A 43292-nucleotide genomic window follows, 5' to 3' on the forward strand; every position below is an offset into this window, starting at 1 on the left:
CACCATCGACCTCGTCACGATCGCGTCGCTCGGCGTCGCGTTCGGGGTCATCTTCTGGGCCTGGGGGAAGCTCTACGGCGTCCTCGACCTGGCCGCGACGATCGGCTACCCGCCGGCCGGCGCGCTGCTCGGCGGCGGCTGGCTGCTCGCCGGGGTCGTCGGCGGGCTGGTCATCCGCAGGCCGGGTGCCGCGTTCGGCACCGAGGTGGTGGCCGCCGCGATCTCGATGTTCGTGCTCGGCGGCACCGAGTGGGGCTTCACCGTCCTGCTCTCGGGCCTCGTGCAGGGCGCCGGCGCCGAGCTGGGCTTCGCCCTCGGCCGCTACCGCCGCTGGGGCCTCGGCGCGGCCGTCCTCGCGGGCGTGCTGTCGGCCGTCTTCGCCTCCGTCTACGAGTGGAACTTCTACTACACCGACTGGGGCTTCGCGTACAAGGTCGCGCACCTCGGCTTCTTCGCCGTGTCGGGTGCGGTCGTCGCCGGTCTGCTGGGCTGGATGCTCGTCCGCTCGCTCGCCTCCACCGGGGCGCTCGACTCCTTCGGCGCCGGTCGCGACGCCGCCGGAGAGGGCGTGCGGGCCTGACCGCCCTCACCACCACCCGACCCGTCGAGGTCCGCCTCGACGGGTTCGGGTGGCGGCCCATGGGTCACGCCCGGGCGGTGGTGGCCGACCTCGACCTGCACCTCCCCGCGGGGCAGCGGGTGCTGCTCGCCGGGCCGAGCGGCGCGGGTAAGTCGACCCTGCTGCTGGCGCTCGCCGGTGCGTTGGGCGAGTCCGTGCCCGGGGACCTCTCGGGATCGGTAGGCGCCGAGGGCGTGCGCGGTCTCGTGACGCAGCAGCCCGGCGACGCCGTGGTGTCGGCCCGCGTCGGCCGCGACGTCGCCTTCGGGCCCGAGAACCTGGGCCTCGACCACGACGAGACCTGGCGCCGGGTCGACGAGGCGCTCGACGCGGTCGGGCTGACCTACGGTCGCGAGCACCCCACCGACGCGCTCTCCGGCGGCGAGACCCAACGTCTGGCCCTGGCCGGCGCGCTCGCCCTGCGCCCTGGTCTGCTGCTGCTCGACGAGCCGACCTCGATGCTCGACGAGGCCTCGGCCGCCGAGGTCCGACGGGCGGTCACCGACGCCGTGGCGTCGGCGGGCGCGACGCTGGTGGTGGTGGAGCACCGCATCGGGCCCTGGCTCGAGCTCGTGGACCGGGTGGTCGTCCTCGGCCGTGACGGTGGCGTGCTCGCCGACACGGACCCCACCACCTTCGTGGCCGAGCACCGTTCGTCCCTCGGCGCGGCCGGGGTCTGGATGCCGGGGCTCGAGGCTCCCGTGCCGGTGCTCCCCGACCGGGCGCTGGTGGCGCCGGACGACGACGCGGTGCCCCTCGACGTCGAGCGGCTCACGGTCGAGCTGGTGCGTCGCTCGTGGCGCGGCACCACCCGCACCTGCGCCCTCGACGACGTCGACCTGCGCCTGGTCGAGGGCGCCGCGCACGCCGTCGTCGGTCCGTCGGGGGCGGGCAAGTCCACGCTGCTCGCGGCCTGTGCCGGTCTGCAGGCCCCCACCTCCGGAGCGGTCGAGCGTGCGGGCGAGCCGCTGCACCGGATGCGGTCGTCGGCGCTGGCGGCCGTCTCGGGCTGGGTGCCGCAGGTCCCCGAGCACGGGCTGCTCACGACCACGGTGCGCGACGAGGTCGCCTTCACGGCGGGTCGGCTCGGCCGGGCCGTCGACGTCGACGCGGTGCTGGACCACCTCGGACTCGGCGCCCACGCGGACCGGAACCCCTACCGGCTCTCCGGTGGCGAACAACGGCGGCTCGCCCTCGCCGCCGCACTGGCGCACCGGCCCGGGTCGGTGCTGCTCGACGAGCCGACCGTCGGCCAGGACCGGCTCACCTGGGCCGCGGTGGCCGGGTGGTGGCGTGCTGCCGCGGACGCCGGGGCCGTCGCGGCGGCCGCCAGCCACGACGCCGACCTCGTGGCGCTCGCCGACCGGGTCCACCGCCTCGAGGCGGGGCGGCTCGCATGACGACCCGGCACACCGCTCCCACCGGTCGACGATCGCTCCTGCTCCACGTGAACCCGCTCGCGCTCGCCGTGGTGGGCGTCGCTGCCGTGCCCGGGTCGCTCGCCGTGCGGACGCTGCCGATCGCCCTGGTGACCGTGGCGGTCTACGCCGTCGTGCTCCTGCTGGTGGTGCCGTCGGTGCGGTACACGCTGCTGTGCCTGGCGCTCGCGGCCTTCGCGGGCCTCACGGTCGCCTACTCGACGTGGCGCCTCGGCGGTCACGACGAGACGCTCGCCCTGACCGCGGGCCTGCGCATCGTGGTGCTCGCCTGGCCAGGTGCCGTGGTGGCCGTGTTCGTCGACCCGGCCCGGCTCGGCGACCACCTGGCGCAGAACCTCCGACTGCCGTCGCGGCCCGTGGTGGCGGTGACGTCTGCGCTGCAGCAGGCGGCCGGTCTGCTGGTCACCTGGCAGCAGCTCGTGCGAGCCCGACGAGCCCGGGGCGCGGGGCCGGCCGGCGGTCCGGTCGCCCGCTCCCGCTACGGCGGCGGGCTGGTCTTCGCCCTGCTCGTCTCCTCGTTGCGCGGCGCGTCGCGCCAGTCCATCGCCCTGGACGCGCGCGGCTTCGCGTCGGCCCAGGACCGGTCGTGGGCCGAGCCGGCGCCGTGGACCCGGCTCGACGTGGCCGTCGCGGTCGCGGGAGCCCTGCTCGCGGCCGTCCCGGTGGTGCTCCTCGTGGCGGTCTAGCCAGGACCTGGGTCACGCACTAGGGTGCGAACTAAGCAAGCGCTTAGCCCGACGTCACTTCCGGAGGTACCCCATGGTCCGCGTGTTCGACAGTCTCGACGCCTTCAAGGCAGCCGCCGGGGAGGAGCTCGGCACCAGCGACTGGGTCACCGTCACCCAGGAGCAGATCAACACGTTCGCCGACGCCACCGGCGACCACCAGTGGATCCACGTCGACCCCGAGCGCGCCGCGTCGGGCCCGTTCGGCGGCACCATCGCGCACGGCTACCTCACGCTCTCGCTGCTGCCGGTCTTCGTCGAGCAGATCTACTCGATCCAGGGCCTGGCGTTCGGCATGAACTACGGCGCGAACAAGGTGCGGTTCCCGAGCCCCGTGCCCGTCGACTCGCGCCTGCGCGCGTCGGCCACCCTCGTCGAGACCCGCGACATCCCGATCGGCACGCAGGGCATCGTCAACGTGGTCGTCGAGCGCGAGGGCTCCGACAAGCCGGTGTGCATCGCCGAGGTCATCTACGTCATGGCCGGTGCCTGAGATGTACTTCGCCTTCGACGAGACGACCAACGAGCTCATCGCGAAGCTCGAGACCTTCATGGACGAGAAGGTCTACCCCGCCGAGCATCAGGCCGAGCAGCAGATCAAGGCCCTGTACGACGAGGACCGCTGGGACCCGCCGGCCGTGCTCGACGGCCTCAAGGCCGAGGCGCGCGAACGCGGCCTGTGGAACTTCTTCCTCGCCGGCCACCCGGAGGAGGGCGGCCTGACGAACCTGCAGTACGCGCCGCTCGCGGAGATCACCGGCCGCTCCATCCAGCTGGCTCCGGCCGCCATCAACTGCGCCGCGCCCGACACCGGCAACATGGAGGTGCTGACGATGTTCGGCACCGACGAGCAGAAGGAGCAGTGGCTGAAGCCGCTGCTCGCCGGCGAGATCCGCTCCGCCTTCGCCATGACCGAGCCCGACGTGGCCTCCTCGGACGCCACCAACATCGAGCTGTCGATCGTGCGCGACGGCGACGAGTACGTCATCAACGGCCGCAAGTGGTGGATCACCGGCGCGATGAACCCGAACTGCCAGGTCTTCATCGTGATGGGCAAGACCGACCCGTCGGCCGAGCGCCACCGCCAGCAGTCGATGATCCTCGTCCCCCGCGACACCCCCGGGCTGGAGGTCGTGCGCGGCATGCACGTGTTCGGCTTCCACGACCGCGACCACGGCGGCCACGCCGAGCTGCGCTTCACCGACGTGCGCGTGCCCGCCTCGAACCTCATCGGCGGGGAGGGCGAGGGCTTCGCCATCGCCCAGGCGCGCCTGGGGCCCGGCCGCATCCACCACTGCATGCGCTCCATCGGCCTGGCCGAGCGTGCGGTCGAGCTCATGTGCGAGCGCGCGCTCAGCCGCACGACGTTCGGCAAGCCGATCGCGCAGCAGGGGGTCGTGCAGGACTGGATCGCCGAGTCGCGCGTCAAGCTGGAGCAGCTGCGGCTCCTCACGCTCAAGACCGCCTGGCTCATGGACACCGTGGGCAACCGCGGCGCCCACAAGGAGATCCAGGCGATCAAGATCGCCACCCCGCAGACGGTGGAGTGGATCCTCGACAAGGCCATCCAGGTGCACGGTGCCGGTGGGCTCAGCCAGGACTTCCCGCTCGCGGAGATGTTCGCCGGCATCCGCACGCTGCGCTTCGCCGACGGGCCCGACGAGGTGCACAAGGCCTCGCTCGCCCGCGCCGAGCTCAAGAAGTACGCGTCGAAGAAGTGAGCCGGGTCCGATGAGGATCGAGGGAGCGTCGGCGGTCGTCACGGGTGCGGCCGGCGGCATCGGCCTGGCGGTCGCGCGCGCCCTGCTCGAGCGTGGAGCGGGCTCGGTCGTGCTGGCGGACCTCGACGGTGACCGGCTCGAGGCTGCCGCGACAGGACTCGCCGAGGACTTCGGCGACCGCGTGCTCCACCGGGCTGCCGACGTCACGAGCGAGATCGGTGTCGACGCCGTGCTGCAGACCGCTCCGTCGCCGGTCGACCTCTACGTCGCCAACGCGGGCGTGTTCCGGGGCTTCGGACTCGATGCCTCCCCGGAGGACTGGGCCGCGTCGTGGGACGTCAACGTGATGGGCCACGTCGCCGCCGCCCGGGCCCTGGTACCCGGGTGGGTCGAGGGTGCGACCGCCGAGAGCGGTCCGGCGGGGTGCTTCGTGAGCGTCGCGTCGGCCGCCGGCCTGCTCACCCAGCTGGGCTCGCCGACCTACTCGGTGACCAAGCACGCGGCCGTCGGGTTCGCCGAGTGGCTCGCGGCCACCTACGGCGACCGCGGCGTGCAGGTCACCTGCGCGTGCCCGATGGGGGTGCGCACGGCCATGCTCGAGTCGGGCGAGACGAGCGACGACCCCGACGCGACCCTCGGGATGCGTGCGGTCACGTCGGCGGGCAACGCGCTCGAGCCGGCCGAGGTCGCGACGACGATCCTCGACGCCGTCGAGGCCGGCCGCTTCCAGGCCCTGCCCCACCCCGACGTCGCCACCATGTGGGCCCAGAAGGCCACCGACCCCGACCGCTGGATCTCCGGCATGCAGCGCTACCGCCGCCACCTCGAGGCCTGACCCGTCCCAGCGATTCCCATCAGGTGATGGGAATCGCGAGCACACCATGGTTCTCTGCCACTCACCTCGGCGTGCGCGCCGAGGTGAGTGAGTGAGAACCAGGGTGGGTGCGTGGCCGGCACCCGCCACCGGTCGAGCAGGAGAGTCGCTCGGTAGGGTCGCGGCCATGAAGATCGGACCCGGCCTCGTGGTGCCCGCCCTTGCCGAGCTGGTGCTGCTCGCCCTCTACGTGACCGACGTGCTGGGCGACGCCGCCTGGCCCGACGGCTTCGTCGTGCCAGGTCGGGTGATCGTGGTCGTCGCCGCCGTCGTCATCGCCGGGATCTGCTACCAGGCGTGGGCCAGCGTGACCTCGCAGCAGCGGACCCCCCTCGTGCACGCCTCGGCCGGCGCGTCGCTGGTCGGCGGCGCCGCCCTCGCCTCCGCGGTCACCGCCGCCGAGGCCGGTCGGATCTTCGGCGCTCCCGCCCTGGCGACGCTCGGGACGGCCGCGCTCGTGGCCGCCGTGGTGTGCCACCAGCTGTCGTCGGCGCGCCGCTCCCTGTCCTGACCCACGCACGCACGACGACGGGCCCCGACCGCCATGGTCGGGGCCCGTCGTGTGCGCGTGGCGTGCCGTGCGTCAGACGCCGATCTCGCGGCCGTCCTTGCGCCACACCACGGCCACGGAGGGACGCGGGACCGACGAGCCGCCGTCGGGCCAGTGCGACGCCGGGGCGTCCGCCGACGCTCCGTCCTTCTCGCCCGGGTGCTGGACGCAGACGAGCACGCGGTGCCTCTGCACCACCGGTCCGCAGGTCTCGGCGCCGAGCGGGACGGTCAGGAACTGGCGGGTGAGACCGCGGTCGCGTCCCTCCACCGCCACGCCGAACAGGCCGTCGTTGGAGCCGAGCGCGTTGCCGTCCGTGGAGACCCACAGGTTGCCGTGGCGGTCGAACGTCACGTTGTCCGGGCACGAGATGGGTGAGACCTGGCTCTTGTCGTAGCCGCCGAAGTACGTGGCCGGGTCGTTCGGGTCGCCGCACACCAGCAGCAGGCTCCACGCGAACCGGGTGGCACCGCTGTCGTTGCGGTGCTCGGTCAGCTCGAGCACGTGGCCGTTCTTGTTGGCGTTGCGCGGGTTGGCCTCGTCGGCACCGGCCTTGCCCGCAGCGCCACGGTTGGAGTTGTTCGTCAGGGCCACGTAGACCTTGCCGCTGACGGGGCTGGGCTCCACGTCCTCGGGGCGGTCCATCTTCGTGGCACCCGCGACGTCGGCGGCCTGCCGGGTGAACAGCAGCACCTCCTCGGCCGTGAAGCCCTTCACGAACGACTTCGTGCCGCTCACGAGCGGGATCCAGGTGCCCGAGCCGTCGAACTCGCCGTCCTTCGGGAGCGTGCCCGTGCCGTCGATCTGCGAGGTGGGGGAGTCGCCGGTCAGCTTCGCGACGTAGAGGGTGCCGTGGTCGAGCAGCGTGTCGTTGTGCCGCTTGGCCGACGCCGACCGCCCCTTCTTCATGCGGTCGCGCGAGACGAACTTGTACAGGTAGTCGAAGCGCTCGTCGTCGCCCATGTAGACGGCGACCCGCCCGTCCTTGTTGATGCGGGGCTGGGCGGCCTCGTGCTTGAACCGGCCCAGGGCGGTGCGCTTGCGCGGGACGGCGCGGGGGTCGTACGGGTCGACCTCGACGATCCAGCCGAAGCGGTTGACCTCGTTGGGCTCCTTCGCGAGGTCGAAGCGGTCGTCGAACTTCTCCCACTGACGCTCGCTCGCGGTGCCGGCGACGCCGTAGCGGGCGAGTCGCGCCGCGGTCGTCGGGTCGGTGACCGTGGCGGCGTTGGCGAAGTACTGGTTGAAGTTCTCCTCGGCCGTCAGCCACGTGCCCCAGGGCGTGGTGCCGCCGGCGCAGTTGTTGAGGGTGCCGAGCACGGTCCGGCCCCGCGGGTCGGCCTTCGTCCGCACGAGCGGGTGGCCGGCCACGGGCCCGGTGAGCCGGAACTCGGTCTGGGTGTGGAAGCGGCGGTTGAGCTGGTGCCCGACGATCGGCTCCAGCGACCCGCTGCGGGTCTCCCGGACCGCCACGACGGACAGCCCGTGGGCGGCCCACGACGTCTCGACCTGCTCGCGCGTCGGGTTGGCGGGGTCGTAGCCGGGGTACATGAGCTCCTCGCTCGTGTACTCGTGGTTGGCGACCAGCAGCTGCGTGCCGCGCGACAGCGGCAGCAGCGCGAGGAAGTCGTTGTTGAAGCCGAACTGGCGACGCTGGGCCGCAGCGCTCTGCCGGTCGACGGACCAGCGGGGGGAGTCCTTGAACAGCGGGTCGCCCCAACGGATCACGACGTCCTGGCGGTAGCCGGGCGGCACGGTCACGGCGTCGGCGGTGTTGGGGGCGACGGGCTCGAAGCGCAGGCCGTGCGGGCCGCGGCCGGGCTTCGGCGGCTTGGTCGGCCCGCCCTTGCCGGTGGGAGCGGAGACCGGGGCGGCGGCCACGGGCCCGGAGAAGGCCACGGTGGCGGCCGTCGCGGCACCGATGACGGCACCGGCGCGCAGGACGCCACGGCGACTCGCGGCACGCGCCATCACGTCGGCGAAGGTCTCGTTGTCCGACGTGTTGGGCGCGTCGTGGGCGCAGGCGTCGCCGCAGCGGTAGCGGCAGGTGAGGGCGGCGCGTCCGGAGGCGCAGGGCGCCTCGGGCGGGCAGGTTCCGGCGCCACCCTCGGTGCGGAGGGTCACGACGGGGAGCAAGGGGCGTTCGGGCGTGATCGTCACGGAAGTCCTCCAGAGCGGGGGAGCGTCGGGCCGCCCCCCATCGACGCCATGACGGTAGGAGCGTCGCCGGACGCCGACGTGGATCCTGGGTGAACAGGAGGTGACGGTACTCAGGGCCGGGGCCCGTGGCCCGGCGGACTACGCTCGATCCCATGGCGATCGAGCTCCGCACCCCCGACCAGGTCGACGAGATGCGTGCGGCCGGCCGCTTCGTCGGCGAGGTCCTCACGGCCCTCGTGGACGCCGCCGACGTGGGGGTCGACCTGCTGGACCTCGATGCGCTCGCGCACCGCATGATCCGCGAGCGCGGAGCCGAGTCCTGCTACATCGACTACGCGCCCTCGTTCGGTCGTGGACCCTTCGGCAAGGTCGTGTGCACGTCGGTCAACGACGCGGTCCTGCACGGGCTGCCGCACCGCTACCGGCTGCGCGACGGCGACCTGGTCACGTTCGACTTCGCGGTCTCGGTCGACGGCTGGGTCGGTGACTCCGCCGTGAGCGTCGTGGTCGGCACCCCGCGCGAGGAGGACCTGGCGCTCATCGCCGCCACCGAGGAGGCCCTCGAGGCGGGCATCGGCGCCGCCCGCGCCGGCAACCGGTTGGGTGACATCAGCGCCGCCATCGGCGACGTCGCGCGCTCCCACGGGCTCACGGTCAACACCCAGTTCGGCGGCCACAGCGTCGGCCGCACCATGCACGGCGACCTCCACCTGCCCAACGACGGCCGGGCGGGGCGCGGCGTGAGGCTCGACCCGGGGCTCGTCATCGCGATCGAGCCGTGGTTCCTGCAGACCACCGACGAGATCGTCATGGACCCCGACGGCTGGACCATCCGCAGCGCCGACGGCTCCCGCGGTGCCCACAGCGAGCACACCATCGCCGTGACCGAGGGTGACCCGATCATCCTCACCGCGCGCGACTGACCGACGCCGACCGGCCCCACGGGGAGCGTCGCGGAAGGTTCGTCCGGGTACGGATCGGCCGAAAACGTGCCGCGGAGCAGGTGACGGGTCCTACGGTGTCCCTGGGAGAGACTCGGGGAGCTGGGAGGACGTCGTGCGACCCCTCGCCGCTGCGGTGTCCGGGCTGGTCCTCGGAGCCCTGCTTGTGGTCGTGCCGACGAGCGCGCAGGCCGACGACCCGGACGTCCGCGTCGACGGTGACGCGGTGGTCTACACCGATCCCGCCCTCGAGGACGAGGACACCATCCGGGTCCGCGGGGTGCTGCGCGACGTGGTGGTGGAGCACGGCCCCTCGGACCCGGCCACGGCGGCGGGTGCCGAGTCCGTGGAGCCGGTGGTCGTCACCGCCGACGGTCTGCACGTGCCGGTCTCGTTCGACGTCGAGGAGGTGGCGCCCGCCGGTTCGCCCGTGGTGGCCGAGCTGGTCGACGGCCCGGCGCTGGACTCCGCGCTCGAGGGCGAGCCCGAGCAGCCGGTCGAGGTCGCGGCCGCCTCGTTCACCACAGCGTCGGCCGCCACCTCGGTGCCGCACCGTGCGTACCTGGCGATCGTGGCCAACAGCGACGCGAGCGTGGCCGCCACCGCGACGGTGGAGAACCGGCTGGCCGCGGGCCTGCAGTGGTGGGCGACCGAGTCCGGGGTCTCGTTCACCCGAGCCGCGACGTCGCGCTACTCGTCCGGCCTCGCCGCCGGTGGGACCCGCTGCGGACTGGGCAGTCCGAACGCCCTGTGGAGCGAGGCGGCGCAGCAGTTCCCCACGGTCGACTTCAGCGCGCCGGGCAACCATCTCGTCGTGGTGGTCGGTGACGACTGCGACGGCACCGGTATCGGCACCCTGGGCGGCTCGATGGCCGACGGCGGGGCGACCACGTTGACGGAGAACCCGTCGGTGTTCACCGCGACCGTCGTGCACGAGCTCGGGCACAACGTGGGGCTCGAGCACGCGAACCTGGAGGGCGTCGAGTACTGGGACCTCTACAGCCCGATGGGCCTGGCGATCGTGGGGACGGGCCCGACGGCGCTCGACTCGGAGTACCGCGACCAGCTCGGGCTTGCGGACGCCGGTGAGCTCGAGGTCGTTCCCGCGGGCACGGCCGTCACGCGCACGGTGGTGGCACGGGGAGCACCCTCCGGACTGCGTGGGCTCGAGGTGCGTGCCGGGGCGACGAGCCACTGGGTGGAGTGGCGACCCGGCACGGGGCGCGACGCGCAGGGCTACTACCGCGAGGAGGTCGACGGCGCGTACGTCAGCTCGACCCGGAAGTACCCGCTCGGCGTCACCGTGAGCACGCGCGCGACCCAGGGCACGGGCATGACCTCGCTGCGTCCCCGCGTCTCGGGCAGCACCCGGTTCGGCGCCTGGAAGGTGGGCGAGACGTACACGTCGGGGTCCCTGACCGTCCGGGTCGACGCGATCACGGCGGAGGGCGCCACGGTCACCGTCGCCAACGGGGTGGTCCTGCCCGAGGTCCCGGGCTCGACGCCGACGATCACGGGCGTGCCCAAGGTGGGCGTCGTCCTGTACTCGAAGCCGGGCGTCTGGGCCGACGGCGCGTCGCTCTCCTACCAGTGGCGCGCCGACGGTGCCGTCATCCCCGACGCCACCCGCTCGGTCTACCGACCGACGGCGGCCACCCGCGGCAAGCGGATCACCGTGCGCGTGACGGGCACCCTGGCCGGACACCGAGCGACGGCGCGCACGTCGGCCTCGACCGCCACCGTCGCCTACGGGACGCTGACCACCTCGACCCCTCGCATCTCGGGCACGGTGAAGGTCGGCCGGAAGCTGACCCTGGTCCGGGGCACCTGGACGAGCGGCACGTCGTTCTCCTACCGCTGGTACGTCAACGGCAAGGCGATCAAGGGTGCGACGAAGTCGTCCTACACCCTCACCAAGAGCACGAAGGGCAAGCGGATCACGGTCAAGGTCACGGGCAGGAGGTCCGGCTACACCACGGTCACCCGCACGTCGGCGCGCACCTCCGTCGTGCGGTGAGCCCCGCGCGTCCGGTCATCGGCTGACGAGCGACCGCAGCCGGCGGGACGGGGCGCTCAGTCGGCCGCGGGCGGTCGCCGGTCGTGCCACGGGTCGGCCTCCTCGACCTGCGCACACAAGGAGAAGAGCGGTCCGTCCTCGCCCGGACGTCCGGCGAGCATGACGCCGACCGGCAGACCGTCGACCTCGGACAAGGGCAGGCTCGCTGCGGGGACCCCGGCCATGTTGTAGACGGCCGTGTAGGGCGTGAAGGCCAGCTCGCGGCGGTGGTCCTCCGCGGGGTCGCCGGACTCGGTGAACCACGCGACCGGCTGGGGAGGCAGGGCCAGGGTGGGCGTGAGCCAGGCGTCGAAGTCGGCCATCGACGTGACGACGTCGCGCGTGGTGGCCTCCAGGAACTGCATCGCGCGGGCCAGGTCGGCGGCGCTGTACGTGCGACCGCGCTCCAGCCAGTAGCGGGTGGTGCCGCGCAGCAGGTCGAGTCCTTCCTCCGGGATCGGTGCCGCCGCCATGCCGCTCGACCACACCACGTTGAACTGCGGCTCCAGCTCGGGCGGGAAGGGGTTCTCGACGTCGACCACCTCGTGGCCGAGCCCGCGCAGCACCTCGGTGGCGTGGTCCCAGGCCGCCACCGACCCCGCCGAGGCCTCGAGCCCGGGCAGGTACGGGTCGACCCAGCGAGCGATGCGCAGCCGACCCGGCCGTCGACCGGCCCAGGCGGCGAACGGCTCGACCGGGTCGGGGAGCGGTCGCAGGTCGCCGGGCATCGGGTGCGCCATGGCGTCGAGCAGGGCCGCCGCGTCGCGCACCGTGCGGGCGATCGGGCCGTCACCGGCGAGTCCGCTCCAGTCCGAGCCCACGGGCCCGGCGCTCACGCGTCCGCGGCTCGGCTTGAACCCGAACACCCCGCAGCAGCTCGACGGGATGCGGATGGATCCACCGCCGTCGCTGCCCTGGGCCAGCGGGACGAGCCGGGCGGCGACCGCCGCTGCCGCCCCACCGGAGGACCCGCCGGCCGTCCGGTCGAGGTCCCACGGCGTGCGCGCCGGCCCGACCACGTCGTTGTCGGTGTAGGAGGACAGACCCAGCTCGGGGGTGTTCGTCTTGCCCAGGCTGACGAACCCGGCCCGCTCCACGAGGGTGACCACGTGGGCGTCGACGTCGGGGACGTGGTCGGCCATGAGCCGCGAGCCGAGCGTGGTGCGCACACCGGCCGTCGACGTGAGGTCCTTGAACGCCGTCGGCACGCCGAGGAACGGCGGCACCGCGTCGGGCGCCGACGCCCGTCGGGTCGCGTCGGCGTCGCGTGCCGCCCGGAGGGCGCGCTCGTGGGTCACGGTCACGAAGGCACCGAGCGCGGCCCCGTGGTCGTCGATGCGGCGCAGGTGGTGCTCCACCAGCTCGAGCGACGTGGTCTCGCCGCGCGCGAGGGCGTCGGCCATGGCGTGGGCGTCGAGCTCGTGCAGCGCGGTCACCCGTCCAGCGTGCCACGGGTCGATCGGCTCGGGGACAATCGACGGCGTGGCCGTGCCGAAGGTGATCCTGTTCTACGTCTTCACGCCGCTGCCCGACCCCGAGGCGATCCAGGTGTGGCAGCGCCAGCTCGCGGGCTCGCTCGGTCTGCGCGGCCGGGTGATCGTCTCGCCGCACGGCATCAACGCCACGCTCGGCGGCGACCTCGACGTGCTCAAGAGGTACGTGCGGGGCCTGCGCGACTACGCGCCGTTCCGTGGCGCCGACGTCAAGTGGTCGGCCGGCCGCGCGCTCGACGACGGCGTGACCACGGCGCTCTTCCCGCGGCTGTCGGTCAAGGTGCGCGACGAGGTCGTCACCTTCGGCACCCCCGACGAGATCGAGGTGGACGAGCAGGGCGTCGTCGGCGGCGGCACGCACCTGACCCCCGCCCAGCTGCACGACCTCGTGGCCGAGCGCGACGACGTCGTGCTGTTCGACGGGCGCAACAGGATCGAGTCGGAGGTGGGCCGGTTCGCCGGTGCCGTCCGGCCCGACGTCGAGACCACCCGCGAGTTCGTGGAGCTGCTGGACTCCGGGGCGTACGACGACCTCAAGGACCGTCCGGTCGTCACCTACTGCACGGGCGGCATCCGGTGCGAGGTGCTCACCCCGCTCATGCGCAGCCGCGGGTTCAGCGAGGTGTACCAGCTCGACGGCGGCATCCACCGCTACGGCGAGACCTACGGCGACGGGGGTCTGTGGGAGGGGTCGATGTACGTGTTCGACGCGCGCACCACGGTCGAGTTCAGCCCCGACGCGACGGTGGTCGGACGCTGCGACACGTGCGGCGTCTCGAGCCGCGACGTCGTCGACTGCGCCGACCTGGCCTGCGTGCGGCAGATGGTGCGGTGCCCGTCGTGCGCGACGGCCTCGTCACGGTGCGTCGCGCACGCCTGAGGGTCAGGCCCAGGACCAGGACGCCAGGATGGAGTGGTCGACGTCGTCGCGCTCGGACTCCGACTGGTCCGCGTTGTGCGAGAACGTGATCACGTAGCCCGTCCCGTCGACGGTGAGCGTGTACTGGTCGACTCGGTACTCGTTGCCGTTGAGGTTGAACAGGCCCGTCGTGTGCACGGCCTCCTGGCCGTCGACGACGAACGGCTCGCGCACGGAGATCTCCGTGACGTCGGCCTGCTCCAGCGCGTTCGTGATGGCGTCCGCCAGGTCGTCGCCCTCGAGGCTCGTGATGGTGGGGTCGGTGACCACGTTGACGTTGTCGGCGAAGCCGTCCTTGTCGGTGGAGTCGAGCGCGAGGGTGATCGCGGTGCCCTGCAGGTCGGTGTTCTTCTTCCAGCCCTCCGGCACCGTGTAGCTGAAGCCGTCGGCCTCGATCGTGTCGCCGGAGGCGGGCTCGACGTCGGACGGGGCGGCCGAGGAGCTGCTCGACGCCGAGCTCGAGGCGTCGGCGCCGTCGGAGCCGCCGTCACCACCGCCGCAGGCGGCGAGCACCAGGGCGGCCACCGAGGCGACGAGGGCGGACCGGACGGGGAGGGACTCGAGACGGCGCATGCCCGGAAACCTAGCGGCGCCCGTGGGGCCTCGCACGTCCGGCCCTGGCGCGGCCTCAGCCGAGCTCGCCACCGTCCCAGTCGGGGTTGGACAGACGCCGCTGCATCGCGATGTTGAGGTCGCTCACGACGAGTGCCACCTGGCGGGCGACGAAGTCGTTCACCCGACGCTGCAGCGCCTCGGTGGGCTCGGGGTGGATCTCGTCGATGCGGACCTCGAGCCGGTGCCCCTCCGGCGAGCCCTCCATGGACTCGACGCCCTCGCGGACGACGAGGAGGTCGACGACGTCGGCGCCGCCGAGCGCAGGCCACACGGTGACCCGCAGACCGAGGCGCGCGGCCGTGGAGGTGCGGGACTGCACGACCACGCGCACGGTGACCGCGCCGGCAGCCGGTCGGCGGTAGCCGTCGGGCGGGCTGAGCTGCAGGGCGCCGTCGGTGTCGACGCCGATCTCGAACTCGTGCAGGAGCGGGCGACCGATCTGTCGCTCGGCGGTGGCGACCAGCAGGCCGCGCAGACGGCGCGCGCAGTCGTCGAGCTCGGCGTAGGAGAGACCACCGCGACCGGCGAGGAGGGGATCGACGTCGTCGGAGCTCATGCAGGCAGTATCGCGCACCCGAGATCAACCGGATGGTTGACAAGGCGAGGAGTGGCCGCCTACGTTGTGATCAACCGCATGGTTGAGAAAGGATCTCCGATGGCCGACCAGCTCTCGCAGGTGTTCGCGGCGCTCGCCGACCCGACCCGACGCGACATCGTCGCCCGGCTCGCCGTCGCCGACGCCACCGTGGGTGAGCTCGCCGAGCCCTACGACGTCAGCCTCCAGGCGGTCTCCAAGCACCTCAAGGTGCTCGAGGGCGCCGGGCTCGTCACCAAGGGTCGCGCGGCCCAGACCCGACCGGTCCGGCTGGAGGCGGAGGTGTTCGACCTCATGGAGAAGTGGATCGAGCGCTACCGGCGCCAGGCCGAGCAGCGCTACCAGCGGCTCGACGCCGTCCTGGCCCAGATGAACGACGACACCGCGAACGACGACACCGCGAACGACGGTTCCGCAGACCGCGGCACCACCACCGAAGGAGCAGCATCATGACCAGCACGCACCAGCAGCAGGCCGAGGCCACCATCGAGGCCGACCCCGCGGTCCCGGCCATCCACATCACCCGCGACTTCGCCGCCACCGCGTCCCAGCTCGTCATGGCGCACACCGACCCGGAGCTGTTCGTCCGGTGGATCGGACCCAACGGCTACGTGACGACGATCGACCACTGGGACGGGCGCACCGGCGGCAGCTACCGCTACGAGCACGCCGGACAGGGCTTCCACGGCTGCTTCCACCACGTGTCCGACGACCGGCTCGTCCAGACGTTCACGTGGGAGGGCATGCCCGAGGGCGTCTCCCTCGACACCATGACGTTCGAGGACCTGGGCGACGGCCGCACCCGGATGCACGCCACCAGCCTGGTCGGCTCGTTCGAGGCTCGCGACGGGATGCTCAGCAGCGGCATGGACGTCGGCATCCGCGACGGCTACGCCAAGCTCGACGCGCTCCTCGCCGACGGTGCCCTGGGGTGAGCGGACCTGGGGTGAGCGGCCCCGCCGACGACCACCGTCGCGTCGCTGCCGACTTCACGAAGTTCGTGGACGGCGTGAGCGACTGGGACGCACCCGCACCGGTGGAGGGGTGGGTGGCGCGCGACGTCGTGGACCACCTCGTCACCTGGTTCCCCGCCTTCCTCGCCGGTGGCGGCGTGGCGCTCGACGTCCCACCGACGGACGAACCCGACCCCGCCGGGGCTGTTGGCCGCCCACGGCCCGGTGGTTCCAGAGCCCCGTCGAAGGACACCCCCGCCGGGGCCTGGCGCGCCCACGCCGACGCGGTGCAGCGGCTGCTGGACGGTCCCGACGCCGACCACCCGTTCACCCACCCGCACGCCGGCAGCCACCCGCTCGACCAGGCGGTCGCGCAGTTCTACACGGCCGACGTCTTCATGCACACCTGGGACCTCGCGCGGGCGAGCGGCCAGGACGTCGACCTCGACGCGGACCGCTGCGCCGCCATGCTCGCCGGCATGCAGCCGATCGAGGAGATGCTGCGCGCGTCCGGCCAGTACGGTCCGGCCGTGCCGGTGCCCGCCGACGCGTCGGTCCAGGACCGGTTCGTCGCCTTCATCGGACGCGACCCCGCCTGGGCGCCCCCGGCGCGAGCCTGACCGCGACGCTGGATTTCCGTCGGCGCACCGGTGCACGATGGCAGCAGGACGATCCAGGAGTGCCCCATGGCCCAGCACACCACCAACAACACCGACACCTTCACCTCGGTCGCACCCGACTGCCCGGCCTCGGTCGCCGAGGTTCCACCGGAGCGCAAGGAGCCGAGCGTCGCGCGTCTGCAGTACGACATGCTCGTCGATGCGCCCTACCGCTACACGTCCGACGACGTCGTCCACCGCTCGCAGGGCGAGCGCCGCGGCATCGACCGCGACACGTTCTTCTCCAAGGGCCAGCCGTGCCTGCGCGCGTCCCCCTTGGTCAAGCGGTACGGCTGGGGCGTCCACCACGACGCCGAGGGTCGCGTCGCGCTCGTGGCCGTGGAGTCCGTCGAGTACGCCGCGTTCGCGGCCGACCCCGACCTGACGCAGGCCTCGGGCATGAGGTCGTCCCGCGCCTGAGCGATCGATGGTCCCGAGGTGCAACCTTGTGCGGGCGGAGTTGACTGGTGCCATGACCACGACGCACACCACGCTCGGCACCGCCTCGCCCCTCGACGTCTCCTCGCTCGGACTGGGCTGCATGGGGATGAGCGAGTTCTACGGCACCCGCGACGAGGCCGAGGCCACGCGCACGATCCACCGTGCGCTCGACCTCGGCGTCACCTTCCTCGACACGGCCGACATGTACGGCCCGTTCGTCAACGAGGAGCTGGTCGGTGCGGCCATCGCCTCCAGCGCCCAGGGACGCGACGCCGTCCAGCTCGCCACCAAGTTCGGCAACGAGCGCCTGCCCGACGGCACACGCCTCGGCGTCAACGGCAAGCCCGACTACGTGCGCTCCGCCTGCGACGCCTCGCTCCAGCGGCTCGGGGTCGACACGATCGACCTCTACTACCAGCACCGCGTCGACAAGACCGTCCCCATCGAGGAGACCGTCGGCGCCATGGCCGAGCTCGTGCAGGCCGGCAAGGTGCGCCACCTGGGCCTCTCGGAGGCGTCGGCCGAGACCATCCGTCGGGCCCACGCCGTGCACCCCATCACCGCGCTGCAGACCGAGTACTCCCTGTTCACGCGTCACCTCGAGGACGAGATCTGGGGGGTGCTGAGCGAGCTCGGCATCGGCCTGGTGCCGTACTCGCCGCTCGGGCGTGGCCTGCTCACCGGCGCCATCACCGCCGAGTCCGACCTGGAGGAGGCCGACTCGCGCACCACGTCGTACTTCCCGCGGTTCCAGGGTGAGGCCCTCGAGGCCAACCTGAGGCTCGTCGCGAGGATCCGCGAGATCGCCGAGGGTCTGGGCTGCACGCCGGGCCAGCTGGCGCTCGCCTGGGTGCTGAGCCGCTCGGGCCGCGACGGCGTGGGCGTGGCGCCCATCCCCGGCACCAAGCGCGTGGCCTACCTCGAGGAGAACGCGGGCGCGCTCGAGGTCGAGCTCACCCCCGACCTCGTGGCCGACCTGGAGTCCGCGGTCCCGCGCGACGCCGTCCAGGGCGACCGCTACGGCGACCTGTCCAGCATCGACGCGTGAGGACCTCATGACTGCCACCACCCCCGCCCCCGACATCACCACCGTGGGGGCGCTCCGCGCCTCCGGCCACGTGCACCGGCCGCTGCGTGTGGAGATCCGCGACAACCTGCTCGCGGCCCTCGCCGAGGGTCGTGACCCGTGGCCGGGTCTGCACGGCTTCGAGGACACCGTGATCCCCCAGCTGGAGCGCGCCCTCATCGCCGGCCACGACGTCGTGCTCCTCGGCGAGCGCGGCCAGGGCAAGACCCGCATCCTGCGCACGCTCGTCGGTCTGCTCGACGAGTGGACGCCGGTCATCGACGGGTCCGAGCTGGGCGAGCACCCCTACGAGCCGATCACCGTCGCCAGCCTCCGACGCGCCGAGGAGCTGGGCGACGAGCTGCCCGTCCGGTGGCGCCACCGCGACGACCGCTACGCCGAGAAGCTGGCCACGCCCGACACGAGCGTGGCCGACCTCATCGGCGACGTCGACCCGATGAAGGTGGCCGAGGGGCGCAGCCTCGGTGACCCCGAGACGATCCACTTCGGGCTCATCCCGCGCAGCCACGGCGGCATCGTGGCCATCAACGAGCTGCCCGACCTCTCCGAGCGCATCCAGGTGGCCATGCTCAACGTGATGGAGGAGCGGGACATCCAGATCCGCGGCTACGTGCTGCGGCTCCCGCTCGACGTCCTGGTGGTGGCCAGCGCCAACCCCGAGGACTACACCAACCGTGGTCGCATCATCACGCCGCTGAAGGACCGGTTCGGTGCCGAGATCCGCACCCACTACCCCACGCAGCTGGTCGACGAGATCGCCGTGATCAAGCAGGAGGCCGACCTCGTCGCCACCGTCCCCGACCAGCTGGTCGAGGTGCTCGCCCGCTTCACCCGCGCGCTGCGCGAGTCGTCGGCGGTCGACCAGCGCAGCGGCGTGAGCGCCCGGTTCGCCATCGCCGGGGCCGAGACCATCGCGGCCGCGGCGCTGCACCGCGCCACCCGGCAGGGCGAGCCGGACGCCGTCCCCCGCCCGGTGGACCTGGAGACCGCCGTCGACGTGCTCGGCGGCAAGATCGAGTTCGAGTCCGGCGAGGAGGGTCGCGAGGACCTCGTCCTCGACCACCTCCTGCGCACCGCCACCGCGGAGACCGTCCGCGGGCTGTTCACGGGCATCGACTTCGGGCTGCTGGTCGAGGCGCTCGAGGGCGGTTCCCTCGTGGCCACCGGCGAGCAGGTCAGCGCCCGCGACTTCCTGGCCGGCCTGCCCGTGCTGGGCGAGTCCGACCTCTACGACCAGGTCTGCGACCGGGTCGGCGCAGGGGTCGAGGGCGGGGGCAACGACGGTGAGCGCGCCGGCGCGATCGAGCTGGCCCTCGAGGGACTCTTCCTGGCCCGCCGCATCAGCAAGGACACCGCCGGCGGCGAGACGGTCTACGGGTGAGGCCGTGAGTCGCCAGAACCGTCGGTTGTCCCGTGCTTCCCGGTACGGAGCGTACGTCGACGGCCCCGACCCGCTGGCCCCGCCGGTCGACCTCAGCGAGGCGCTCGAGGCCATCGGCGAGGACGTCATGGCCGGGTACTCGCCCGACCACGCCCTGCAGGAGTTCCTGCGCCGTGGAGGCGCCGACCAGCGCGGCCTCGACGACCTGGCCCGGCGCGTGGCGGAGAAGCGTCGCGAGATGGTGCAGAAGCACAACCTCGACGGCACGCTGCGCGAGGTCCAGGAGCTGCTCGAGCGGGCCGTCCTGGAGGAGCGCAAGCAGCTCGCGCGCGACGTCGACCTCGACGACGGCGAACGTGCGCTGTCCGAGCTCACCCTCGACAACCTGTCGCCGTCGCCGTCCGCCGCCGTGAGCGAGCTCAACGGCTACGACTGGAAGAGCTCCCAGGCGCGCGAGGACTTCGAGCGCATCAAGGACCTCCTCGGTCGTGAGCTGCTCGACCAGCGCTTCGCCGGCATGAAGAACGCGCTCGAGAACGCCACCGACGCCGACCGCGAGGCGGTCAACGAGATGCTCGACGACCTCAACGGGCTGCTCGAGAAGCGTCAGCAGGGTGTGGACACCCAGCAGGACTTCGACGACTTCATGGCGCGCCACGGCGAGCACTTCCCGGAGAACCCGTCGAACCTCGACGAGCTGCTCGACACGATGGCCCAGCGGTCCGCCGCGGCCCAGCGGATGCTCAACTCCATGACGCCGGAGCAGCGCCAGGAGCTCATGCAGATGTCGGCGCAGGCGTTCGGCTCGCCCCAGCTGATGGAGGCGCTCGACCGGCTCGACGGCAACCTCCAGTCCCTGCGTCCGGGCGAGGACTGGGGCGGCTCGACCCCCATGGACGGCGAGCAGGGGATGGGTCTGGGTGACGGCACGGGCGTCTTCCAGGACCTCGCCGACCTCGACGCCCTGGCCGAGCAGCTGGCCCAGTCCTACCGCGGGTCGAACCTCGACGACGTCGATCTCGACGCGCTCTCGCGCCAGCTCGGCGACGTGGCCTCGGTGGACCTGCGCACGCTCAAGGAGCTGGAGAAGGCGCTGCGCGACTCCGGTGTGGTTCAACGCGGCACCGACGGTGCCCTCCGGCTGACCCCCAAGGCCATGCGCCAGCTGGGCAAGGCGCTGCTGCGCGACGTGGCGGAGTCGATGTCGGGTCGCCAGGGTCAGCGCGACACCCGCCATGCCGGTGCGGCCGGCGAGCGGTCGGGCGCCACCCGCGAGTGGGCCTTCGGCGACACCGAGCCGTGGGACGTCACGCGCACGGTCACGAACGCGGTGGTGCGCACGGTCAGCGAGGGCGGGACCGCGGCGTCCATGGCCCGCGACGGGGTGCGGCTGCAGATCGGCGACGTCGAGGTGCAGGAGACCGAGGACCGCACGCAGGCCTGCGTGGCCCTGCTCGTGGACACCTCGTTCTCGATGGCCATGGACGGCCGGTGGGTGCCCATGAAGCGCACGGCGCTGGCGCTGCACACCCTCATCAGCACCCGGTTCCGCGGCGACGCGCTCGAGCTCATCTCCTTCGGGCGCCACGCCGAGTCGATGCAGATCGAGGAGCTGACCGCGCTCGACGCGCAGTACGCGAAGGGCACCAACCTGCACCACGCCCTGCTGCTGGCCAACCGGCACTTCCGCAAGCACCCGAACGCCCAGCCGGTGCTGCTGATCGTGACCGACGGCGAGCCCACGTCGCACCTGGAGTCGTCGGGCGAGGTGTTCTTCAGCTATCCGCCCCACCCGGTCACGATCGCGCTGAGCGTGCGTGAGCTGGAGGCGTCCATGCGCCTGGGCGCGAAGACCACGTTCTTCAGGCTGGGGGAGGACCCGGGCCTGGCCCGCTTCATCGACCAGATGGCGCGCAAGGTCGATGGCACCGTCGTGGCGCCGGAGCTCGACGACCTCGGCGTCGCGGTCGTGGAGTCCTACCTCGGCTCCCGCCGCGGTGGCGGTGGTGGTGGCGCTGGTTTCGACGGCGGCTTCGGTGGTTGGCCGGGTCGGGGCTTCTGGGCCGGCTGACCCGCGACCCGCGACGGACCCGGAGAGGATGGGACCGTGCCCCAGACCATCGAGCTGACACTCGACGAGGAACTCGACGCCGCTGTCCGCGGGGAGTGGGACCTGCTGTCGGCGGCGGGGCTGCCGAGCCAGGCGCTGCACCTGGGGCTCACGAACGCCCCGCACGTCACGCTGGGTGTCGCGTCGGCGCTGAGCCGGGCGACGATCGAGCGCCTGGCCGACGTCGAGCTGCCCGGCCAGGTCCGGCTCGGGGGGCTGCTGGTGTTCAGGGGACGACGCTCCGCCGTGGTGTCGCGCGCGGTGATCCCGAGCGCGGCCCTGCTGGCCACCCACGCGGCCGTCGACGCGGTCATGGTCGACGCGCCCGGCCGGCCCGACCTCACGCTGCCCGGCCGCTGGACGCCGCACGTCACGCTCACCCGTCGTCTCGACGACGAGCAGCTCGCGCACGCCCTCGACCTCCTGACCGGCGTCCCGCGCGAGCTCGTCGGCGCTCCTGCCGCCCTGCGCCACTGGGACTCCGACGCGAAGGCGGTCCACGTCCTGCGGTCACGCGGCGACGCGTGAGGACGAGTGCGGCCCGGCGCCTCGCCGGGTGAAGGGCGAGAGGCCGAGCCGGCGATCGCGGGCCCGGGCGACCGGGCTCGTGCCTACTGAGCGGCGTACCCGCCGTCGACGAGGTGGTAGCTGCCCGTCACGAACGTGGCCGCGTCGGAGGCGAGGAAGGCCACGAGCGACGCGACCTCCTCGGGCGTGCCGAGTCGGCCCGTCGCGTGCTTGGCGGCGAGGGCGGCCTGCGTCGCGTCGTCGAGGTTGGCCTCGAGCAGCGGGGTGCTGATGAAGCCGGGGCCGACGACCGTCACGCGGACCCCGTCGGCGCTGTGCTCGAGTGCGGCGTTCTTCGTCAGGCCGACGAGTGCGTGCTTCGTGGTGACGTAGGCCGAGGACCCGGCGATGCCGACGGAGCCGAGCACCGATCCCATGTTGACGATCGCGCCGCCGCCGGCGGCCGTGATGGCAGGGATCTGGGCACGCATGCCGTAGAAGACGCCGTTGAGGTTGACGCCGACGACCTTCTCCCAGCTGTCGACGGGGTAGCTGCCGACGGGCTCGGCGGCACCGCCGATGCCGGCGTTGTTGACGGCGATCCGCAGGGGTGCCATCTCCTGTGCTGCCGCGACGGCGGCCTGGGCGACCGTGGGGTCGGCGGCGTCGCCGACGAAGGCGCGGGCGGTGCCGCCGGTGGTCTCGATCTCCTTCACGACCTGGTCGGCCGAGTCCTGTCGCAGGTCGTGGACGAGCACCGAGGCTCCGTTCGCGGCGAGCAGCAGGGCCACGGACCGGCCGATTCCGGAGCCGGCGCCGGTCACGATCGCGGAACGGTCCGCAACGTCGTAGGTGGCCATGATGTCCTCACTCTCTGTCCGACACCTGTCGGACAACTCTCATCCTACAACTGTCGGATAGACTTGCCCAGCACTGTGACGAACGAGACCGGGACCGGTCTCGGCGACATCGGTCAGGAGGGGTCGGATGGATGCGAGAGCCCGACGCAGCCGCGACCGGCTGTTCGCTGCCGTCCTCGCCCTCGCGGCGGAGACGCCGGTCGAGCAGCTGAGCGTCACCGAGGTGGCGCGCCGTGCCGACGTGCATCGCTCGACGTTCTACGAGCACGCGTCCACGCCGGACGGGCTGCTGCGTGCCGCGCTCCTGGCCGAGCTCGACGGCCTGCGCGCCGATCTCCTCCACGACCCCGGCCGAGGCACCGACGCGGCCGTGGTGGAGACGACGCGACGGGTCCTGGAGCACGTCCTGAGGCACCTGCCCGTGTACCGCCGTGGCCTGGCCGACGACGCGGGAGCCGGAGGTCTGCACGCCATGCTCGGGGAGCACTTCCTCGGGTCGTCGCGCCAGCTGCTCGAGCAGGGCCGTCTCTCGCTGCCCACCGACGTCCCCGGTTCCGACCCGGACGTCGTCGCCGACGCGGCCCTGCGTCTCATCGCTCTCGGGACGGTCGGCGTCATCCATTCCTGGATCGACCTCCCCGACCCGGACGCGGCGGCCTTCACGGCGATCTACGGGCGGCTCGTGCCGGACTGGTGGTCGCAGCTCGACCGATGACCGAGCGGTGCGGGTCCGCTCCCCGAGCGTGGATCCCCGAGCTCGTCGAAGGGTCGTGGGGCCGTCCCGTTCCCCGAGCTCGTCGAGGGGCTGACACCTCGACAAGCTCGGCGACCCTGACCTCGCCCGAGCCCCCCGGTGGTCGAGCACCTCCCCAAGCCACTTGGTGGTCGAGTGCCTCCACGAGCGCCAGCGAGGGGAGGTGTATCGAGACCACTCCAGGCGGCTCAGCGGCGGCTGGGCAGCACCAGTGCCCCGACCGATGGGTCGGGGTGTCGTGGTCACGTGGTTCAGGGTCGCCAACGCTGGTTTCGTTGCCAGGTGTCGGATCCGGGGAGCTTCCACTCGACGTGGCCGTCGTCGGGGTTGATCCGCCCGATCCAGCCTTGCTCGTGGGCTCGTGGGCTCGGTGGTGGTGGAAGGGGCACAGGAGTGCGCCGTCGCGGATGTCGGTGGTCTTGGAGATGGCGTAGGGGTTGAGGTGGTGGGCTTCGGTCCATCTGGCGTCTCGGTCGCAGCTGTCGGGTGCGGTGCAGCCGCCGTCGCGCTTCTCCATCGCCCGCCGGGATGACCGGTTGAATCCCCCGCGGCTACGCCCCTTGTGCGGGGGTGCCCCCATTCCGGTTCGCTGATCCGAGGTCGAGAGGGAGGGGCTTGCCATCGAGAACCATCGGGACGATCTGCGCGGAGCAGGCGAGCGGGCGGGCCTCGCCGGCGCTGATGCGAGTGCCGTCCGAGAGGCCGGCGGCCTTGAGGCCACCCATCAGGGTGTCCAGGTCGAGGTTCACGGTCACGACGGCGGACACGCCACCGTTGGACGGGAGGCGGTCGGCCGGGAGGTGCTCGATGAGGGTGGCGAATGCGTGCCCAAGGCGCTGGGGGTAGGTCTGACCGAATCCCACCTCGTCCATCTCGCCGGTGGCGGCGTTCACGGTCCCGACCTTCTGGTGCGGTGCTGCCAACGCGTCGAGGGCGGTCTTGAGCATCGCTCCCTGTGCTCCTGTCCCGGTTCGGGGTCCGTCGCCGTCGGCTGCGGCCTTGCGGGCCTTCTCGAGCACGCGTGCGGCGGCCACCTTGTGGGCGGCGACCTGGGACTCCAGGCGACCAAGCTCACCGATCAGTCGGCGGACCTCAGTGGTCTCCAACCCGTCCCACGCGGCCGTGGGGACTGCGGAGAACGCCTCACGAGCAGAGCGCACGCACGCCGGCACCGGGTGGGTGTCGAGTGCGGCGACGCTCATGCTTCCTCCTGCTAGTCTACCTCCATGCTAGAGGGCAGATCGGACAAGAAACAAGTATGCGTTCGAATGCATGACGGAGGTCCCGACCACCCCGGGACCTCAGCCACGCCGATGCCTCAGTCGAGCGTCAGACCCTCGGCCGGAGCCACCCGGGACGCCCGTCGAGCGGGCAGGACGCAGGCGGCGAGGCCCGCCAGGGCGGCCACGACCACCACGGCCAGCAGCTGGTCCCACGGCGTCACGAGGGAGACGTCGGCGACGGCCGTCCGCACGACCGCGAGCGTCCCGAGCCAGCCGTAGGTCACGCCGACCGCCGTGCCGAGGACCGCGGCGACGAGTGCCAGCAGCAGGCCCTCGGCGGCGAGCATGCGTCGTAGCTGGCGTCGGGTGAGTCCGAGGGCCCGCAGCAGCGCGTGCTCGCGGCCGCGTTCCAGGACCGACAGCCCGACGGTGTTGGCGATGCCCACCAGGGCGATGCCGACCGACACGGCCAGCAGTCCGAGGACCGACCACACCAGCACGTCGAGCTGCTTCTCGACCCACCCCCGCTGTTCCAGGGTGCTCGTGAGCTCGAGGTCACCGTCGCGGGCGAGGGCACCCAGGGTGCCGCTCAGCTCGTCGACGTCGGCGCCGTCGTCGGCTCGCACCCAGACGGCCTGCGGCTCGACGGTCCCGCCCAGGGCCTCCACGACGCCGGGACCGGCCACGAGGGCGCGCCCCCACTCGCTGCCCACGAGCACCCGCTCCACGTCCACGGTGCGACCGGCGCGCTTGAGCGTCATGGTCTCGGGGAACCCCGTCTCGGAATCGGTGGAGACGTCGGGTGGGACGAACACCTGCAGGCGGCCCGGCTCGGCGGACTCGCGGCCGCGTGTCGTGTCCAGCGCGGCGTCGTCGGGGGCGAGCACGGGAACCTCCCCGACACCCTCGAGCGTCGCGCGGACGCCGGGCACGGCCTCGGCGTCCTGGACGCCGCGGGTCGCTCGCACCGAGTCGAGCGTGCCGGCCGAGACAGGTCCGTCACCGGTGAGCGCGACGTCGACCGGGTACTGCTTCTCCAGCTCGTCGTCCATCGCTCCGCGGGCACTGGCCATGCCGGTCAGCACCGCCGTGGTCAGGGTGACGCCGACGAGCAGCGACGCCGTGGTGGCGGCGCTGCGACGCGGGTTGCGCACCGCGTTCGCCGTGGCGAGCCGTGCCGCGAGGCCGGTGCGGCCGAGGAGGCGTCCGGCCACGCGCAGGAGCGCCGGCACCAGCACGGGTCCCAGCAGCAGCACGCCGACGAACGACAGCATGCCGCCGGCCAGGAGGGGTGGCATGGACGTCTGCTGCACCGCGAGCACGAGCGCCGCGGAACCGGCGAGCACCGCCGCGACGCCCAGGGCGACGCGTCCCTTGCCTGCACGGGTCCGGACGTCCGCGTCCATCGGCCGGAGCGCGGCGAGCGGGCTGACCCGCACCACGCGGCGGGTCGGCAGCCAGGCCGCCGTGACCGTCACGACGATGCCGCCGACGAAGGCTGCGACCATCCACGTGGGGGACAACGACACGGTCCCCAGCAGACGGTCGTCGGTCACCCCGCGCACCGCGGCGACGATGCCGTAGCCGGCCCCTGCGCCGGCCAGCACACCGACCGTCGACGCGACCAGCGCCACGGCGAAGGACTCGACGCGGACCGAGCGGACGACCTGGCGTCGGGTCGCGCCGACGCAGCGCAGCAGGGCGAGGTCGCGCGTGCGCTGCGCGAACAGGATGGTGAAGGTGTTGGCGATGACCAGCACCGCCACGAAGCCGGCGATGGCGGCGAACAGCAGCAGCACGTAGCTGATCACGTCGACGCCCTGGTTGACGGCGATCACGCGTGCGTCCACGTAGGAGGTGCGGTCGCGCACCTCCGCGTCCACTGCTCGGGAGAGCGCGGCCGTGGCGGCTGCGGTGTCACCGCCCCGCACGTCGTAGACGACGGCGTCGGGGTAGGCCGACGGGAGCGCCGACAGGGTGCCCCACGGGACGTAGACGTCGGCCGCGAGGTACGACGACGGCTTCGCGATGCCGACGACCGTGACGGTGCTCGCATCCTCGCCCTGGCCCACGACCAGCTCGTCGCCCACGCTGATCCGTGCCGACGTGGCGGTGCGCTCGTCCACGAGCGCCTGGTCGTCGCTCGTCGGGGCCCGGCCCTCGAGCACGGTCTGGCGCAGGAGCCGGTCGTCGGTGCTGACCGTGCCGATGGAGCTGTCGGACCCGAGCCCGATGCCGTCGTGGGTGACGGGCTCGAACGACGACCCGATGACCGTCGCGGCGTCCCCCTGGCGCGCCGCGGTCTCCAGGACGGGGCTGACGTCGTCGGTGTCGATCCCGTAGTCGTCGCCGACGACCAGATCGGCGCCGCGGTAGGCCTCGTCGATCCCGGCGGAGAGGCCGGACTTGGCCGCCGAGGCGATGGCGTTGGTGGCCACCACGAAACCGACGGCGATGGTCACGGCGAGCAGCGCGGCGACGTAGCGGCGCGTGTGCGTGCGCAGCGACGCGAGCATCACGGTCCTCATCGGGCGCCTCCCTCGTCCGCGGTGCGGCCGGCGTCGGGGCGGGCGGCCAGCACCGACGCTAGCTCGGCCCGCGACGGGTCCACGAGGTGCGAGCGGATCCGCCCGTCGGCCAGCACCACGACGTCGTCGGCGTAGGCCGCGGCGTCGAGCTCGTGGGTGACCATGACGACGGTGCGGCCCAGCTCGCGCACCGACCGCCGCAGGTAGGCGAGCACCTCGGCCGAGGCGGTGCTGTCGAGGTTGCCGGTGGGCTCGTCGGCGAACACGATCGACGCCTGGCTCACGAGCGCGCGGGCGATCGCGACGCGCTGCTGCTGCCCTCCGGACAGCTCGCTCGGACGGTGGTCGAGCCGGTCGCCGAGCCCGAGGACCGCGACGACGGTGTCGATGTCGTCCTGCACGTTCGCGTCGATGCGTCGGCCGGCCAGCTCGAAGGGCAGCACGATGTTCTGGCGGGCGGTCAGCATCGGCAGCAGGTTGAACGCCTGGAACACGAAGCCGAGGTGGTCGCGGCGGAAGCGGGTGAGCCGGTCGTCGTCGAGGCTGGTCAGCTCGACGCCGTCGACCGAGACGGTCCCGTGCGTGGGTCGGTCGAGACCGGCGAGGCAGTGCATGAGCGTCGACTTGCCCGAGCCCGAGGGCCCCATGATCGCGGTGAAGCGTCCGGGCGCGAGGTCGAGGGAGACGCCGTCGAGGGCGTGCACGGCCGCCGGGCCGGTGCCGTAGGTCTTGGTCAGGTCGCGTGCCGACGCGGCGGTCGCGACGGCTGCCTGTGCTGTGATCGTCATGGCGACGACGCTATGGATCCGGCACCCCCCGAGTCGTCGGAGCGAGGGATGGTCCTGACGTCATCCCCTGGGTGGACGCGACGCCGTGTCGGGCCGTCCGAGGTAGGTGAGGCACCGAATCATCGAGTGGGAGGTAGGTGAGGCACCTCATCGTCGATGTGAGGGGTTCCAGGCCTACCTCTCGATCGCGATGGTGCAGGGATGGCCACCGTGCGTGCGTCCCGGTGCGCCTGCCTACCCCAGCCCCGCCTCGAGGGCGAGCAGGACGAGCTGGACGCGGTCGCGGGAGCCGGTCTTGGCGAGCAGTCGGCCGACGTGGGTCTTCACGGTCGCCTCGGAGACGACGAGGGTCGCGGCGATCTCGGGGTTGGTCAGGCCGCGGGCGATGAGTCCCAGCACCTCGCGCTCGCGGTCGGTCACCTCCGCGAGCCGACGTGTGGTCGCCTCGCTCACCACGCTGCGCGAGCCCGACGGCTGCACGAAGTGGTCGAGCAGCCGCCGGGTGGTCGACGGCGCCACGACCGCATCACCGGCCTGCACGGCTCGGATCGCGGCCAGCAGGTCCGGTGGTGCCGCGTCCTTCAGCAGGAACGCCGACGCGCCCGCCTGCAGGGCCGCGAACGCGTACTCGTCGAGGTCGAAGGTGGTCAGCACGATCACCCGGGGCGCGGTCTCGCGGTCGTCCTGCAGGATCCGACGCGTCGCCTCCACGCCGTCCATCACGGGCATGCGCACGTCCATGAGCACGACGTCGGCGCGCGTCGCGCCGAGGAGGTCCAGCGCCGCCTGGCCGTCGCCCGCCTCGCCCACGACCTCGAGGTCCGGCTGGCTGTCGACCAGCATCCGGAACCCGGCACGCACCATCTGCTGGTCGTCGACGAGCAGCACGCGGGTGGGTGCGGTGGCGTCGCTCACCGGGGGATCCTCGCACGCACCTGCCAGCCGCCGCCGGGGGCCGGGCCGACGTCGAGGGTGCCGCCATGCACCGCGACGCGCTCACGCATGCCGACCAGCCCCAGGCCACCCGACGTCGGCGATCCGGCTGCGCCGTGGCCGTCGTCGGCGACCGTCACGACGAGGTCGGCCCCGTCCTCGCGGACCTCGACCTGCGCGGTCGCATCGGGGCCGGCGTGCTTGCGCACGTTGGTGAGCGACTCCTGCACCACGCGGAAGACCGTCAGCGCCACGCCGTCGGGGACCGCAGGCGTCGGGTCGGGCAGGGTGGCCCGCACCCGACCGGCCTCGACGTCCGCGGCCAGGAGGGCGGGCAGCTCGCGCAGTCCCGGCTGGGGGACCAGCTCGGGGTCCGACGTGCCGCGCAGCAGGCCGAGGAGGCGTCGCATCTCGGTCAGCGCCTCACGACCGGTGGTCGCCACCGTCCCGAGCGTGCGCACCGCGACGGCGGGGTCCTGCTCCGCGGCGTAGCGCGCTCCGTCGGCCTGCACGATCATGCCGGTGATGCCGTGCGCCACGACGTCGTGCATCTCTCGCGCCACCCGGGTGCGTTCCTCGGCGGCCGCGGCCCGGGTGCGTTCCTCCGCCTCGGCCGCCATCCGCTCACCGCGCTCCATCAGCGCCGCCTCGTACGCACGGCGCAGGCGGGCCTGGGTGCCGAGCGCCCACGCGGCGACCACGATGGCCCCGATGCTCAGGGCGTACGGCGCGAAGAGCTGCAGGCTCAGGGGCTCCTGCACGACCGTGGGGGGCAGGCCGTCGTAGCGTCCGGCCATGACCCAGACGTAGGTGGCGACGCCGGTGGCGACACCGCTGAGCCCCAGCCCGACCCAGGCGTCGCGGGGGCGCCCGAAGCGGGCGAGCGAGTACATCGCCACGGGGTAGGCGAGCTGGCCGATCGCGGGGTAGTCGTGCACGAGGGCCTGGACGCCGCTGAACACCCAGACCAGCGCGAAGGTGGTGCCCGGACGGTGCCGACGCCAGACGAGCGGGGCCACCTGCAGCGCGCTGAGCGCCGTGACGTGCAGCGGCTGGTCGATCCCGAGCGTCGCGGCCACGAGCACGAGCAGCCCGGCCACGAGGGCGGCGTCGAACCACTGGGTGGCGCGCGGACCGAGCCGCCACGGTCGACGACCGCCCGGACGGTCCGCTGGCGTGCTCACCCGCCCGACCCTAGGTGCTGCCGTCGCGCCGCGCGTCCACCCACGGTCTGATCCGCATCCGGGTCCGAACCGTCGGTCGACGGGTCTAGCGTCGGACCATGAGCCAGTTCCCCGACAGGTCACGCACCGCCCTCCTCGTCGTCGACGTGCAGAACGACGTCGTCGCGAACGCCCACGAGCGCGATGTCGTGGTCGGCCGGATCGCCGAGCTCGTCCGACGCGCCAGGTCCGCCGACGTGCCGGTCGTGTGGGTGCAGGACTCCCTCGCCGACGACGACGGTCCCGCCACCGGCACCGACGGGTGGAAGATCGTGCCCGAGCTCGAGCCACGCAATGGCGAGCCGGTGGTGCACAAGGACTACGGCGACGCGTTCGAGGCCACCGAGCTCGAGACGGTCCTGGCCGAACGCGGTGCGGGACGGGTCGTCGTCACCGGCGCCCAGACCGATGCGTGCATCCGGGCTACGTTGCACGGCGCGTTCGTGCGCGGCTACGACGTCACGCTCGTCTCCGACGCCCACACCACCGAGGACCTCACCGCGTACGGAGCCCCCTCTCCCGGCGAGGTCGTGGCGCACACCAACCTCTACTGGCAGTTCCAGGCCGGCCCGGACCGCACCGCCGACGTCGTGGCGGCGGCCGACGTCGCACTCTGACGTTCGTCTACCCCTCGACGGCTCGGGGGCCCAGACGCGGGTAGCGGCCTCGGTCGCCGAGCTTGTCGAGGTGCGCCCCTCGACAAGCTCGGGGGCGGATTCGGCTCGGGGGCGGGTTCGGCTCGGAGAACCGGGCTCGAGGGCGGAATACTGCAGCCTCGAACAAGGTTGATACGATCAGACTCAAGTCAGTTGCCAGCACTTCGGCAACGACTCCCCGAGCTCACGAACCCCGCAGCAGCACCCGATCAGCAGGAGGAACCCCCATGGCACGAGCCGTCGGAATCGACCTCGGTACGACGAACTCCGTCGTCGCCGTCCTGGAGGGCGGAGAGCCCACCGTCATCGCGAACGCCGAGGGCGCTCGCACCACCCCGTCCGTCGTCGCGTTCGCGAAGGACGGCGAGGTCCTGGCCGGCGAGGTCGCCAAGCGCCAGGGCGTCACGAACGTCGACCGCACCATCCGCTCGGTCAAGCGCCACGTCGGCACCGACTGGAAGACCGAGGTCGACGGCAAGTCGTTCAACCCCCAGCAGATCAGCGCCTTCATCCTGCAGAAGCTGAAGCGCGACGCCGAGGCCTACCTGGGCGAGACGGTCACCGACGCGGTCATCACCGTGCCGGCGTACTTCAACGACCACCAGCGCCAGGCCACGAAGGAGGCCGGTGAGATCGCCGGCCTCAACGTCAGCCGCATCATCAACGAGCCCACCGCGGCCGCGCTCGCGTACGGCCTCGACAAGGGCGACGAGCAGACCATCCTCGTCTTCGACCTCGGCGGCGGCACGTTCGACGTGTCCCTGCTGGAGATCGGCGACGGCGTCATCGAGGTCAAGGCCACGAGCGGCGACAACAACCTCGGTGGTGACGACTGGGACAACGCGGTCGTCGACTGGATCGTCAACACCTTCAAGTCCAAGACGGGCATCGACCTGACCAAGGACAAGATGGCCATGCCGCGCATCCGCGAGGCCGCCGAGCGCGCGAAGATCGAGCTGTCCAGCTCGTCCTCGACGTCGATCAACCTGCCCTACATCACCGTGCAGGACGGCAGCCCCGTCTTCCTCGACGAGACGCTGTCCCGCAGCGAGTTCGAGAAGATCACGGCCGACCTGCTCGAGCGCACCAAGGCGCCGTTCAACAACGTCGTCAAGGACGCCGGCATCTCGGTGAGCCAGATCGACCACGTCGTCCTCGTGGGTGGTTCCACCCGCATGCCCGCCGTGAGCGAGCTCGTCAAGACGCTCACCGGTGGCAAGGAGCCCAACAAGGGCGTCAACCCCGACGAGGTCGTCGCCGTGGGCGCCGCGCTCCAGGCCGGCGTGCTCAAGGGCGAGGTCAAGGACGTGCTCCTGCTCGACGTCACCCCCCTGAGCCTCGGTATCGAGACCAAGGGCGGCGTGATGACCAAGCTCATCGAGCGCAACACGACGATCCCGACCAAGCGCAGCGAGGTCTTCACGACGGCCGACGACAACCAGCCGTCCGTGGCGATCCAGGTGTACCAGGGCGAGCGCGAGATGGCGGCGGGCAACCAGCTGCTGGCCACGTTCGAGCTCACCGGCCTGCCCCCGGCGCCGCGTGGCGTCCCGCAGATCGAGGTCACGTTCGACATCGACGCCAACGGCATCGTGAACGTGTCGGCCAAGGACCGGGGCACCGGCAAGGAGCAGTCGATGACCATCACGGGCGGCAGCGCGCTGTCCAAGGACGACATCGACAAGATGGTCAAGGACGCCGAGCAGTACGCCGAGGAGGACCGCAAGCGTCGCGAGTCCGTCGAGACGCGCAACCAGGCCGAGGCGCTCGTCCACACCACCGAGAAGTTCCTCGCCGAGAACGGCGACAAGGTGGGCGACGACGTCAAGGGCGAGGTCCAGGCCGACGTCGACGCGCTCAAGTCGGCGCTCGAGGGTGACGACAACGACGCCGTCCAGGCCGCCGTCACCAAGCTCGGCGAGTCCAGCTCCAAGATGGGCGAGGCGATGTACGCCGCGGCCGCCGCGGAGCAGCAGGCCGCCGGTACCGACGCACCCACGGGTGACGCCGACGCCGGCACCGACTCCGACGACGACGTCGTCGACGCCGAGATCGTCGACGACGAGGAGAAGAAGTGACGGCTGGGCCCGGCGGCCCCGCCGAGGGTGCTGACCCGGAGGTCTCGCAGGAAACCTCCGGGGAGGCCCCCGCCGACGAGGCTGTCGACGAGGTCGTCGACGAGACCGTCGAGGTCCCTACGGACAAGGAGGAGGTCGTCGACCCGGCAGCAGCCGAGGAGCCGACCGAGCCCGAGCAGGCCGCGGAGCCCACGCCGGAGCAGCAGCTGGCCGAGCGCACCGCCGACCTGCAGCGTCTGCAGGCCGAGTACGTCAACTACCGCAGGCGGGTCGAGCGTGATCGCGCGCAGTCGCGCCAGCAGGGCGAGGCCGCGGTGCTCCGCTCGCTGCTCACGGTGCTCGACGACATCGGTCGGGCCGAGCAGCACGGTGAGCTGACGGGCGGCTTCAAGGCCGTCGCCGACGCGCTCCACCAGGCGCTCAAGGCGCACAAGCTGGAGGGCTTCGGCGCCGAGGGCGACGTGTTCGACCCGCGGCTGCACGAGGCGCTCTTCGCGGCGGGCGAGTCGCCCGACGTGCAGGTCACGTCGGTCGGTCCGGTGGTCCGCACGGGCTACCGGATGGGCGACGAGGTCCTGCGCCACGCGCAGGTCGGCGTGGTCGAGCCGGCCTCGGGCGAGGCGACGCCGGCGAGCGACGAGGACGAGTGAAGCCGGCCGGGCAGCAGCGGTCCGCTGCGCCCCGGTCCGGTGACCGATCGATCAGGAGAGGAAGGGGTGAGCCGTGAGCAACCCGAGTGACTGGGCGAGCAAGGACTTCTACAAGGCGCTGGGCGTGTCGAAGGACGCGTCGACCGCCGACGTGAAGAAGGCCTACCGCAAGCTCGCGCGCGAGAACCACCCCGACTCCAACCCGGGCAACAAGGCCGCCGAGGAGCGCTTCAAGGAGGTCTCCGAGGCCTACGCCGTGCTGTCCAACGCCGAGAAGCGCAAGCAGTACGACGAGCAGCGCACCCTGTTCGGCCAGTTCAAGGGTGGGTTCGGGGCCCCCGGCGGAGGCTACGGCGGTGGCGGCACCACGGCCGACTTCGACCTCAGCGACCTCCTGGGCGGCATCTTCGGCGGCGGCGGGTCGCGCGGTGGCCGCGGTGCCGGACGTCGGGGCCAGCCGCGGGGCCGCCGGGGTGACGACCTCGAGACCGAGGCCACGATCACCTTCGCCCAGGCGGTCGAGGGCGCCACGCTCCCGCTGCGCATGACCAGCGACGAGGCGTGCCCCACGTGCCACGGCACGGGCGCCAAGCCCGGCACGGTGCCGAAGGTGTGCACCAAGTGCCAGGGCAGCGGCATGCAGACCGGTGCGTCCGGCGGCGTCTTCGCGATGACCGAGCCGTGCTCGCAGTGCCGCGGACGTGGCCTGGTCGTGGAGCACGAGTGCACCACCTGCCGTGGCAGCGGCCGGGCGCCGTCGAGCCGCACCCTGCAGGTGCGCGTCCCGGCGGGCGTGAAGGACGGCCAGAAGATCCGGCTCAAGGGCAAGGGCGGTCGTGGCGAGGGTGGTGCCCCCGACGGCGACCTGTTCCTGGTCGTGCACGTGGAGCCACACACCATGTTCGGCCGCAAGGGCGACCACCTCACGATCACGGTCCCGATCGCGTTCGACGAGGCCGTGCTCGGCTCCCAGATCAGCGTGCCGACGCTCGAGGGTCCGCCCGTGCGTCTGAAGGTGCCCGAGGGCACGCCCACCGGCCGCACGTTCCGCGCCAAGGGCAAGGGTGCGACCACCAAGGACGGCACCCGCGGCGACCTGCTGGTCACCGTCGAGGTGCAGGTTCCCACCAACCTCGACGACGCCCAGCGCGCGGCGGTCGAGGCCCTGCGTGAGGCGCGCGGCGCCGCCACCCCGCGTGACGGCCTGTTCGAGGAGGTGCCCAGCCCATGACCGACAGCCCCTTCGTGCCGCCCGGCCCCGAGGCGAAGGTCTTCGTCATCAGCGTCGCGGCAGAGCTCTCCGGCCTGCACCCGCAGACGTTGCGCACGTACGACCGGCTCGGCATCGTCGAGGCGGGCCGCACCGGCGGCGGTGGCCGCCGCTACTCCCTGCGTGACATCGAGCTGCTGCGCACCGTCGCCCAGCTGAGTGCCGAGGGTCTCGGGCTCGAGGGCGTCAAGCGGGTCATCGCCCTGGAGAACCAGGTGATGGCGCTCCAGCAGAAGGTGGCCGAGCTGCAGACCGAGCTCGCCGCGGCGCACCACGCGCTCGGCACCGTGCAGAACCTGCCGGTGCTGGCGCAGCAGGCCCAGATCTCGATCTGGCGCCGCCCCGCTCGCTGAGCGGTCGGGTCAGCGAGTCTCGAGCTCCCACCGCGGGACTGCCGCGCGGAGCGCGACCAGCAGCTCGAGACGGACGTCCGGATCGGTGAGCGGGTCGCCGAGCAGACGCTTGGCGGTGCCCAGCCGCGTGTGCACCGTCTGGGCCGGCACACCCATCATCCGGGCGACCTCGTTGGCCGGGCGGCCGTGCTCGAGCCAGGCGAGCAGCGTGCTCGCGAGGGAGCTCCGACGCGACGCGGGCAGGTCCGCCAACGGGGCCAGTCGCTGGCCGATGAGCAGGTCCACGAGCACCGGCGACGACGCCACGACCAGACGGGCGAGCACGTCGACCGAGGCGGTGACCGGCGTCCCGGGGGCGGCGACGGCGGCCGTGGTGCGGGTCAGCCGGACCGCCTCGGGCAGAGAGACGAGGTCGACCGACGGCCCGCGCGCGACGTCGACGTCCGCGAGTGCGCGGACCCGGTCGTCGGACCAGGCCGCCGGGACGGCAGCCTCCTGCGGCCGTGGGCCGGGGAGCACGTCGTCGCGGCCGCGCAGCTCGGCGTCGAGGACCGCGTCCGGTGCGGTGGCGACGATGGGCGTCAGGCGGACGGTCGGGTCGATCCCGCAGGCGATGGCCAGGCCCCGCAGGCTGGGACCGTCGGACCCGCCGAACAGCGCAGCGGTGAGGGCGCGCCGACGATGGACCGGGCTGAGGGCGTGCAGGCGCAGCACCGTCTGCATGCCCCGGCGTACGTGACCGACGATGCGCAGCAGCAGCTCCTGCACGGCTCGTGACAGCGTCTCGACGTCAGGCAGGTCCTGCTCGCGGACCACGGCCGGGATGACCTGCCGGCGCAGACCCCGCCCGACGGACTGGACGACCGCGGTCAGCTCGTCGTCGGTCATCCCGGCCTGCGCCTGGGTCTCGCCGAAGTGCAGGCAGCGGGCCGCGACGCTGCGACCGGCGGTCACCGGGTCGCCGCCGTGCACGACGAAGGCGTCGGCGCAGGCGACCGCGAGGTCGACCCACGCGTCGGCCGCGCGCGGGACGGAGCTGCGCACCAGCTTCTCGATCCGGTCGCGCAGCTCCGCCCCGTCAAGGCGGCCACTCGACGGGCGGTGCGGGAGGGAGGGGCGCACCGCACCCGTCGACGCCATGGCTGCACGGTCACAGCGGCAGGTGCACCGCGTCAACGCACGATGACGCCGACCTCGGCAAAGCGGCCGAATCTTGTCACGTGCATGACAAGACCCGTCAGGGTTCAGCTGCCTGCCACCACCACGGTGGCGGCCACGCCGACGCCGGCGGCGATGCCGGCCAGACCGGGGCCGAGCAGCCCGGCGGCGGCGGCCGCACCCGCCAGCACGCTCCAGACCAGGGCGACGGACTGACCACGGCGAGCCGACCGCACCGCGCCGCGGGCGGCCCGCACGGCCCGCGCCACCCGGCCGACGTCGAGGTCGACCAGGCCCAGGTCGGCCGTGAGGGTGGAGCCGGTGCTCACGTGCAGGACCCGCCGTCCGGCATCCGTCCACGCGGCCACGGTGCCGCGCTGGTTCTCCGCGTCCGCGTCGCCGGCGGCGTCGTCGATGCCCACCTGTGCGGCCACCTCCCGTGTGCGGGCGTCGGTGTCGCCGGAGCGGAGGGCGACGTCGAGGCCAAGGTCGCGCAGGGCCTGCACGCCCTCGGCCGCGTCGGCACGCACGTCGTCCCCCACCGTCAGCGTGCCCAGGACGCGCGCGTCGACCTCGACGCCGACCGTCGTCCAGACCCCCTCATGGGCCGGAAGACCGAGCCAGGCGAGGTCGCCGACGCGCACGGGGTGCCGGTCGACGCGGCCCGACACGCCGACGTCGGCGTGGCGCTGCAGCTCGGTGACCCGTCCCCGTCCCGAGAGTCGTGAGATCGCGCGTGCCACACGTCCCTCGTGCTCGTGCTCGAGCGCACCGGCGAACCATCGCAGGTTGCGCTCGTGGTCGGGCTCCACGGGATCGATCGCCGTGACGCGCAGGGCACCGGAGGTGACGGTGCCGTCCTTGTCGAGGAGGGCGACGTCGGCGGCCGCCACCTGGGAGAGCGCCGACGGGTGGGGGAGGGCGACGTGGTGCTGGGCCGTGCTGCGGCGTGCGACACGCAGGGCTGCGGGAGAGGCGGCCAGGAGTGCACCCGGCCCGGCGGCCACGAGCAGCAGTGCGGCGACCGTGAGCCCACGTCCGGGGGACGCGGCGAGGGACCAGGCGACTCCCGCGCCGAGGGCAGCGGCGGTGACCGCGGGGGTGAACCAGGTGGGCGCCTCGACGATGCTCTCGTCACCCCGCCAGCGCAGCACGAGGCTGAGCAGTGCCGCCGACGCGACGACGGCGACCGCCATGGTCGCGGAGTCGTCGGTGACCGTCTGGTGCACCGTGGCGACGAGTGAGACGAGCAGACCGAGCACAGCGAGGGCCGCGACGCCGACTCGTCGGGCGCCCAGCTCGGCCGCGGCGTGCCGGTGCACGGGTGTCGCGAGCCCGACGGCGAGTGCGGCGACACCGGCGAGCGTCCAGGGCCAGCCGGCGAAGCGCAGGTCGGGGATCGTCGAGACGACCACGGTCGATGCGGTGAGCACCAGGCCGACGGCGAACGTGATCGCCAGGCAGCGACGGGAGGCACCGCTGGAGAGGGGCGCGACGGCGGGTGCGGTCACGAGTCGTCCTCCGCCCGGAAGCGTTCGAAGTCGCTCTGGTCGCCGGCCTTCCACAGCGGCACGCTGGCCTTGAGGAGCATGGTCAGCTGCACGAGGAACTCAGTGTCGTGCATGGCGTCGCCGAACAGCTCGTTGATGCGCTTCCAGCGGTAGCGGACGGTCTGGGGGTGGACGCCGAGGCGGGCGGCGATGGCGGGCGCGCTGTCGCGGGTCTCGAGCCAGACGAGCAGGGTCTCGGACAGGATCTCGCGGGAGTTGGGGGTCTCGGCGAACAGCGGTCTGAGCAGCTCCTGGCCCAGCTGCTGGCGCAGGGTCGGCTCTGCGTGCAGCCAGATCTGGGTGCGGTGCTGGCGGCAGTCGACCACCCGCGCGTCGGGGATGACGCCGCGGCGCACGAGGTCGAGCGCGCGTCGGGCCCAGCGGAACGCCGACGGGACCTCACCGGGATCGACCGCCCACCCCACGGCCACCCGCGTGACACCGGCGTCCACCAAGGCGCTGGTCATGCAGTCGCGGTCGGCGGCGTCCGCCATGACCACGACGGTCTCGTCGTGCCGCACGAGGAGTGCCCGCCGCGCCAGGACCGTCAGGTCGGGACGCTCGCCACCGAGCTCGGCGACGGCCAGCACGATGGACCCCGGCACCGGCCACACCTCGTCGGAACCTGGTTGCACCGACCCGGTGAGCAGCTGCTCGGCCAGCGCCGCGCGGGCTCGGTTCGGGTCCGCGGCCCGCTGGCGGCGCACCTCCGCGTGGCCTGCCTCGACCTGACGTTGCAGGTGACCGACGAACGCCAGCAGCCCGTCGGAGACGAGGGCCGACGTCGCGCCGTCCTCGGCCAGCTCCTGGAAGCGCGCCCAGCCGATGCGCACGGCGACCGCGAGCCCGACCTGGAACTCGTCGAGCGTGCGGTCCGCCCGCGCCTCTCGCCGTCCGAGCGAGCGGAACACGTCGTCCACGCCTCGGTCGCGGTGCGGTGCTCCGTCGAGCTCGTCGAGGAAGCGGTGCAGGGCGGTCGTGACCGCCTCGGCGGCCACGGCGCGGCTCGTCGGCCGGGCGAACTGGGGAACGCGCTCGATGACGGCGTCGATGATCTCGGTGGTCAGCGTAGGGACGACACGACGCACCCTGCGCGCGTGGGCGGCGACGAGATCGGCCGTGGACCGGTCGGCGGACAGCGTCATCTGGCGGATCCGTGCGGTCCAGGTCCCATCGCCGGCTCCCCGCTCCGATGACTCGTGTGGCTGCACCGAGTTCTACCCCGCCGCCGGGTCGACGTCAACGAGCGGGCCGCCGGCCGTCCGGCCGGGGCGGTGGTGAGTCGTGGTGCGCAGGGCTCGTCCTCCCGTCGTGCCGAACGATCCGTGCCGGACCGCGCCCCCACGTCGGACTGTGCCGGACGCGTCGGCCCGGTGGCGACCGATGGACACGTCGACGGGCCGTTCTTGTCATGTGGGTGACAAGATCCGCGCCGATCTTCGACGATCCGGCACGAGGGGGCGACGCGTGCCCCCGTCGTGGGCCACCGTCTGGCCAGACATGTGATGCAGCGCACTGTGCTGCGTCCACGACGACTCGCGAAGGCGATCGTCGTGCCCCCCGGTGTCGGACGGAAGGAAGCGGATGAAGCGCGAAGCTCGACGGATGGTGGCCGCGGTTGGCGCGGTGGCGGTGGCAGCGGTCGGACTGGTCATGGTGGCCAGTCCCGGCCAGGCGGCACTCCCCACCAGCGGCGAGCGGATCGCCCACTGGTCGGTGACGAGCGAGTCCGATGCCGGCAGCATCGTCCAGCGCGACGACATCCTGGCTCCGGCGGGCCAGCGCTTCACCGAGGTGTTCCCGGTCGCCCTCGTCGACAACGTGATGGCCCTGACCGATCGCCAGGAGGTGCACTTCTACGGGACGGCGGACCTGAACGTGCCGTCGGGCGTGGATGGCTCCACGGTGCGCGACGTCGACGCACGCAATCCGGTCTTCGGTGTCGTCGGCGCCACCGGCGAGGTGACGACGTGGAACCGGTTCGGTGGTGGCCAGCCGGCCCCCGAACCTCCGGCCGACCTCTGCCCCGCCACCCAGATCTCGGTGGGCGCGACCACCGACTACGCGGTGGTCCTCTGCGAGGACGGCAGCGTCGAGGCGTTCGGGCGCAGTGGCCTGCGGTGGACCGTACCGACCGATCTGCCGGAGGTCGCGGAGGTCCGCGGTGGGTACCAGGTCACCGGAGGTCCGGCCGTTCCCATGATCAGGGTCCTCACGAAGGACCGGAAGCTGTTGGAGTGGAGGACGTCGAGCTCCGGGGCGGGGGTCACGGCCGTCGAGAACACGGTGTCCCAGGGCAAGGAGGTCGCGAGCCTCACGACGAAGACCGCCCTGACCACGTCAGGGTCGTTCCTCGACATCGGCATCGGCGACGGCATGGCGCCCACGCGGCCGGTGCGGCGTGGCGGGGCGGACCCGGCGCTGCTCGCGAAGCCCTTGGCCGCGGTGGCCGTCACGGACACCGGAAGCGGTCAGTACCTGACCCGTGACGGCGAGTTCGACGGGTGGAGCAACGACGCCGACGGCAACAAGGCGCTCCGCATGCTGCCGTCGCGGCTCGACGGGAAGACGCTCGTCTCCGTCGGCACGGAGGATCGCCACAACGCGGTCATCGTTGCCGACACGGAAGCCCCGGAGGGCCCGAAGGTCACGACCCCGTCACAGGTCTCCGGCGGCACCAACGGTGCTGTGCGCCCGGGAGACACGCTGACCGGCACTCCTGCCGCGTTCGACCCGACGTCGGATGACGTGACCACGCAGTGGGTGGTGGACGGCGAGCCCGTCGCGGGTACCGAGGACGAGGAGACGTTCACGGTCACGACAGACCACGTGGGCAGCGCCGTCGCCTTCCGCACGAGCGCGCTCTTCGCCGGCTCCGAGGTGCCGGTGGTCTCGGACTCCTCGACGGTCACCGTCGTGAAGGCCGACGGCCCGAGCGTGGTGGAGGCCTCCTCGATCACGGGGTTCGGTGCGCCGGACGTGGCGGTGAAGGGGACGTTCGCGACGTTCTCCGACGAGCTGGAGGATCGTGAGGCGTACTGGTTGGTCGATGAGGAGAAGGTCGCCGGTCAGGGGACGCCGGAGGCGAAGGAGCTGTTGCTGACCGAGGACATGGTGGGCAAGAAGGTCCGGTTCGTGACGGTGGGCTACTTCGCCGACGACGTGGAGGTGGAGTCGGTCTCGGAGCCGTTGACGGTGCGGGTGAAGCTGACGGAGGTCTCCCCGGCGAAGGTCGAGGGTGCGCCGGAGGTGGGCTCGACGTTGAAGGTGACCGAGCCTGCGGTGTTCAGTGACGACTCGCCGGACGTGACGATCACGCACAAGTGGTACCGCGACTTCGTCGACGTGGTCGGTGAGGGTGAGACGTACACGGTGACCAAGGATGACCTGGGGTCGACGATCTACTACTCCGCCGAGGCGATCCGTCCGGGTGAGGCGTTCCCGGCGTACTCGTTCGACTTCACCGGCATCGGCCCCGTCACGGCGGCCAAGCCGTCGGTCGAGACGCCGTCGTCGATCTCCGGGTTCGGTGCGCCGGACGTGGCGGTGAAGGGGACGTTCGCGACGTTCTCCGACGAGCTGGAGGATCGTGAGGCGTACTGGTTGGTCGATGAGGAGAAGGTCGCCGGTCAGGGGACGCCGGAGGCGAAGGAGCTGTTGCTGACCGAGGACATGGTGGGCAAGAAGGTCCGGTTCGTGACGGTGGGCTACTTCGCCGACGACGTGGAGGTGGAGTCGGTCTCGGAGCCGTTGACGGTGCGGGTGAAGCTGACGGAGGTCTCCCCGGCGAAGGTCGAGGGTGCGCCGGAGGTGGGCTCGACGTTGAAGGTGACCGAGCCTGCGGTGTTCAGTGACGACTCGCCGGACGTGACGATCACGCACAAGTGGTACCGCGACTTCGTCGACGTGGTCGGTGAGGGTGAGACGTACACGGTGACCAAGGATGACCTGGGGTCGACGATCTACTACTCCGCCGAGGCGATCCGTCCGGGTGAGGCGTTCCCGGCGTACTCGTTCGACTTCACCGGCATCGGCCCCGTCACCAAGGGGGCGCTGACGATCACGGGTCTGCCCGTCATCGAGGGTGACGCCGTGGTCGGCAAGACGCTGACGGCCGCCCCGGCACCGTCGAGCGACGAGGACGCCACCGTTTCGTTCCAGTGGTTCGCCGACGGTGAGCCGATCGACGGCGCCACGTCGTCGACGCTGGACCTGACCGAGGCGCTGGTCGACAAGGCCGTGACGGTGCGGCAGACCGTGTCCCGTGAGGGTGCCACCGAGCCGGGCGCGAACCTCGCCCGGGCCACGTCGGAGCCGCGCACCGTCCGTGCCGAGCTGGTGGACCTGACGGTGACGAAGCCGGCGCAGGTCGAGGGCAAGCGCATCGTCGGCCAGACGGTCACCGGCACGCCCGCGACGTTCAGCGACCCGGAGGCGGAGGTCACCAGCTACTGGGTGATCGACGGCGAGCGGTCGGACCGCACGGGGACGACGCTCGAGCTCGACGACGACCTCGTCGGTTCCTCGATCCGCTACCTGAGCGTCGCCGAGCGTGACGAGGATGGCGCGACCGCCGAGTCGTCGAGCGAGGCCCAGGTGGGTCCGGTGCTGGCCACGGTGGCCGTGAAGACGCCCACGACGCTGTCGGGCAAGGCGCAGGTCGGCAAGACGCTGACGGCGACGCCGGCGACGTTCGAGGGCGGCGAGATCACGGTCGAGGGCTCCTGGTGGGCCGACGGCGAGAAGCTCGACCAGGGCGGTGCCAGCCTGCCGCTGACCGAGGATCTGGAGGGCGCGGTGATCACGTTCCGCGCGACGGCCAGCCGTTCGGTCGACGGCATCGACGAGCAGAAGACGTCGGAGGCGTCGAGCGACCCGGTGGCGGCGGCTGACCCGTCCAACCCGGGCGGCGGTACCGATCCGGAGCCGCCGGCTCCGGGTGTGCCGGCCACGGACATCGTGAAGGGCTCCACGACCGTGGAGCGCGGTGACGTGGTGACGCTCGACCTCGGCACCGAGCGCGCGGGGGACAAGGTGGTCGTGATGCTGTTCTCGACGCCGCTCGACCTCGGCACGCACACGGTGGCCGCCAACGGCACGGTCCGGGTGACGATCCCGGAGAGCGCCACGCTCGGCCGCCACCGGATCGCCGTGTACGACGCGGAGTCGGGCGCCCTCGTCGCCTGGCAGGCCATCACGGTGGTCGACGACGCGGCCGTTGGAGCAGGTCAGGGCGGAACGGGTGCCGGTTCCGGCGGAGCCGCAGGCCTGCCCGACACCGGTGCCTCGGTGGACGCCCAGCTGATCGGCCTCGGCGCGGCCCTCCTGCTCGCCGGTGCCGGTGCCGTCGGCTTCGGCCTGCGCCGCAGGCCGAAGCACCGGGTTGGCTGACGCGGGAACTACGTGGGTTGGGGGGGCGCCCG

At 72.5% G+C, this 43292-nt stretch carries 38 protein-coding genes (1 of these 38 only partly in view); 25 read left to right on the plus strand and 13 right to left on the minus strand.

All coding sequences use genetic code 11. From position 1 onward, the window contains the following. The 7 genes from NUV38_RS08255 to NUV38_RS08285 all read left to right on the plus strand — a co-directional run. Positions 1–580, plus strand: partial view of an ECF transporter S component gene (locus tag NUV38_RS08255; RefSeq protein ID WP_257728664.1) — the 3' portion only. It extends 56 nt beyond the left edge of the window; 580 of the gene's 636 nt are visible here — the last part of the coding sequence; its start codon lies beyond the left edge, outside the window; the stop codon is at positions 578–580. 59 nt (positions 581–639) lie between these two features. Next, positions 640–2019, plus strand: a complete 1380-nt coding sequence (locus NUV38_RS08260) for an ATP-binding cassette domain-containing protein (protein ID WP_257728665.1) — start codon at positions 640–642, stop codon at positions 2017–2019. Beyond that, the gene (locus NUV38_RS08265; protein WP_257728666.1) at positions 2016–2744 is read left to right on the plus strand and encodes an energy-coupling factor transporter transmembrane protein EcfT; all 729 of its coding nucleotides are present in this window, start codon (positions 2016–2018) and stop codon (positions 2742–2744) included. Before NUV38_RS08260 ends, NUV38_RS08265 begins: the two co-directional genes overlap by 4 nt. A gap of 73 nt (positions 2745–2817) precedes the next feature. Beyond that, complete coding sequence (locus tag NUV38_RS08270; RefSeq protein ID WP_257728667.1) at positions 2818–3276, plus strand: MaoC family dehydratase; 459 nt, start codon at positions 2818–2820, stop codon at positions 3274–3276. Position 3277: 1 nt separating this feature from the next. After that, complete coding sequence (locus NUV38_RS08275) at positions 3278–4504, plus strand: acyl-CoA dehydrogenase family protein (protein ID WP_257728701.1); 1227 nt, start codon at positions 3278–3280, stop codon at positions 4502–4504. A 10-nt stretch (positions 4505–4514) separates the two neighbouring features. Next, positions 4515–5339 carry an SDR family oxidoreductase gene (locus NUV38_RS08280; protein ID WP_257728668.1) on the plus strand — a complete coding sequence of 275 codons (825 nt, stop codon included), beginning with the start codon at positions 4515–4517 and terminating at the stop codon, positions 5337–5339. A gap of 166 nt (positions 5340–5505) precedes the next feature. Then, positions 5506–5889, plus strand: coding sequence for a hypothetical protein (locus NUV38_RS08285; RefSeq protein WP_257728669.1), 384 nt, complete (start codon positions 5506–5508; stop codon positions 5887–5889). A gap of 72 nt (positions 5890–5961) precedes the next feature. Here the strand turns inward: NUV38_RS08285 and NUV38_RS08290 are convergent, their stop codons facing one another. After that, positions 5962–8088 carry a PhoX family phosphatase gene (locus tag NUV38_RS08290; protein ID WP_257728670.1) on the minus strand — a complete coding sequence of 709 codons (2127 nt, stop codon included), beginning with the start codon at positions 8086–8088 and terminating at the stop codon, positions 5962–5964. A gap of 152 nt (positions 8089–8240) precedes the next feature. Between NUV38_RS08290 and map the strand changes: the two genes are divergently transcribed. Continuing rightward, complete coding sequence (gene map, locus NUV38_RS08295) at positions 8241–9011, plus strand: type I methionyl aminopeptidase (protein ID WP_257728671.1); 771 nt, start codon at positions 8241–8243, stop codon at positions 9009–9011. 133 nt (positions 9012–9144) lie between these two features. After that, complete coding sequence (locus NUV38_RS08300) at positions 9145–11046, plus strand: zinc-dependent metalloprotease family protein (protein WP_257728672.1); 1902 nt, start codon at positions 9145–9147, stop codon at positions 11044–11046. Positions 11047–11102: 56 nt separating this feature from the next. Here NUV38_RS08300 and NUV38_RS08305 read toward each other — a convergent pair whose 3' ends face one another. After that, entirely contained in the window at positions 11103–12521 is a 1419-nt protein-coding gene (locus NUV38_RS08305; RefSeq protein WP_257728673.1) for an amidase, read from the minus strand. Positions 12522–12567: 46 nt separating this feature from the next. Between NUV38_RS08305 and NUV38_RS08310 the strand changes: the two genes are divergently transcribed. Further along, positions 12568–13458 (plus strand): rhodanese-related sulfurtransferase, encoded by an 891-nt coding sequence (locus tag NUV38_RS08310; protein ID WP_257728674.1) that lies wholly within the window; start codon positions 12568–12570, stop codon positions 13456–13458. 3 nt (positions 13459–13461) lie between these two features. Here the strand turns inward: NUV38_RS08310 and NUV38_RS08315 are convergent, their stop codons facing one another. Continuing rightward, complete coding sequence (locus NUV38_RS08315) at positions 13462–14070, minus strand: hypothetical protein (RefSeq protein WP_257728675.1); 609 nt, start codon at positions 14068–14070, stop codon at positions 13462–13464. A gap of 55 nt (positions 14071–14125) precedes the next feature. Further along, positions 14126–14668, minus strand: a complete 543-nt coding sequence (locus tag NUV38_RS08320; protein WP_257728676.1) for a hypothetical protein — start codon at positions 14666–14668, stop codon at positions 14126–14128. Between the two features lie 99 nt (positions 14669–14767). On the opposite strand from NUV38_RS08320, the gene NUV38_RS08325 reads away from it, so the two are divergent. The 8 genes from NUV38_RS08325 to NUV38_RS08360 all read left to right on the plus strand — a co-directional run bounded on the left by NUV38_RS08325 (position 14768) and on the right by NUV38_RS08360 (position 21866). After that, a complete protein-coding gene (locus tag NUV38_RS08325; RefSeq protein WP_257728677.1) occupies positions 14768–15160 on the plus strand; it encodes a helix-turn-helix transcriptional regulator in 393 nt (130 codons plus the stop codon). Beyond that, positions 15157–15642, plus strand: a complete 486-nt coding sequence (locus NUV38_RS08330; protein ID WP_257728678.1) for an SRPBCC family protein — start codon at positions 15157–15159, stop codon at positions 15640–15642. The genes NUV38_RS08325 and NUV38_RS08330 overlap by 4 nt, the downstream gene beginning before the upstream one ends. Before the next feature lie 11 nt (positions 15643–15653). Continuing rightward, positions 15654–16280 carry a maleylpyruvate isomerase family mycothiol-dependent enzyme gene (locus tag NUV38_RS08335; RefSeq protein WP_257728679.1) on the plus strand — a complete coding sequence of 209 codons (627 nt, stop codon included), beginning with the start codon at positions 15654–15656 and terminating at the stop codon, positions 16278–16280. Positions 16281–16346: 66 nt separating this feature from the next. Then, on the plus strand, positions 16347–16739 hold the full coding sequence (locus NUV38_RS08340) for a DUF6157 family protein (RefSeq protein WP_257728680.1): 393 nt from the start codon (positions 16347–16349) through the stop codon (positions 16737–16739). Between the two features lie 52 nt (positions 16740–16791). Then, entirely contained in the window at positions 16792–17808 is a 1017-nt protein-coding gene (locus NUV38_RS08345; RefSeq protein WP_257728681.1) for an aldo/keto reductase, read from the plus strand. A 7-nt stretch (positions 17809–17815) separates the two neighbouring features. After that, positions 17816–19228 carry an AAA family ATPase gene (locus NUV38_RS08350; protein ID WP_257728682.1) on the plus strand — a complete coding sequence of 471 codons (1413 nt, stop codon included), beginning with the start codon at positions 17816–17818 and terminating at the stop codon, positions 19226–19228. Between the two features lie 4 nt (positions 19229–19232). After that, positions 19233–21299: a VWA domain-containing protein gene (locus NUV38_RS08355; protein WP_257728683.1), complete on the plus strand. Its 2067-nt coding sequence runs from the start codon at positions 19233–19235 to the stop codon at positions 21297–21299. A gap of 36 nt (positions 21300–21335) precedes the next feature. Continuing rightward, the gene (locus NUV38_RS08360; RefSeq protein WP_257728684.1) at positions 21336–21866 is read left to right on the plus strand and encodes a 2'-5' RNA ligase family protein; all 531 of its coding nucleotides are present in this window, start codon (positions 21336–21338) and stop codon (positions 21864–21866) included. Between the two features lie 83 nt (positions 21867–21949). Here the strand turns inward: NUV38_RS08360 and NUV38_RS08365 are convergent, their stop codons facing one another. Then, positions 21950–22705: an SDR family NAD(P)-dependent oxidoreductase gene (locus tag NUV38_RS08365; RefSeq protein ID WP_257728685.1), complete on the minus strand. Its 756-nt coding sequence runs from the start codon at positions 22703–22705 to the stop codon at positions 21950–21952. Positions 22706–22832: 127 nt separating this feature from the next. Between NUV38_RS08365 and NUV38_RS08370 the strand changes: the two genes are divergently transcribed. Further along, positions 22833–23420: a TetR/AcrR family transcriptional regulator gene (locus tag NUV38_RS08370; RefSeq protein WP_257728686.1), complete on the plus strand. Its 588-nt coding sequence runs from the start codon at positions 22833–22835 to the stop codon at positions 23418–23420. 590 nt (positions 23421–24010) lie between these two features. On the opposite strand, the gene NUV38_RS08375 is transcribed toward NUV38_RS08370, so the two are convergent. From NUV38_RS08375 to NUV38_RS08395, 5 genes are all read right to left on the minus strand, one after another. Next, a complete protein-coding gene (locus NUV38_RS08375; protein WP_257728687.1) occupies positions 24011–24661 on the minus strand; it encodes a hypothetical protein in 651 nt (216 codons plus the stop codon). A gap of 116 nt (positions 24662–24777) precedes the next feature. Beyond that, positions 24778–27210 carry an ABC transporter permease gene (locus NUV38_RS08380; protein WP_257728688.1) on the minus strand — a complete coding sequence of 811 codons (2433 nt, stop codon included), beginning with the start codon at positions 27208–27210 and terminating at the stop codon, positions 24778–24780. After that, complete coding sequence (locus NUV38_RS08385; protein ID WP_257728689.1) at positions 27207–27998, minus strand: ABC transporter ATP-binding protein; 792 nt, start codon at positions 27996–27998, stop codon at positions 27207–27209. Before NUV38_RS08385 ends, NUV38_RS08380 begins: the two co-directional genes overlap by 4 nt. A gap of 234 nt (positions 27999–28232) precedes the next feature. After that, positions 28233–28862 carry a response regulator gene (locus NUV38_RS08390; protein WP_374626557.1) on the minus strand — a complete coding sequence of 210 codons (630 nt, stop codon included), beginning with the start codon at positions 28860–28862 and terminating at the stop codon, positions 28233–28235. A gap of 47 nt (positions 28863–28909) precedes the next feature. Further along, entirely contained in the window at positions 28910–30115 is a 1206-nt protein-coding gene (locus tag NUV38_RS08395) for a sensor histidine kinase (protein WP_257728691.1), read from the minus strand. Between the two features lie 98 nt (positions 30116–30213). Here NUV38_RS08395 and NUV38_RS08400 point away from each other — a divergent pair, with 98 nt between their 5' ends. From NUV38_RS08400 to NUV38_RS08420, 5 genes are all read left to right on the plus strand, one after another. Then, positions 30214–30771, plus strand: coding sequence for an isochorismatase family protein (locus tag NUV38_RS08400; protein WP_257728692.1), 558 nt, complete (start codon positions 30214–30216; stop codon positions 30769–30771). 266 nt (positions 30772–31037) lie between these two features. Next, positions 31038–32888: a molecular chaperone DnaK gene (gene dnaK / locus NUV38_RS08405; RefSeq protein WP_257728693.1), complete on the plus strand. Its 1851-nt coding sequence runs from the start codon at positions 31038–31040 to the stop codon at positions 32886–32888. Continuing rightward, entirely contained in the window at positions 32885–33538 is a 654-nt protein-coding gene (gene grpE / locus NUV38_RS08410; RefSeq protein ID WP_257728694.1) for a nucleotide exchange factor GrpE, read from the plus strand. Before dnaK ends, grpE begins: the two co-directional genes overlap by 4 nt. Before the next feature lie 73 nt (positions 33539–33611). Further along, entirely contained in the window at positions 33612–34769 is a 1158-nt protein-coding gene (gene dnaJ / locus NUV38_RS08415; RefSeq protein WP_257728695.1) for a molecular chaperone DnaJ, read from the plus strand. Beyond that, the gene (locus tag NUV38_RS08420; RefSeq protein WP_308219670.1) at positions 34766–35161 is read left to right on the plus strand and encodes a heat shock protein transcriptional repressor HspR; all 396 of its coding nucleotides are present in this window, start codon (positions 34766–34768) and stop codon (positions 35159–35161) included. Before dnaJ ends, NUV38_RS08420 begins: the two co-directional genes overlap by 4 nt. A 9-nt stretch (positions 35162–35170) precedes the next feature. On the opposite strand, the gene NUV38_RS08425 is transcribed toward NUV38_RS08420, so the two are convergent. The 3 genes from NUV38_RS08425 to NUV38_RS08435 all read right to left on the minus strand — a co-directional run bounded on the left by NUV38_RS08425 (position 35171) and on the right by NUV38_RS08435 (position 39014). Next, positions 35171–36301: a helix-turn-helix domain-containing protein gene (locus tag NUV38_RS08425; RefSeq protein ID WP_257728696.1), complete on the minus strand. Its 1131-nt coding sequence runs from the start codon at positions 36299–36301 to the stop codon at positions 35171–35173. Positions 36302–36405: 104 nt separating this feature from the next. After that, positions 36406–37830 carry an HAD family hydrolase gene (locus NUV38_RS08430; RefSeq protein ID WP_257728697.1) on the minus strand — a complete coding sequence of 475 codons (1425 nt, stop codon included), beginning with the start codon at positions 37828–37830 and terminating at the stop codon, positions 36406–36408. Continuing rightward, positions 37827–39014 carry a helix-turn-helix domain-containing protein gene (locus NUV38_RS08435; RefSeq protein WP_257728698.1) on the minus strand — a complete coding sequence of 396 codons (1188 nt, stop codon included), beginning with the start codon at positions 39012–39014 and terminating at the stop codon, positions 37827–37829. Before NUV38_RS08435 ends, NUV38_RS08430 begins: the two co-directional genes overlap by 4 nt. A 439-nt stretch (positions 39015–39453) precedes the next feature. Between NUV38_RS08435 and NUV38_RS08440 the strand changes: the two genes are divergently transcribed. After that, a complete protein-coding gene (locus NUV38_RS08440; RefSeq protein WP_257728699.1) occupies positions 39454–43260 on the plus strand; it encodes a hypothetical protein in 3807 nt (1268 codons plus the stop codon). Positions 43261–43292 lie beyond the last annotated feature (32 nt).

Origin of the sequence: Aeromicrobium sp. 50.2.37 (assembly GCF_024655735.1) — a bacterium.
GTDB lineage: Bacteria > Actinomycetota > Actinomycetes > Propionibacteriales > Nocardioidaceae > Aeromicrobium.

What these genes read in the sequence shown, in the direction of transcription:
- map (WP_257728671.1), top strand. Translation starts at nt 8,241, where the DNA reads ATGGCGATCGAGCTCCGCACCCCCGACCAGGTCGACGAGATGCGTGCG.
- NUV38_RS08385 (WP_257728689.1), bottom strand. Translation starts at nt 27,998, where the DNA reads ATGACGATCACAGCACAGGCAGCCGTCGCGACCGCCGCGTCGGCACGC.
- NUV38_RS08435 (WP_257728698.1), bottom strand. Translation starts at nt 39,014, where the DNA reads ATGACGCTGTCCGCCGACCGGTCCACGGCCGATCTCGTCGCCGCCCAC.
- NUV38_RS08375 (WP_257728687.1), bottom strand. Translation starts at nt 24,661, where the DNA reads ATGAGCGTCGCCGCACTCGACACCCACCCGGTGCCGGCGTGCGTGCGC.
- NUV38_RS08345 (WP_257728681.1), top strand. Translation starts at nt 16,792, where the DNA reads ATGACCACGACGCACACCACGCTCGGCACCGCCTCGCCCCTCGACGTC.
- NUV38_RS08380 (WP_257728688.1), bottom strand. Translation starts at nt 27,210, where the DNA reads ATGAGGACCGTGATGCTCGCGTCGCTGCGCACGCACACGCGCCGCTAC.
- NUV38_RS08260 (WP_257728665.1), top strand. Translation starts at nt 640, where the DNA reads ATGGGTCACGCCCGGGCGGTGGTGGCCGACCTCGACCTGCACCTCCCC.
- NUV38_RS08350 (WP_257728682.1), top strand. Translation starts at nt 17,816, where the DNA reads ATGACTGCCACCACCCCCGCCCCCGACATCACCACCGTGGGGGCGCTC.
- NUV38_RS08370 (WP_257728686.1), top strand. Translation starts at nt 22,833, where the DNA reads ATGGATGCGAGAGCCCGACGCAGCCGCGACCGGCTGTTCGCTGCCGTC.
- NUV38_RS08285 (WP_257728669.1), top strand. Translation starts at nt 5,506, where the DNA reads ATGAAGATCGGACCCGGCCTCGTGGTGCCCGCCCTTGCCGAGCTGGTG.
- NUV38_RS08365 (WP_257728685.1), bottom strand. Translation starts at nt 22,705, where the DNA reads ATGGCCACCTACGACGTTGCGGACCGTTCCGCGATCGTGACCGGCGCC.
- NUV38_RS08280 (WP_257728668.1), top strand. Translation starts at nt 4,515, where the DNA reads ATGAGGATCGAGGGAGCGTCGGCGGTCGTCACGGGTGCGGCCGGCGGC.
- NUV38_RS08275 (WP_257728701.1), top strand. Translation starts at nt 3,278, where the DNA reads ATGTACTTCGCCTTCGACGAGACGACCAACGAGCTCATCGCGAAGCTC.
- NUV38_RS08315 (WP_257728675.1), bottom strand. Translation starts at nt 14,070, where the DNA reads ATGCGCCGTCTCGAGTCCCTCCCCGTCCGGTCCGCCCTCGTCGCCTCG.
- NUV38_RS08425 (WP_257728696.1), bottom strand. Translation starts at nt 36,301, where the DNA reads ATGGCGTCGACGGGTGCGGTGCGCCCCTCCCTCCCGCACCGCCCGTCG.
- NUV38_RS08265 (WP_257728666.1), top strand. Translation starts at nt 2,016, where the DNA reads ATGACGACCCGGCACACCGCTCCCACCGGTCGACGATCGCTCCTGCTC.
- NUV38_RS08325 (WP_257728677.1), top strand. Translation starts at nt 14,768, where the DNA reads ATGGCCGACCAGCTCTCGCAGGTGTTCGCGGCGCTCGCCGACCCGACC.
- NUV38_RS08400 (WP_257728692.1), top strand. Translation starts at nt 30,214, where the DNA reads ATGAGCCAGTTCCCCGACAGGTCACGCACCGCCCTCCTCGTCGTCGAC.
- NUV38_RS08320 (WP_257728676.1), bottom strand. Translation starts at nt 14,668, where the DNA reads ATGAGCTCCGACGACGTCGATCCCCTCCTCGCCGGTCGCGGTGGTCTC.
- NUV38_RS08270 (WP_257728667.1), top strand. Translation starts at nt 2,818, where the DNA reads ATGGTCCGCGTGTTCGACAGTCTCGACGCCTTCAAGGCAGCCGCCGGG.
- NUV38_RS08330 (WP_257728678.1), top strand. Translation starts at nt 15,157, where the DNA reads ATGACCAGCACGCACCAGCAGCAGGCCGAGGCCACCATCGAGGCCGAC.
- NUV38_RS08440 (WP_257728699.1), top strand. Translation starts at nt 39,454, where the DNA reads ATGAAGCGCGAAGCTCGACGGATGGTGGCCGCGGTTGGCGCGGTGGCG.
- NUV38_RS08340 (WP_257728680.1), top strand. Translation starts at nt 16,347, where the DNA reads ATGGCCCAGCACACCACCAACAACACCGACACCTTCACCTCGGTCGCA.
- dnaK (WP_257728693.1), top strand. Translation starts at nt 31,038, where the DNA reads ATGGCACGAGCCGTCGGAATCGACCTCGGTACGACGAACTCCGTCGTC.
- NUV38_RS08420 (WP_308219670.1), top strand. Translation starts at nt 34,766, where the DNA reads ATGACCGACAGCCCCTTCGTGCCGCCCGGCCCCGAGGCGAAGGTCTTC.
- NUV38_RS08390 (WP_374626557.1), bottom strand. Translation starts at nt 28,862, where the DNA reads ATGGTGCGTGCCGGGTTCCGGATGCTGGTCGACAGCCAGCCGGACCTC.